The following is a 57,671-nucleotide window of genomic DNA, read 5'->3' as shown; positions in this document are numbered from 1 at the left end:
CTGCTGGCCTACACCGAACTGCCCCATGCCAGCTGTGATTTCAACCATGACCCGCATTCGGCCATCGTCGATGCCAGCCAGACCCGCGTCTCAGGCCCCCGCCTGGTGAACCTGCTGGCCTGGTTCGACAACGAATGGGGGTTCGCCAACCGTATGCTCGACGTTGCCGAACATTATCTGCACGTCGTCCACCAAACCCGCAGCAAACAGCCCTGAAGGACTGCATTCATGACCGTGTTGAAGATGACCGACCTCGACCTGCAAGGTAAGCGCGTACTGATCCGCGAAGACCTCAACGTGCCTGTGAAGGACGGTGTGGTAACGAGCGATGCGCGTATCCTGGCTGCGCTGCCGACCATCAAGCTGGCCCTGGAAAAGGGTGCTGCGCTGATGGTCTGCTCGCACCTGGGCCGCCCGACCGAGGGCGAGTTCTCCCAGGAAAACAGCCTCAAGCCGGTCGCCGACTACCTGAGCAAGGCCCTGGGCCGTGCGGTGCCGTTGGTCGCCGACTATCTCGACGGCGTCGAGGTCAAGGCCGGTGAGGTGGTGCTGTTCGAAAACGTACGCTTCAACAAGGGCGAGAAGAAGAACGCCGACGAGCTGGCGCAGAAGTACGCCGCCCTGTGCGACGTGTTCGTCATGGACGCCTTCGGCACCGCCCACCGCGCCGAGGGTTCCACCCACGGTGTGGCCAAGTTCGCCAAGGTCGCCGCTGCTGGCCCGCTGCTGGCGGCCGAGCTGGACGCCCTGGGCAAGGCCCTGAAGGCGCCGGCCAAGCCCATGGCGGCCATCGTTGCCGGCTCCAAGGTCTCGACCAAGCTCGACGTGCTCAACAGCCTGTCGACCGTCTGCGACCAGCTGATCGTCGGCGGCGGCATCGCCAATACCTTCCTCGCCGCGGCCGGTCACCCGGTCGGCAAGTCGCTGTACGAGCCTGACCTGGTCGAGACCGCCAAGGCCATCGCCGCCAAGGTCAGCGTACCGCTGCCGGTCGATGTGGTCGTTGCCAAGGAGTTCGCCGAGAGCGCCGAAGCCACCGTCAAGGCTATTGCTGACGTGGCCGCCGACGACATGATCCTCGATATCGGCCCGCAGACCGCCGCCAATTTCGCCGAGCTGCTGAAGTCGTCGAAGACCATCCTGTGGAACGGCCCGGTCGGTGTGTTCGAGTTCGACCAGTTCGGCAACGGCACTAAAGTGCTGGCCAAGGCCATCGCCGAAAGCGCCGCGTTCTCCATCGCGGGTGGTGGCGACACCCTGGCGGCCATCGACAAGTATGGCGTCGGGGCTGATATCTCCTACATTTCTACCGGTGGCGGTGCGTTCCTCGAATTCGTCGAGGGCAAGGTCCTGCCTGCCGTGGCAATCCTGGAAGAACGGGCCAAGGCCTGATAGTGACGGCGCCTGGCAAAGGGAGCGACCTGATGGTCAAGCAATTGCCTGTGATGATCGTGGCCTTGTTGCTGGGTGCCTGCTCCAGTGGCGGCGCCCCGCAAAGCGAGCCCGCCGGCGAGCCAAAGGGCGGCTGTTACCAGTCGCAGTGGCAGGCGGAGACGGTACCGGTGATCAACAAGCGCCTGGGGCCGGACGGGCTTGAGAAGTACGACGAAGAACACCAGCGCAAGGCGCCTGGCTGCCCTTGATCGGACAGCGGGCAACCGATGGGCTGTTTTGTGGTCTTGAACAGAAGGTCACACCCTGGCCTCGAAGCGAGGATACTCAATGAAAGCGCTGCTGGCCGTACTGGCCCTGGCGACCCTGGCAGGCTGCTCCTTGCTGCAACCGTCGCAACCTGCCGCGACGGACAACTGGACCCGCTGGGTCTGCGACAGCCAGGCCGAAGTGCTGTGGCGCTTCGCCGACACCTCGCAGCCGTCGGTCGACGTTCGCCTCGGCGGCGCTGACCAGGTCTACCGGCTCAAGGCCGAGCCCGGCGCCTCGGGCGCGCTGTACAGCGATGGCGTGCTTGCCTTCCACACCAAGGGTAATGAAGGCCTGGTGTACTGGGAAGCGACCAACGATCTGATTGGGCGGGGCTGCAAGGCACCGTGATTGGCCGGACCGCGACGGTGGTCCACAACTACTTGAACAGCAACCGCCCCTGCGGCAGGCTTGCACGAAACAACGACGCTTGTCGGGAGAGAGATACACAATGGCACTCATTAGCATGCGCCAGATGCTGGACCACGCCGCCGAGTTCGGCTACGGCGTTCCAGCTTTCAACGTCAACAACCTCGAGCAGATGCGCGCCATCATGGAAGCCGCCGACAAGACCGACTCTCCGGTCATCGTCCAGGCCTCCGCCGGTGCTCGCAAGTACGCCGGTGCTCCCTTCCTGCGTCACCTGATCCTGGCGGCGATCGAAGAATTCCCGCACATCCCGGTGTGCATGCACCAGGACCACGGCACCAGCCCTGACGTGTGCCAGCGCTCGATCCAGCTGGGCTTCAGCTCGGTAATGATGGACGGCTCGCTGCGTGAAGACGGCAAGACCCCGTCCGACTACGAATACAACGTGCGCGTCACCCAGCAGACCGTGGCATTCGCCCACGCTTGCGGTGTATCGGTGGAAGGCGAGCTGGGTTGCCTGGGCAGCCTGGAAACCGGCCAGGCCGGTGAAGAAGACGGCGTCGGCGCCGAAGGCATCCTGGACCACAGCCAGATGCTGACCGACCCGGAAGAGGCTGCCGACTTCGTCAAGAAGACCCAGGTCGATGCCCTGGCCATCGCCATCGGCACCAGCCACGGCGCCTACAAGTTCACCAAGCCGCCTACCGGCGACATCCTGGCGATCGACCGCATCAAGGCGATCCACCAGCGTATCCCCAACACTCACCTGGTGATGCACGGTTCCTCGTCGGTTCCGCAGGACTGGCTGGCGATCATCAACGAGTTCGGCGGCGACATCAAAGAGACCTACGGCGTGCCGGTCGAAGAGATCGTCGAAGGCATCAAGCACGGCGTGCGCAAGGTCAACATCGACACCGACCTGCGTCTGGCGTCCACTGGCGCGATTCGTCGCTTCCTGGAGCAGAACAAGTCCGAGTTCGACCCGCGCAAGTACTTCGCCAAGACCGTCGAAGCCATGCGTGACATCTGCATCGCGCGTTACGAAGCCTTCGGTACCGCTGGCAACGCGTCGAAGATCAAGCCGGTTTCGCTGGATGAGATGTACCTGCGTTACGCCAAGGGCGAGCTGGCCGCAAAGGTCAACTGATCCGCTGATAGCCCAGAAGAACCCGCAGAAATGCGGGTTTTTTTATGGCCGGACGGTGGCAGATACGCGAAAGCCAAGGCGCGCTGACCATTAGTCGGCTATTTTCACTTTAACCATTGATAGCGAACTGATTGCATTGCGTCCTGCAAAGTCGCGTCTAGAGTAGAGAATCGGATCCAATTACAAGACGAAGTCGGTCGGACAAGAGAAGCGGCATGGATGGAGCTCAACCCGCGGCACCGGAAGGCAGCTCAGTACTGCTGGTGGTCGATGACTACCCGGAAAACCTGATCAGCATGCGGGCCTTGTTGGCTCGACAGGATTGGCAAGTACTCACTGCAAGCTCAGGGATGGAAGCACTGAGCACGTTGCTGGAACACGAAGTGGACCTGGTCCTGCTCGATGTACAGATGCCCGAGATGGATGGCTTCGAGGTCGCCCGCTTGATGCGCGGCAGCCAACGCACGCGCCTGACCCCGATCATCTTCCTTACCGCCAATGAACAGTCCGAAGCTGCCGTGCTCAAGGGCTATGCCAGTGGCGCGGTGGACTACCTGTTCAAGCCCTTCGATCCGCAGATTCTCAAGCCCAAGGTGCAGGCCCTGCTCGAACAGCAGCGCAACCGCCGCATGCTGCAGCGACTGAGCCGTGAACTGGAGTCGGCCCGTGCATTCAATGCCTCGATTCTGGAGAACGCCGCCGAGGGTATCCTGGTGGTCGACGAGGCGGGTGATATCAGTTTTGCCAACCCCGCCATCTCGCGTCTGCTGCAGGTGACGGTGGACAAACTGCAGGGCGCCCATCTCCTGGACCTGATCCAACTGCCCAGCGCCGCGTTGTGGCGCGACTCGGACTTCTACCAGGCTTACCTTGGGCGGCAGATCTTCCGCGTGCACGATGCCCAGTTGCGTCCGCCCGAGGGGCCGCTGATTCCGGTGGCGCTGTCGTGCGCGCCGTTGCCCCCTGAACAGAAGGCCATGGTGGTGACCGTACTGGACATGTCGGTGGTGCGCAGCCTGCACCAGCAACTGCAACACCAGGCGGTGACCGACCCGCTGACCGGCCTGCTCAACCGCCGCGGTTTCTACCAGACGGCAGAAGGTGCATTGCTGCACAACGCACGATCCGGCAAGGTCCAGGCCTTGATGTACATGGATCTGGATGGTTTCAAGCGAATCAACGATTCACTGGGCCACGAGGCGGGCGACCAGGTCTTGCGCTGGGTCGCCGAACAACTCAAGGACTGCCTGGGCAGCCAGGCGTTGCTCGGGCGCATGGGCGGCGATGAGTTCACGGCGTTGTTCGATGGCTTGCCCTATGCGGAGCACGCAGGCCGGTACGCCGAGACCCTGATCGAGCGCATGTCCAGCTGTCCGCAGGTGGACGGCCAGGATGTCAGTCTTGGCGTCAGTATCGGCATCGCCACCTACCCCGATTGCGGCGCCACCGTCGAAGGCCTGCTGCGCGCTGGCGATGCGGCGATGTATGCCGCCAAGCGCGCCGGGCGCCAGCAGTATCGCTTCTATGACCAGGAGCTCAACGGCCGCGCCCGCTCGCGGCTGATGCTCGAGGATAGTGTGCGTACCGCCATCGAGCACAAGGACTTCACCTTGGTCTACCAGCCACAGGTGGGGTTCGCCGACGGACGCCTGCGTGGCTTCGAGGCGCTGCTGCGCTGGCAGCACCCCAGTGTCGGCGATGTGCCGCCGGGGCTGTTCATTCCGTTGCTGGAGGAGGCGCGTCTCATCCATCGGCTGGCGAGCTGGATCTACAGCGAGGGCGCGTCCCAGCGTCACGAGTGGCGTCAGGTGTTCGCCGACGATGTAGTGCTGGGTATCAGCCTGAGCCGCGCGCAGTTCACCCAGCCGAACCTGGTCGATGAACTGCGGCGGGCGATCCAGGAGTACGGCCTGGAGCCTGCGCAACTGGAAGTGGAGGTGGCGGAAACCTCGTTGATGTACGACATCGACGCGGCGGCCAAGCAGGTGAAGCGTTTGCGCGAACTGGGCGTGCGCGTGGCGCTGGATGACTTCGGCGCAGGGGATTGCTCGCTGCGCATGCTGCGCGACCTGCCGATCGACACCCTGAAGCTCGACCGCCACCTGGTCGCCCGGCTGCCCGATTCGAAGGTCGATACGGCGCTGGTGCGCAGTGTCATCGCGCTGTGCGCCGACTACGGCATCACGGTGATCGCCGAGGGCGTGGAAACAGACGCCCAGGCGCAGTGGTTGCGCGACAGCGGCTGCGCCTACGTGCAGGGCTTCCTGGTTGCGCGGCCAATGACGGCAGGCGACGCGCGTGGTTTTCCGACGGTGTATCCGTGGCGCGTAACGGCGTGAGCCCTACAGCTCATGCGCAAACGGCAGATCCGGCCCGACCCGTGAACAGGTGATCGCCGCCGCACGAATGGCAAAGCCCAGCATGCCATCGATCGTCTCGCGTTCAAGCGCCGCCAGCCCGGCAGGGCTGTCTGCCCCCATGCGGGCGAGGTAGCTCAGCACCGCCGCCTGGAAGGTATCGCCAGCACCGACTGTGTCTTGCACCGTCAGCGAGGCATCCGCAGGTTGTGTCCATGAGCCGTGCGCGCAATGCACGCTGGCGCCGTCTGCTCCGTGGGTGATGAACACCAGTCGGCAGCGGTCGTTCAGCCAGCCACGGGCCACCTCGGACGGCGTGCGATCCGGATAGAGCAGCGCGAGGTCTTCCTCGCTGGCCTTGATCAGGTGGGCGTGGGCCGCGAAGGCTTGCACCTGGCGTCGCCACAACGCCACGTCGGGCTGCGGGTTGAGGCGTACATTGGGGTCGAGGCTGATCAGCCGGTGTGCGCTTTCGCGCTGCACCAGCGCCAGTAATGTATCCGCCACCGGCGTGACCACCAGGGTGTAGGAGCCCACGTGCAGGCCGCGCACCTGTTCATCGAGCGCCGGCAGGTGCTCGAGGCGCACCTGCCGGTCGGCGCAGCCTTCGCCGCGGAACTGGTACTGCGCCGAGCCGTTGGCATCCAGCCCGACCATGGCCAGGGTGGTCGGTGCATCGCTGGTCACCAGGTAACTGCAATCGACCTTTTCCTCTTCCAGCACCCGACGCAGGCGTGCGCCCAGGTAGTCGCTGGACAGCCCGCCGAACAACGCCGACTCCACGCCCAGCCGGCGCAGGCCGACCGCGACGTTGAACGGCGAGCCGCCGGCAATCGCCTTGAAGCCCAGCTCGCTGCTGCGCGGGCTGTCATCCAGGCTGAACACATCGAACAGGGCTTCGCCACAGACCAGGTACATGAAATTCTCCGAAACGAAGTAAGCGGGCAGGATACCTGCGATCAGTGCGCAGGCAGATGCGAAAGATAACGTTGATAGGCTGTTTCGTAGGCCGCCTGGTGTGCGGGCCGGGGTGTGGTGCGGGTGCTTTCGTCGAGTTCGACGCAGCGCTGGCACAGGGCCTGCAGGCTGTCTCCTTCGCCGAGCTTTCGGCCCAGGCTCCAGGCGGCCTGGATGGCAGCGCCCAGGGCGGCGGCTTCGGTCTGGCGCGGGCACACCACCGGCAGGCCGAGCAGGTCGGCGAGCGTCTGGCGCCACAGTGGGCTTTTCGCCGCGCCGCCGACGAGGCGGATCTCCTGGCCCTGCAGGCCACTGGCGCGCAACAGGTCGAGCCCGTAGCGCAGGCTGAAGCAGGTGCCTTCGAGCACCGCCCGGCAGAGGTTGGCGCGGGTCAGGTTACTGCTGGTCATGCCGTGCAGACTGGCGCTGGCCTCGGGCAGTGCCGGCACGCGTTCGCCATTGAAGAATGGCAGCAGCAACAGGCCTTCGGCGCCGACGGGGGCTTGTGTGGCGAGCTCGCTGAACGCCGACAGGTCAAGCTGCAACAGGTCTTGCACCAGGGCGCAGGCGCTGGTGAGGTTCATGGTGCAGATCAGCGGCAGCCATCCGCCGGATGAGCCGCAGAAGGTCGCGACCTCACCGTGGGGGCTGACGTGTGGCTCGTCGAGGTGTGCGGCAAGGGTGCCGGAGGTGCCCAGGCTGAGGGTGATCATGCCGGGATGGATGTTGCCGGTGCCGATGGCGCCGAGCATGTTGTCGCCCCCACCGCTGGCCACCCAGGCGCCAGTGTCCAGGCCCAGCGCCCGGGCTGCCGAGGGCTGCAGGGTGGCGATGCAGTCGCCGGGTTCGACCAGCTCGGGCAGTGCCGCCAGCAGGCGCTTGCCGGGCTCGATCAGCGCCAGCACATCGGCAGCCCAGGTGCGATTGCGCACATCGTAGTAGCCGGTGCCCGAGGCGTCGCCAGGTTCGCTGCAGGCACGGCCGGTGAGCCAATGGTTGAGGTAGTCGTGAGGCAGCAGCAGGTGTGCGGCGCGGGCGAACAGCTCGGGGTGATGGCGCTGGCTCCACAGCAGCTTTGACAGCGTATAGCCCGGCGCGACCACCAGCCCTAGGCGCTCCAGCGAGCCTGCGGCGCCGCCGAGGGCGGCCAGCAATTCGTCGTTTTCCGCGGTGGTCTCGGTGTCGCACCAGAGCTTGGCCGGGCGCAGCACTCGGCCCTGGTCGTCGAGCATCACCAGGCCGTGTTGCTGGCCAGACACGGCCAGTGCGCGGATGGCATGGCCGCCGACCCCTGCGTCGGCCAGGGCATTGGCTACCGCCGTGCGCAGCGCCTGCAGCCAGTCTGCCGGATCCTGTTCGCGGCGCCCGTGGTCGCCCTGCGGCGCCGCATGTGCCGCGCTGCCCAGCCCCAGTACACGGCCGCTGCCTGCGTCGAGCACCAGGGCCTTGGTGCCCTGGGTGCCGCAGTCGATGCCGAGGAACAGTCCGTCCATATCGCCGTGCTCCGTCTCAGTCGCCCAGTACCCGGCGCAGGGTTTCACTCACGCCGACTTCACGCAAGCTGTCGTACAGGCGCTCGAAGGCCTCGACAAAGGCCCGCGAGTTGGGGATCGCCGTGCCGAAGATCGCCTCGTCGCCCAGCACCCGGGCGGCCAGCCCTTCGCGCTGGACGACACGGGCCTGGCACTGTGCCGCGCGCGGATCGGGGATGCTGTAGACATTGCCCTTTTCATCCTCCCCGCCCAGGTACAGCGCCCAGGCTGCGACTACCAGCGCCACGCGCTCCAGTGGCTTGCCGTCGGCGATCAGGCGGTTGGCGGTGGGCACGATGAACTTGGGGAATTTCGAAGAGCCGTCCGAGCACACCCGCTCCAACTGGTCGGCGATGGCGCGGTTGGAGAAGCGCTCGGTGAGGCTGTCCTTGTAGTGCGTCAGCTCGATGCCCGGCACCGGCGCCAGTTGCGGGGTGACGTCCTGGTCCATAAAGGTGCGCATGTAGCGGCGCAGCAGGTCGTCGGCGAGGGTCTCGTGGACGAAGCGATAACCCTGCAGGAAACCCAGGTAGGTCAACGCCAGGTGGCTGCCGTTGAGCAGCTTGATCTTCATCTCTTCATAGGGCGTGACGTCGTCGGTGAACTGCACGCCAACCTTCTCCCAGGCCGGGCGACCGCTGACGAACTTGTCTTCCAGCACCCACTGCAGGAACGGCTCGCAGACCACTGGCCAGGCGTCCTCGACGCCATGGCGCTCGGCCAGTTGGCGGCGGTGTTCGTCGCTGGTCATGGGCGTGATGCGGTCGACCATGGCATTGGGGAAGCTGACGTGCTGGGCGATCCACTGAGCCAGGTCATGGTTGAGCAGGTGGGCGAAGGCCAGCAGTGCCTTGCGCGCCACGTCGCCGTTGTGTGGAAGGTTGTCGCAGGACATCACCGTGAACGCCGGGGTGCCGGCCTCGCGGCGACGGCGCAGGGCCTCGCAGAGAAAGCCGAATACGCTGTGCGGCTGGTCAGGCCTGGCCAGGTCGTGCTGGATCATCGGCAGGTTCTCGAGGAACTCGCCCGTGCTGTCGTCGATGCAGTAGCCGCCCTCGGTGATGGTCAGCGAGACGATGCGGATGGCCGGGTCGGCAAGTTTGTCGAGCAATGCCTGGCTGTCGCTTTCTGCCAGCAGCATGCCGCTGATGGCACCGATTACACGCACCTCGGTGTCGGGGTTTTCGCCCAGCTCGAACAGGGTGTAGAGGTGGTCCTGGCCTACCAGAGCGTCGCGCATGGTGCGGTCTTCGCTGCGCAGGCCGGCGCCGCAGATCGCCCAGTCGAGGGCTTCGCCGCGGTTCATCAGGGCGTCGGTATAGGCGGCCTGGTGGGCACGATGGAAGCCGCCGACACCGATGTGCACGATGCCCTGGCGCAGTTGCGCCGGGTCATAGGCGGGGCGTGCGACCGCGGTCGCCAGCTTGTCGAGATTGCGCTGGTTGAGTTTCATCGAAAAATCCTTGAAGACGGCTCAGGCCGCCTGTTGCAGTCGTTTGTCCAGGGCCTTGCCGGTGCTGTCGAACAGATGGCAGTGCGCCGGATCGAAGCTCAGTTCCAATTGTTCGCCGTACTCGGGCGCGAAGTCGCCGCGGACCCGCACGGTGAGCATCTCGCCGGAGGCGCTGCGCACGTGGCAGTAGCTGTCGCTGCCCAGGCGTTCGCTGACATCGGCGGTGACCTGCAGCGAGCCATGCTCGCCGTGACCGCTGCGGCTGATGCTCAGGTGCTCCGGGCGAATGCCCAGGGTGATCTGGCTGCCGGTGGCCAGTTCGCCTGCGCATAGCGGCAGGGCGATACGGGCGCCGCACTCGAGGGCGACCTCGCACTGGTTGCCCTGGTTGCGGCTCAGGTGCCCGCGCAGGAAGCCCATCTTCGGTGTGCCGAGAAAGCCTGCAACGAACAGGTTTGCCGGATGGTGGTACAGCTCCAGCGGCGAGCCGACCTGCTCGATGCGACCGGCGTTGAGCACCACCACCTTGTCGGCCAGGGTCATCGCCTCGACCTGGTCGTGGGTCACGTAGATCATGGTCGCCGCCAGTTCCTTGTGCAGGCGCGAGAGCTCCAGGCGCATTTGCACGCGCAGGGCGGCGTCGAGGTTGGACAGCGGCTCGTCGAACAGGAAGATCTTCGGGTTACGCACGATCGCCCGGCCGATGGCCACCCGCTGGCGCTGGCCGCCAGAGAGCTGGCGCGGCTTGCGCTCGAGCATCGGTTGCAGCTCGAGAATGCGCGCGGCGTTGTCGACCTTGCTGGCGACCTCGGCCTTGGCCACGCCCGCCAGGTCCAGGGCGAACGACAGGTTCTTGCGCACGGTCATGTGCGGATACAGGGCGTAGGTCTGGAACACCATGGCCAGGTTGCGCTTGGCCGGAGCGGTGTCGGTGATGTCGACGCCATCAAGGGTGATGCTGCCGCTGCTGACTTCTTCGAGGCCGGCGATCAGGCGCAGCAAGGTCGACTTGCCACAGCCGGATGGCCCGACGAACACCACGAATTCACGGTCGTGCACGTCCAGGTCGATGCCCTTGATGATGGCGTGGCCATCAAAGCCTTTTTGCAGGTTGCGGATCTTCAGGTCAGCCATGTCGAGTTACCTGTGCAGTGGCCAGGAAAAAATGAGGTTTTGCAGAATCCTGTAGGAGCGGGCTCGCCCGCGAACACCGGCATAGCCGGTGCCATGCACCGCAGTGTTTGCTTCGCGGGCAAGCCCGCTCCTACAGAAATGGTGTAGTTGGGAGTATTCATTTCACCGCTCCGAACGACAGCCCGCGCACCAGTTGCTTCTGGCTGATCCAGCCAAAGATCAGGATCGGTGCGCAGGCCAAGGTCGAGACGGCCGAGAGCTTGGCCCAGAACAGGCCTTCGGGGCTTGAGTAGGAGGCCACCAGCGCGGTCAGCGGTGCGGCGGCCGAAGAAGTCAGGTTGAGCGACCAGAACGCCTCGTTCCAACACAGGATCAGCGACAGCAGCACGGTCGAGGCGAGGCCGCCACGGGCGATCGGCAGCAGCACGCGCAAGATTTCCTGCCAGGTGCCGGCGCCGTCCAAGCGCGCCGCTTCGAGGATGTCGACGGGGATGTCCTTGAAGTAGGTGTACACCATCCACACCACGATCGGCAGGTTGATCAGGGTGTAGACGATGATCAGCGACAGCCGTGAATCGAGCAGGCCGAACTGCTTGGCCAGCAGGTAGATCGGCATCAGCACCCCCACCGGCGGCAGCATCCTGGTCGACAGCATCCACAGCAGCGTGCGCTTGGTGTGGCGGGTTTCGAAGAACGCCATCGAGTAGGCCGCAGGCACTGCGATCAGCATGCACAGCAGGGTTGCGGAGAACGAGATCAGCACCGAGTTCCAGGCGTAGGCGAAGTAGTCGCTGCGCTCGTTGATGTGCAGGTAGTTCTCCAGCGTCGGGTGGAAGATGAACTGCGGCGGTGTGGCGAAAGCGTCGAGCTCGGTCTTGAAGCTGGTCAGCAGCATCCAGAAGATCGGGAAGAAGATCGCCAGGGCAATGCCCCAGCACAGCAGGCCGATCAGCGCATCGCGCAGGCGGCGGGTTTGCTTGAGTGTCAGCATGGCGGGCTCCTCAGCTGCGCTCGGTGAGGTTCTTGCCGATCATGCGCACCAGCACGATGGCGGCGATGTTGGCGATCAGCACGGCGATCAGGCCACCGGCCGACGCCATGCCGACGTCGAACTGCAGCAATGCCTGGTTGTAGATCAGGTAGGCGAGGTTGGTGGACTCGTAGCCCGGCCCGCCGCTGGTGGTGGTGAAGATCTCGGCGAACACCGACAGCAGGAAGATGGTCTCGATCATCACCACCACGGCGATCGGCCGCGCCAGGTGCGGCAGGGTGAGGTGCCAGAAGATCGCCAGCGGGCCGGCGCCGTCCAGGCGTGCGGCCTCCTTCTGTTCCTGGTCCAGCGACTGCATGGCGGTCATCAGGATCAGGATGGCGAACGGCAGCCATTGCCACGACACGATCAGGATGATCGACAACAGCGGATAGTGCGCCAGCCAGTCCACCGGCTGCGCGCCGAACAGGCGCCAGACCGCCGCGAGGATCCCGGACACCGGGTGGAAGATCAGGTTCTTCCACAGCAGCGCGCTGACCGTGGGCATGATGAAGAACGGCGAGATCAGCAGCACGCGCACCACGCCGCGGCCCCAGAACTCACCAGCCTCCAGCAGCGCGGCGATGAGCACGCCGAACACCACGCTGATCGCCAGCACGCTGCCGACCAGGGTCAGGGTATTCAGGGCGCCGGGCAGGAAGCCGGCATCGGTGACGAAGAAGCTGAAGTTCTCCAGGCCGACGAAGTCGTTCTCGCCGGGGTACAGCAGGTTGTAGCGGATCAGCGAGAAATACAGGGTCATGCCCAGGGGCACGATCATCCATAACAGCAGCAGCGCCACCGAAGGGCTGACCAGGAACCAGCCGGGGCCGACGCGGCGTTTGCCGGGGCGGGCGGGGGCGTGGGTCGGGGTGTCGAGGGCCGAGGTGTTCATGACGACTCCGTGTACGGCAGAAAGGGGCGAGCAGCCGGCCGCCGGCACACCGAGGGCGGCGTGCTGGCGGTCAGTGGCGGTCTACTTGGGGTAGCCGGCGCGTTTCATCTCGCGTTCGGTGGACGACTGGGCGGCGGCCAACGCCTGTTCAGGCTTCATCTGGCCGGTCAGGGCGGCGGAGAACAGCTTGCCGACCTGGGTGCCGATGGCCTGGAACTCAGGAATGGTCACCAGCTGGATACCCACGTAGGGCACAGGCTTGAGGGTCGGATGGTTGGGGTCGACCTTCTTCAGTGACTCCAGCGTGACCTTGGCGAACGGTGCGGCCTGCAGGTAGGCCTCGCTGTAGGTGGAGGCGCGGGTGCCTGGCGGCACGTTGGCCACGCCTTCCTTGTCGGCGACCAGCTGGCCATAGGCCTGGGAGGTGGCCCAGGTGCTGAAGGTCCTGGCCGCGTCCTTGGACTTGGAACTGGTGGGGATCGCCAGCGCCCAGGAATACAGCCAGGTCGCGCCCTTGTCGGTGACTTCCTTCGGCGCGAAGGTGAAGCCCACATCGTCCACGACCTTGCTCTGGCTCTTGTCGGTGACGAACGAGCCGGCGACGCTGGCGTCGACCCACATCGCGCACTTGCCGCTGTTGAACAGCGCCAGGTTCTCGTTGAAGCCATTGCTGGAGGCGCCGGGCGGGCCGTACTGCTTCATGGTGTCGACATAGAAGTTCAGCGCCTTGGTCCACTCGCTGCCGGTGAACTCCGGCTGCCACTGCTCGTTGAACCAGCGGGCGCCGAAGGCATTGGCCAGGGTGCCGATGAGCGCCATGTTCTCACCCCAGCCGGCCTTGCCGCGCAGGCAGATGCCGTATTGGCCGGCTTCGGGTTTGTTGAGCTTGGCGGCGAATTCGCCCAGTTGGGTCCAGGTCGGTTGCTCGGGCATCTGCAGCCCGGCCTGCTGGAACAGGTCCTTGCGGTAGTAGGTGATCGAGGCTTCGGCATAGAAGGGCAGGGCGTAGAGCGTGCCCTTGACCGACAGGCCGTCGCGCACCGAAGGGAAGACATCGTCGAGCTGATAGTCGGCAGGCAGGTCCTTCATGGGCTCCAGCCAACCCTTGGCGCCCCACAGCGCGGCTTCGTACATGCCGATGGTGAGCACGTCGAATTGCCCGCCTTGGGTGGCGATATCGGTGGTCAGGCGTTGGCGCAGGACGTTCTCTTCGAGCACCACCCACTTGAGCTTGATGTCCGGGTGCTGTTCCTCGAACACCTTGGACAGCCGCTGCATGCGGATCATGTCGTTGTTGTTGACGGTGGCAATGGTCAGGGTTTCGGCAGCCTGGGCAAACACCGGCAGGCTCAGACAGGCAACGGCCACGCAGGCCTTGATCGAGTCGTTCATCGTTGAACTCCTCTTCCGGACCGCAGGGCGGCGCGGAAGTCACTATTGTTTTTTTTGTGTCGCTGGTTGCCGATTACACTCCTGCATCGCCAGCGCAACAAAGCCTCGACTGCACGCGGGCCGATACTTTTTTGCACTGGGGTATTTGCAGTGTGATGCACTGCTCAAACGTTTCAGGAAAGGTTCTGCTCGGTCAGGCGCTGAGTGACCAGGCTGCGGTAGCCCGACGGTGTCATGCCCTTGAGCTGCTGGAAACGCCGGTTGAAGTTGGACAGGTTGCTGAAGCCGGATTCGAAGCACACCTCGGTCACCGGCAGGTCGCTGCGGGCCAGCAGCTCGCAGGACTTGCTGATCCGCAGGCGATTGACGAACTCGACGAAGCCGCGCCCGGCGGCCTGCTTGAAGAAGCGCGAAAAGTAGGTGGGGGTCATGCCAAGGTGCTCGGCGACCTCGTTCTGGGTGAGGTCCTGGGCGTAGTGCTGGAAGATGTAGTCCACCGCGCGGTTGATGCGGTCGACGTTGTGTTCATCGGCCAGCTGCGAGGAGGTGACGGTGGACAGCAACTGGTAGTCCTCGCAGGCAGCCAGCTGTTCCATGAGGATAAAAAAGTATCCCAGGCGCGTCATGCCGGCACTTTGCGAGATGCGTTGCATCAGTTGCTGGCTCTCGGCGATCAGGCGCGGGTCGCGAAATTCGATGCCATAGCTGGCACGGGCCAGCAGTGGCGTCAGCTGGTTGAGCTCGGAGAATACCTGGCTGCCTTGCTCGAGCACTTCGTCAGTGAAGTTGACCAGCATGTCGCGGGTATCGACCACCTCGTCGGCGGCCACCTGGCTGATCCAGTTGTGCGGCAGGTTCGGCCCCGTGAGAAACAGCGTGCCCGGGGCGAAGTTGCCGATGTAGTCGCCGATGAACACCTTGCCGGAGCTGGCGACGATCAGGTGCAGCTCGTATTCCTTGTGGAAGTGCCAACGCACCAGCGGGCTCGGGAAGCCGTGCTGGCGGTAGATCAGCGAATGGCCTTCGTGGTCGTCCATCAGTTCGTAGGACGGGTCGGTGATCTTGCTGGCTTTGGGCATGGTGAGTGCTTCGAGCAGGGGCGAATACAGCATCCTAGCCAAATTTTGCGTCCTGTAGGAGCGGGCTTGCCCGCGAAAGGGCCAGCCCGGCCAACCACAGGCCCTCACCAATTCGGTAAACTCCCACCCCATGACCACGCTACGCTACTTGCAAGCCTACCCCCCGCACCTGCAGGAACAGGTCCGCCAGATGATCGCCAGCGATCGCCTGGGCGGTTACCTGCAGCAGCGCTACCCCGCGCGCCACGAGGTGCAGAGCGACAAGGCGCTTTACCTCTATGCCCAAGACCTGCGTCAGCAGTACCTGCGCAGCGCGCCGCCGCTGGACAAGGTGCTCTACGACAACCGCCTCGACCTCACCCACCGGGCCCTGGGCCTGAACACGGCTGTGTCGCGGGTGCAGGGGGGCAACCTCAAGGCCAAGAAGGAAATCCGCATCGCCTCGTTGTTCAAGGACGCGGCGCCGCAGTTTCTGCGCATGATCGTGGTGCACGAGCTGGCGCACCTGCGTGAGCGCGACCACAACAAGGCGTTCTACCAGCTGTGCCAGCACATGGAGCCGGACTACCATCAACTGGAGTTCGACTTGCGTGTCTACCTGACCTGGCGCGAATTGCCAGGCAATGCATGAGGATCCCACCAGCATGGACGTGAGCAAGACCAAGAGCAGCTTCTATCGCCGTCTCTACGTGGCCTGGTTGATCGACAGCCAGACCGCCACCAGCGTGCCCGCGCTGATGGAAGCCACCGGCATGCCGCGGCGTACCGCCCAGGACACCATCGCCGCGCTCGCCGACCTGGATATCGTCTGCGAATTCGAGCAGCAGAGCGGCGCGCGCAACCACGCTGGCCACTACCGCATCCTTGAATGGGGTGCGATCGACAAGCAGTGGATCATCCAGCACCTGCGCACTATTCGCGAAGTGCTCGGCTATCCATGACCACCCTCCAGGACCCGTTCATGCCGTCCAGCCGCTTCAGCAACTACGCCGCCATGGCCGAGGGCATCGCAGCCCTGTTGTTCCCGCATGCCGAAGTGGTGGTGCACGACCTGGCCAGCCAGACGGTGGTGCATATCGCCAACAACATTTCCAAGCGCCAGCTCGGCGATGATTCCGGGCTCGACGACCTGCCCAGCCAGCTCGATGACAGCACCCGCCTGGGGCCGTATGAAAAGCTCAACTGGAACGGGCAGAAGATTCGTTCGATCAGCAGCGTGATGCGCGACGCCAGCGGCCAGCCCGAGGCGCTGATCTGCATCAACCTCAACGTTTCGATTCTCGAGCAGGCGCGCGATGCGCTGGAGGCGTTCTTTCAGGCCAGCCGCCTGTTGCCGCAACCGCAGGCATTGTTCCGCGACGACTGGCAGGAGCGCATCAACACCTTCCTGCATGCCTGGTTGCAGGCGCGTGGATTGAGCCTGGGCGGGCTGGACCGCGAGCAGAAGCGGCAGTTGGTCGAGGCGCTGCACGGGGAGGGCGCGTTCCGCGGCAAGAGCGCCCACGACTACGTGGCCAACGTGCTGGGGATGGGACGGGCGACGGTGTACAAGTATGTGAAGGCGTTGCGCGAAGGCTGAGGCCACCGCTGGCAAACGACAGGCTTTCAATGTCTGGAAAAATAGTCTACGGTAGAATTTAATTCTACATCGTGGTGTTTGCCCCTGCGCATCGCCCAAGGAGCCCCCATGACCATCCTGGACACCCTGCCCCACGCCATCCGCGAAGCCCACGAAGCCCTTCGTCCCCAGGTGGCGGTCACGCCGCTCAGCCACAGCCCGGGGCTCTCCCGCCAGAGCGGCTGCAATGTTCATCTCAAGTGCGAACATCTGCAGCACACCGGCTCCTTCAAATTCCGCGGGGCCAGCAACAAGCTGCGCCTGCTCGACCCTACGCAGCGTCAGGCTGGCGTGATCACCGCCTCTTCCGGCAATCACGGGCAGGGCCTTGCACTGGCCGGGCAGTTGCTGGGTGTGCCGGTCACCGTGTACGTCAGCAGCAGCGCCTCGCCGCTGAAGATCCGGGCCATGCGCGGCCTGGGGGCCGAGGTTATCGAACTCGACAGTGACCCGCTGTCGGTCGAGCTTGAGGCGGCTCGCCAGGCCAAGCTGCAGGGCAAGCCTTTCGTCTCCCCCTACAACGACGCGCAGATCATCGCTGGCCAGGGCACCATCGGCATGGAGCTGTTCGAGCAGGCGCCGGACCTGGACGCGGTGTTCGTCGCTGTCGGTGGTGGCGGCTTGATCTCGGGCATTGGCGCTGCACTGCGCGCGCTTGCACCCTCGGTGCAGGTCATCGGCTGCTGGCCTGCCAACGCACCCACCCTGCAGCGCTCGCTGCAGGAGGGGCGGATCATCGAGATGCAAGAACTCGATACTCTGTCGGACGGCACGGCCGGCGGCGTCGAGCCCGGCGCCATCACCTTCCCCCTGTGCCAGCAGTTGCTGCATCGCACCGTGCTGGTCAGCGAGGCTGAGATCAGCGCAGCCATGCGCGACGTCGCAGCCCACGACCGCTGGATCATCGAAGGGGCGGCAGGGGTTGCCGTCGCGGGCATGCAGAAACTGGCTGGTGAGTTCCAGGGCAAGAAGGTCGCGGTGGTGCTGTGCGGGCGCAACATCGTGCTGGAGAAGTTCCTGGAGGCGATCCAATGAGGATCATCGACAAGGCGCAACTGGTCGAAATCCTCGACCGGGATTTGGCGGTACGCCTCATCGAAGAGGGTTTTATCGCCTTCTCCGCGGGCGAGGTGCATGTGCCACCGGTGCAGAATTTCGCCTTCACCGAACAAAACGGCGACTGCTGCGTGAAGTCCGCCTGGCTGCAGGGCAGCGATACCTTCACGGTGAAAGTCTCCAGCGGTTTCTACGACAACCCGTCCAAGGGCCTGGAAAGCAACGATGGCTTGATGCTGGTGTTTTCGGCCAGTACCGGCCAACCGCTGGCGCTGCTCCAGGACCAAGGCTGGCTGACCTGCCTGCGCACTGCACTGGCCGGGCGTGTCGTCGCCAGCCTGTTGGCGCCGCGCAAGGTACGGGCAATCGGTGTACTGGGCAGCGGAGTGCAGGCGCGGATGCAGCTCGAACAACTGCTGCCGGTCACCGACTGCCGCCGTCTGATCGCCTGGGGCCGCGATGCCGGGCGGCTTGCGGACTATCGACGGTTCGCCGAAGGGCTGGGCTTCGAGGTGCGCACCACTCATGAGGCCCGCGAGCTTGCCGAGTCCGCCAACCTGATCGTCTGCACCACGCCTTCGCGCGAGCCGCTGCTGCAGCGTGAATGGATACAGCCCGGCACCCATATCACCGCAGTGGGCGCCGATGGGCCTGGCAAGCAGGAGCTCGACCCGGCGCTGGTAGCCGCCGCCGATTGCATCGTGGTGGACGCTATCGGGCAATGCAGCCGCTACGGCGAGGTGTCCCACGCCCTGGATTCCGGGCTCATTGCACCTACCGACCTGATCGAGATCGGCGCGTTGCTGGCAGGGCAGGCGAGTGGCCGTAGGCAGGATACCGCGATCACCTTGGCTGACCTGACCGGCGTAGCGGTGCAAGACGCGCAGATCGCGCGGTGTGCCTTGATGTCCCTTGAGGCAAGAGGCTAAGGAGACCTGCTCGTACAGTTCGGCCAAAATAGAGGCTAAATGACATCATCGTCCGCTGCCGTTGCCTGTCGCCTTTGTGTACTCTCCCGTAATCAGTGTGGGGCTCTCAACTGCGAAAGGAACTGAGCATGCGGCCACTGCTTTGCGTTCTGGGATTGACCGCAATGATGTTCACGGCGCTCGCGGCGGCGCAGCCACCGCTGCGCCTGGTGGCTGACAAATGGCCGCCGTTCTCCGACAGTGCCATGCCGGGCGGAGGCCTGGCCACCAGCATCGTCACTACGGCACTCACCCGCGCCGGGTACGCCAGCGAGTTCGAGGAAGTGCCCTGGGCGCGGGCGCTGCTGGGGATTGGCGAGGGGCGCTACGACGTGCTTATCAATGCCTGGTACAACGAATCGCGTACTCGCCTGGGCCAGTTCTCGGGGGCCTACCTGACCAACCGTATTCGCTTGCTCAAGCGCCAGCGCGAGGTACTTGGCTTCAAGCGACTGGCCGATCTTTATCCGTACAGCATCGCTGTTGTGCGTGACTACGCCTACTCACAAGCGTTCGATGGCGACAGCCGGCTGAACAAGGTGGCGGTGCGCAACTTCCCGTCGGCGATCCGCATGCTGGCGGCAGGGCGCGTGGACCTGGCGGTCGAGGACGAGTACGTGGCGCGCTACAACCTGCAGCGTGAGCCGCAGGAGGTGCGCGAGGCGGTGGATTTCGTCGAGCGGCCGCTGGGGGAGAACAGCCTGCATATCCTCGTCAGCCTTCAGCATCCTGAGCATCGGCAGATCGTCGAGCGTTTCGAGCGGGCGATTGCAGCGATGAAGGCCGATGGCAGCTATGCGCGGTTGTTGAAGCAGTATGGCTTGTGACCTGGAGTGTCGGTGCCGGCCCTATCGCGGGACGAGCCCGCTCCCACAGGTACAGTGCAGGCCTGAACATCTGGGAGCAACTGTCTTGCTCAAAATTTAAAGTTCAGCCCAATTCCTGTGGGAGCGGCCCTGTCACGCCCCGACTCGTCCCGCGGTAGGGCTGGTGCGGACAGCCGACTCAAGCCGGCTCCCCTTCCTTGATCAGATGCGCCGCCAATGTACGCAACGGGCCCAGTTGCCGGCAGATCAACGCCAACTGAGTCTGTACCAGTCGCTGATGCTCATCCAGCTCCTCGGGCATCTGCTCTAGCTGGTTGGCCAGCGCTTCTTCTTCATCGCTGTGAATGGCCACTGGCAGCCGCGCCGCCAGGCCATTGGCGATTTCGTCGAGGCTGCGCGCCAGGCTGCTGCCGACACCATCGATCAACTGCTCGTGCACTTCGGCAGGCAACGCCGTATCCCGATGTGCGCCCAGCCCTGACAGGTAGCTGAGCAAGGTGTGCGACAGCACCAGGAAGCGGAAGCCCACATCGGCCTCCTTGCGGAAGTGCCCCGGCTCCATGAGCATGTTCGACAGTGTGGTCGACAACGCCGCGTCGGCGTTGTGGGCGTTGCGCCGTGCCAGGCGGTAGGCGAGGTCGTCGCGCTTGCCGTTGGCGTACTGCTGCATGATCTGGCGCAGGTACAGGCTGGCGCAGGTCAGGGTGTTGGCCAGCACCTTGTTCAGGCGTCGCCCCTGCCAGTCGGGCAGGAACAGGAACACCGCGAGGATCGCGATCAGGGCGCCCACCAGGGTGTCGAACAGGCGCGGCAGGAACAGCCCGTAGCCATCGCCGATCTGGTTGAAGCAGAACAGCACCATCAGCGTGATCGCCGCCGTGGCCAGGGTGTAGCGTGTGGTGCGGTTGACGAAGAACACCACGCCAGCGACCACCGCGAACAGCGACTGGACGATCGGGTTGGGGAACAGGTCGAACAGCGCCCAGCCAACCGTCAGGCCGATGGCGGTACCGAAGATCCGCTGCACCAGCTTGCGCCGCGTCGCGCCATAGTTGGGCTGGCAGACGAACAGGGTGGTGAGGATGATCCAGTAGCCTTGCGTGGGATGGATCAGGTGCACCATGCCATAGCCGATCGACAGCGCCAGCGGCAGGCGCAGGGCATGGCGGAACAGCAGCGAAGTGGGCGTGAGCTGGGTGCGCAGGCGTTTCCATACCTCCTTGAACGTGCGCGGCGAACGGTCGAGCAGGCTGCTGTCGCTGGCGTCGGCGAGGCTGTCGGGGTTGCTGGCCGCGCCGAGCAAGCGGTCCAGCGTGGCCAGGTTCACCGCCAGTGCCCGCAGCGAGCGCAGCAGGCTGCGCCAGGCCGGGTTGTTCTGGGTGCGCAGATGCTCCAGCGAGGCGTTCAGGTCTTCCAGCGCCTCGGGGTAGCCGCTGGCGAGCACGAACGGCTGGCGCAGGCGGATCGAACGGGCCAGTTCCTGGCAGGACGAACCCTGTTTGCGCAGCAGGCGCTGGCAGCGGAACATCACATCGCTGTGGAAGAACGCCTCGCTCAGGGCGTTGTAGGGGTAGTGCGAGGCGCTGACGCGCTCGTGGATGTCCTGGGCCAGGAAGTACAGCTTCAGGTAGCGACTGACCTTGGAGCTGGGCTGGCTGTTGCCGACCCTGTGCAGGATGATTTCCTTGGCGGCATTGAGCGCGGCCACCACCTTGCCGTTCTGCTTGGCCAGCTCCAGGCGCGTGGCCTCCACGTCGAGGGTGCGCACCGGTTCGAACAGACTGGCCTTGAGCTTGAGGTAGCTGCCCAGCTCGTAGAACAGCTTGGCCAGGCTCTGCTGCACCGGCTGATTGGAGAACAGCGCCTGCCAGAGTACCGAGAGCGCCCCGTACCACGCGGCACCAGCCACCAGCAGCAGCGGCTCGTGCCAGAAATCAGTGACCACGCCGCCGCGCTGGTCAACGCCGATCATGGTGTACACCGACAGGATCAGCGTCGCCGAGGCGATGGCGCCATAGCGTTCGCCAAGGGCACCGAGCATGGTCAGGCCAAAGGCTGCCAGGGCCAGTGAGCCGGCGAAGATCCAGGGGTAGGGGAAGAGCAGCTCGACCGACAACGCGGCGATGGCGAAACACACCAGCGTGACGGCCAGCGCACTGAGACGGCCCTGCCAGCCGTCGTCGGTCTCGGCCAGGGCGCTGGCAATGATGCCGAGGAACAACGGGATGAGCAGGCTCATCTCGTTCTGGTACCAGCACCAGGCCATGGTGCCGGTCAGGGCGATGGTCACCCGGATGGCATAGCTGAACTTGTCTTGGCCCCACAAGCGACGCAATGAATGGCGGAACGAGCTCGATGACATAGTGGCCTGCTGGACAGAGTTCGAATGAGGACCTTGGGACCGACGCGGCTGCGCTGCCTTTCGCGGGCAAGCCCGCTCCCACAAGGCCAGCACTATCCTGTGGGAGCGGGCTTGCCCGCGAAAGGCAGCGCACTCGGTCAAATCTTCCCGGCACAGACCAGCAAGAAGCGTTCCGTGCTGAAAGGATTCTACTCTAAACGAACTGCGCCGCTGCGTTGGCAGAAGCCCACGCCCACTGGAAATTGAACCCGCCCAGGTGGCCGCTGACGTCCAGCACCTCGCCGATGAAGAACAATCCCGGGCTCTTGAGCGATTCCATGGTCTTGGACGACACCTCGCGAGTGTCGACGCCGCCCAGGGTCACTTCCGCGGTGCGGTAGCCCTCGGTACCTGCCGGCACCAGTTGCCAGGCCGCGAGCTGCCCGGCGATCTGGGTCAATTCTGCCGGGGTGTACTGCTTCAAGGGTTTCGAAACGAACCACTGTTCGGCCAGCAGGGTCGCCAGCTTACGGGTGAACACCTCGCCCAGCACGGTCTTCAGCTCGCTGTTGGGGCGCTCGGCCTGCACGCCTTGCAGCCACTCCAGCGCATCGCGGTCCGGCAACAGGTTGATCTCCAGCGTGTCGCCCGCTTCCCAGTACGAGGAAATCTGCAGGATCGCCGGGCCACTCAGGCCGCGATGGGTGAACAGCAGGTTTTCGCGAAAACTGGTGCCGTTGCAACTGGCGATGCAGTCCAGCGACGTGCCAGAGAGCTCAGTGCACAATGCCTTGAGCTGGGGCTCGGTGATGGTGAACGGCACCAGCGCGGCGCGGGTCGGCAGCAGGGCGTGGCCGAACTGGCGGGCGACCTGGTAGCCGAAGCCGGTTGCGCCCAGGGTCGGGATCGACAGACCGCCGGTCGCGATCACCAGCGACTGGCAGGCAAATGCTCCGGCACTGGTCTGCAGGCGATAACCGCTGTCGGTCTTCTCGATCTGTTCGATGCTGGTATTCATCCGCAGCTCGGCGCCGGCGTCGTCGCATTCGGCCAGGAGCATGTCGAGGATATCGCTGGACTTGTTGTCGCAGAACAGCTGGCCGAGCTTCTTCTCGTGGTACGGCACACCGTGCTTGGCGACCAGCTCGATGAAGTCCCACTGGGTGTAGCGCGCCAGCGCCGACTTGCAGAAGTGCGGGTTCTGCGAGAGGAAATTGGCGGGCTCGGTGTACATGTTGGTGAAGTTGCAGCGCCCGCCGCCGGACATGAGGATTTTCTTGCCCGGTTTGTTGGCATGGTCGAGCAGCAGCACGCGGCGGCCGCGGCGCGCGCTGAGCTGGGCGCACATCAGGCCGGCGGCGCCGGCGCCGAGGATGATCACGTCGGTGGAGTGCACGGTGTTACCTCATGGATTGCCGGGGCCGCTTCGCGGTCCATCGCAGGCAAGCCAGCTCCCACAGGATCCCCAGAGTCTAGGCCGGGTGCATTCCCTGTGGGAGCTGGCTTGCCTGCGATGGGCTGCAAAGCAGCCGCAAAATAGTTCAGACGATACGAACCTTCAGCGCTCGTCCCTTGATCTTGCCGCTGTTCAGCCGCTGCATCGCCTGCTTGGCCACGGCCCGCTCGACCGCCACGAAGGCCACGAAATCGAAAATCGCGATCTTGCCCACCTGCTTACCCGGCAGCCCGGCATCGCCGGTCAGGGCGCCGAGGATATCGCCCGGACGCAGTTTGTCCTTGCGCCCGGCGGCGATGCACAGGGTGGTCATGGTCGGCAGCAGTGGTTCACCGCCCTTGCTCTTCAGGCTGTCCAACTGCTCCCAGCGCAGCGGGCGCTTCTGCAGGTCTTCGATGGCCTGGGCGCGGTGGCCTTCGGCCGGGGCCACCAGGCTGATCGCCACGCCTTTCTCGCCGGCGCGGCCGGTACGCCCGACGCGGTGCACATGGATCTCGGCATCGCGCGCCAGTTCCACGTTGATCACCAGGTCCAGGCCGTCGATATCCAGGCCGCGGGCGGCGACATCGGTGGCCACCAGCACCGAGCTGCTGCGGTTGGCGAACATCGTCAGCACCTGGTCGCGGTCACGCTGTTCCAGGTCACCGTGCAGGGCCTGGGCGACGATGCCCTTGGCGGTCAGGTGGGCGACCAGATCCTCGCACTGCTGCTTGGTGAAGCAGAACGCCACGCACGACTGCGGGCGGTAGTGGCCCAGGACACGGGTAACCGCCTCCAGGCGCTGCTGCGGGTCGATCTCGATGAAACGCTGCTCGATCTGGCTGTCGCTGTGCTGGCTCTCGACCGTGACCTGTTGCGGCTTGCGCATGAAGTCGGCGGCCAGCTGTTCGATGCCGGCCGGGTAGGTGGCGGAGAACAGCAGGGTCTGGCGGCGCGATGGGGTCTTGCCGATGATTGCGGCGATGGCGTCGAAGAAGCCCATGTCGAGCATGCGGTCGGCTTCGTCGAGTACCAGGGTGTTGAGCCCCTTCAGGTCCAGGGTGCCCTTGTCCAGGTGCTGCTGGATACGGCCCGGGGTGCCGACGATGATGTGCGCACCGTGCTCCAGCGAGGCGATCTGCGGGCCCAGGGAGACGCCGCCGCAGAGGGTGAGGATCTTGATGTTGTCCTCGGCGCGGGCCAGGCGGCGCAGCTCCTTGGCGACCTGGTCGGCCAGTTCGCGCGTCGGGCACAGCACCAGCGCCTGGCAGCCGAAGAAGCGTGGGTTGATCGGATTGAGCAGGCCGATGCCGAAGGCGGCGGTTTTGCCGCTGCCGGTCTTGGCCTGGGCGATCAGGTCCTGGCCCTTGAGGATGACCGGCAGGCTCTGGGCCTGGATCGGGGTCATCGAGGCATAGCCCAGGGCGTCCAGGTTGGCCAGCATGGCGGCGGACAGCGGCAGGGAGGCGAAAGCGGTGGATTCGGTGGTCACGAGGCGGGCCTGCGGTGCGAAGCGAAAAATGCCGCACAGTCTACCAGCCTCATGGCCATTCGCCCTACGTTTCCACGTGTTCTTCCGGACGACGGGCACGCCTTCCGTCCGTCGGCGACAGTTGCAGGAAAATCGCAGCAGCCAGCATCGCCATCAGGCCGATGGTCAGGAAGGTCAACTGGAACGCGCCCAGCGTGGTTTCCACTCCCTCTGCGCTCCCCGAGGCGGTAAAGCCGCCGAGCAGCGCACCGGCGCAGGCCACGCCCAGGCTCAGCGACAGTTGTGCGACCACCGACAGCAGGCTGTTGCCGCTGCTGGCGCTGGCGTCGTCGAGGTCGATCAGCGTCACCGTGTTCATCGCGGTGAACTGCAGCGAATTCACCGCGCCCAGCAAGCCCAACTGCATCAGCAGCAGCCAATACGGCGTCTGCTCGTCGACCAGTCCCAGGCTGGCCAGCAGTACCCCCAGCAACAGCGTGTTGCCGGTGAGGATGATGCGATAGCCGAGGCGCTCGATCAGTGGCCGCGCCACCGACTTGGCGATCATCGCCGCGGCGGCCAGCGGGATCATGCTCATGCCGGCCTGGGCCGGCGAATAGCCCAGCGCCACCTGCAGCAGCAGCGGCACCAGGAAGGGCAGGGCGCCGCTGCCCAGGCGGGCGAACAGGTTGCCGAGGATGCCGATGGCAAAGGTACGTACGCGGAACAGGCTGGGCGAGAACAGCGGCTCCGGGTCACGCCCGGCGCGCAGCCAATAGGCGGCAAGGCAGGCCATGCCGGCGAACAGCAGCAACATCACCCGCAGGTGCGGCAGGTGCAACTCGCCCAGGCCCTCCATGGCGATGGTGATCAGCACCATCGCGGCTCCGAACAGGATGAATCCGGGTCCATCGAAGGTGGTGCGTTCGCTGCCGCGCAGGTCGGGGATGAACTTCCATACCGCGTAGCACCCCAGCGCGCCGACCGGCAGGTTGAGCAGGAAGATCCAGTGCCAACTGAGGATTTCCACCAGCCAGCCGCCGACGGTTGGGCCCAGCAGCGGGCCCAGCAGTCCGGGGATGGTGATGAAGCTCATGATCCGCACCAGCTCCGAGCGTGGGTAGGCGCGCAGCACCACCAATCGCCCGACCGGCAGCATCAGGGCACCGCCCAGGCCCTGGATGACGCGGGCGATGATCAGAAAGCCCAGGCTGTTGGCCGCCGCGCACAGCAGCGAACCCAGGCTGAACAGCAGGATGGCGCCGAAGAAGATGTGCTTGGTGCCGAAGCGGTCGGCGATCCAGCCCGAAGCCGGAATCAGCAGGGCCACGGTGAGCATGTAGGCGATGATCACGCCCTGCATGCGCAGCGGGTCTTCTGCCAGCGAGCGGGCCATGGCCGGCAGCGCGGTGTTGAGGATGGTGCCGTCGAGCGACTGCATGAAGAAGGCGATGGCCACCACCCAGGGGATCCAGCGGGCGGTGGTAGGGTCGAGCGGGGCGCGTTCGGGCATGGCCTCTATCCTGAAAAGTGCGCAGTTCCCTGTGGAAGCGCCTAACCGGCGCTCCCACAGGGGCGTGGCGTTACAGTGTCAGCGTCAATCCTCTGACCAACGCCCCGGGCAGATGACTCGATCCGGTTTGCCGTTGCCCATAGGTGCTGGTCGACAGGATCAGCTCGCGTTCGCGGGTCAGGTCCTCCAGCTGAGGGCCCAGCAGATTGTAGAGGCTGTCGTCGAAGCGCATGGTGCTGACCGGGCCCTGGATCTGGCCGTCTTCCACCCAGAACGTGGCGAAGCGCGTCAGGCCGGTCATGCGCGCTGCCGGCAGGTCTGAATAGTTCAGGTACCAGAGGTTGCTGATGTACAGCCCGGTGCCCAGGCGCGCCAGGATATCCGCCGACGCCAGCTCCCCAGGTGCCAGGCTCAGGGCGCACGGTGCCTCGTAGCTGTCGGCGCCGTTGCCCTGCAGGGCGAACTCTGCCGCGCTGCGAGGGCTGACCAGGCGCGCGCTGCCCCGGCCTTCGACGATCAGCGCTACGTCCTCGCGGGGCGAGCCCTCGCTGGAGAACGACGGGCTCAGCGAACCGCTGACCTGCTCCGAGAAGCCAACCCGTGGATCGAGCTGGGCATCACCGGTGTACAGGCGTTGCAATGGGCTGTTGCCGGTGGCCAGGGCCTGGGCCGAGAAGCCTCCCCAGCCGAGCATGCCCGCGATCTCGTCCATGGCCGCTGGCGCCAGGTAGGCGCGGTAGCGGCCAGGCTTGAGGGTGATCGTCGGGCGCCCCAGGTACTCAAGCTGTTCGCGGGCCAGTTGCAGGCGTGCGCTGAAGGCCTCGCTGCTCCAGACCTGGCCTGCATAGTTGGCCTTCACCGCCTGGCCGTTGCTGTGGAACAGGCTCCAGTCGAAATTGAAGCTGTTGGCCTGGTGCCAGCCGAAGGCCCCGAACGAGCTGGCGAAACCCCGGCAGATCGGACCAGCGGCGTAGATGCCGACCAGATCGAGGTTGCCTGCCTGCTGCTCGACCAGTGCCAGTACTTCAGTGAAGTCGGGCAGCGCCGGTTCTTGCACGCTGTGGCTGTGCCAGGCGCTTTCGTCGAGTTTCAGGTAGGGGTCGAGCGGCAGCAGCGGCAAGGTCTGGCGCAGTTGCGCCAGGGCATCTTGCAGGCGCTGGCGATCCAGTTGCGCATCGTCACCGAGGGTGAACTGCTGTTCGGCCTGACGCCCGTCACGCACCAGACGCAACAGTGCGCTGGCCTGGGCCACTTCGCCGGCCTGGCGCACCTTGGCATGGTTGAAACGCACGAAGCGCGACTGCTCGGCGCTGTAGCCGAGGGTGAACTGCTCGCCGGGGTGCAGCGCCTCGCGCAGGGCACTGACCAATGCCTCGAAGCGTTCTTGATAGGGGGGGCTCATCAGGCGTCTCCTCCGAATACGTCGATCTGGCGGAACACGCAGGCCGGCGAGGCATGGCCGACCCGGATGACCTGGTTGGGTTCGCCCTTGCCGCAGTTGGGTGTGCCAAGCACCTGGAAGGTGCTGCTATCGCCCACTGCCGACAGGTTGCGCCAGAACTGCGCGGAGATGCCGCGATAGTTGGGGTTCTTGACGACACCCTTGAGCTCGCCGTGTTCGATCAGTTGGCCCCATTCGCAGCCGAACTGGAACTTGTTGCGCGCATCGTCGATGGACCAGGAGCGGTTGGTGCGCATCAGGATGCCGTGCTCGATCCCACCGATGAGTTGTTCGAGCGACTGGTCGCCCGGCTCGATGTTGAGGTTGGCCATGCGGTCGATCGGGGCGCGGTTCCAGCCACAGGCGCGGCTGTTGGCTACGCCGTCGAGCCCCGAGCGGAACTGCGACAGGGCGCCACCCAGCGGGCGCAGCAGCTTGCCCTCGCGGATCAGGAACTGCTTGCTGGCCGCGGTGCCGTCGTCGTCGAAGCTGTAGCTGGCCAGCTCCTCGTCGATGGTAGGGTCGAAAGTCACGTTCAGCAGGGGCGAGCCGTATTGCAACTGCCCGAAATCGCTGGGCTTGACGAAGCTGGTGCCCGCGTAATTGCGTTCGTCGCCGAGAATACGGTCCATCTCCAGCGGATGGCCAATGGACTCGTGGATCTGCAGCATCATCTGGTCGGGCATCAGCAGCAGGTCGCGCGCACCGCTCGGGGTGTTGGGCGCCAGCAGCAGTTGCAGGGCTTCGTCGGCGATACGCCGGGCGGCGCCGACCAGGCCGCAGCGCTGGATGATTTCGAAGCCACCCTGCTGGCCAAAGTTCTCCCGGCCCAGGCTGCGGCTCTGGCTGTCGCGGCCATCGCTGGCGGTGACGCCAAGGCCCGGAAAGATGAAACGCTGCGCGTTGCGCAGCTCGGCGCCGGCCGAGTTCAGGTAAGTCTGCTCGACCAGGGTGATGCCCAGGCTCGCCTGCCAGTCCACCAGGCGTTCGTCCTTGGGCACGCTGGCCGATTCGGTGGCGAGCAGCTCGAGGCAATCTGCAAGGTTTGGCAGCGATTGGTCGAAGTTGGGCGAGACATGGTCGTGGCGCGTGCTCGGCACCGGTTGGTCGCGCAGGTCGAGCAGGTGGTGGCCGGTGATCTGCCGGGCCAGGGCCTCGGCGTGTTCCAGGGCGCGTTGCAGGCCGCTTTGCGACAAGTCGGCGGTGGCGGCGTAGGCCTCGACGCCGTTCAGGCGCACGGTGAGCATGGCACCTTCGTCCTGGCTGAAGAATGGCGGTTCGGCGACGTTGCGCCGCACCGACAGCGATTGATGCGATTGCTTCACGTGGCGAAGCGAGAACAGTTCGGCCGTGCTGCGCAGCGCTGCGAAGCGCTGGCGCAGCAGGGCGCTGGAATCGAACATGCGGGAACCTCCGGTTCGCGGTGGCTCCCCCTAGAACCACCCCTCTTGCATGCCCAGGCAAGTGTCGTCGCGTGCCTCGAGCAGTGCGAGCTCAGTATGGCAGCCTGGCACTTCCCAAGTCAGGAAATAACGTGCGGCCTGCAACTTGCCACAGTAAAAATCGCGATCGACATCGACCCCCTTCATCAGCCCGCGTTCGGCCTGTATGGCCTGCTCCAGCCAGCGCCAGCCGATCACGCAGTGGCCGAACACCTTGAGGTACAGCGCCGAGTTTGCCAGCGCGCCGGCGACCTTGCCCTGGGCCAGGTCGCCGAGCAGTGCCAGGGTCACGGCCTGCAGGCGGTTGACCAGTTGCTCCAGCGGCTGGCGCAGTGCGTCCAGGTTGGGGTGATGACTGGCGCGCTCGGCAGTGCTGGCGATCAGGCGAATCAGCTGCTTGAGCCCGGCGCCGCCGTTCTGCGCCAGCTTGCGCCCGAGCAGGTCGAGCGACTGGATGCCTTCGGTGCCTTCGTGGATCGGGTTCAGGCGGTTGTCGCGGTAGTACTGCTCTACTGGGTATTCGCGGGTGTAGCCGTGGCCACCGAGGATCTGGATCGCCAGTTCGTTGGCCTTGAGACAGAACGTCGAAGGCCAGGACTTGACGATCGGGGTGAGCAGGTCGAGCAGTTCCTGGGCTTGGGCGCGTGCCGCCTCGTCGGGTGCGCTGTGGGTGTCGTCGAACAGCCGGGCGGCATACAGGCCCAGGTCGAAGGCACCCTCCACGTAGGCCTTCTGCGCCAGCAGCATGCGTCTTACATCGGCGTGCTCGATGATCGGCACTGCTGGGCTGCTGGGATCCTTGTTGTCCACCTGGCGGCCTTGCGGGCGTTGGCGGGCGTAGTCCAGCGAGTACAGGTAGCCGGCGTAGCCGAGCATCACCGCGCCCATGCCGACGCCGATGCGCGCCTCGTTCATCATCTGGAACATGCACGCCAGGCCCTGGTGTGGCTTGCCGACCAGATAGCCGACGCACTGGCCGTTGTCACCGAAATTCAACGCCGTGGAGGTCGTGCCACGCCAGCCCATCTTGTGGAACAGCCCGGCCAGCAGCACGTCGTTGCGGGCGCCGAGGCTGCGGTCGTCGTTGACCAGGTACTTGGGCACGATGAACAGCGAAATGCCTTTCACCCCGGGCGGTGCATCCGGCAGCTTGGCCAGGACCATGTGCACGATGTTCTGCGACAGCTCGTGGTCGCCGCCGGAGATGAAGATCTTGTTGCCCTTGAGCCGATAGCTGCCATCGCCTGCGGCTTCTGCACGGGTGCGGATATCGGCCAGCGACGAGCCGGCGTGGGGCTCGGTCAGGGCCATGGTGCCGAAGTAGCGACCTTCGATCATCGGCTGCAGGAACAGGCGCTTCTGCTCGTCGCTGCCGAAGCTCTCGATCAGGTTGGCTGCGCCCATGGTCAGGAAGGGGTAGGCCGTGGTGCCAGCGTTGGCGGCCTGGAAGTGAGCAAAGCAGGCTTGCGAAACCAGGCTCGGCAACTGCATGCCGCCGACGTCGAAGTCGCGGTTGGCGTTGAGGAAGCCCGCCTCGAGGAACGCCTCTACCGCAGGCTTGACCTCGGGAATCAGCTCGGCGCGGCCGTCGACATAGCGCGGCTCGTGCTCGTCGCCCTTGCGGTTGTGCGGGGCGAAGTACTTCTCGGCAATCGTGCGAGCCGTACCAAGCGCTGCGTCGAAGGTCTCGCGGTTGTGCTCGGCGAAACGCGGGCGCTGGGTCAGGGCCTCGGCGTCGAGGACCTCGTAGAGTTCGAAGGCGAGGTTGCGGCTGCTGAGGAGTTGCTCGGACATGGCGGGATTCCTGGGTTCGAGATGCTGCGAGTCTAGAGCCAGGGATAGTGGCTGCACAGGCTCATGGGTGTGCGTGATGACACTCCAGAAGGCTGAGCGCAGGTGTGCCATCAGTGGCGCTCGCTTGTCGAAATACTTTGCGCTGCTCCACTGGTATTTCTGTCAGGTGTGGCGTGTGCATCACTGGGGTAGCCTAGGCTCTGTCTGAAATGCACCTGCACTCGCCCATACTGCATTGAGACGGGGCTCGGAATGCTCATGCACTCCAGTACCGTCGGGCGCGGCCCCGGGCGTTCCTTACCCTGTTCGCCTTGTCTGGCCTTCGTGCAGACACATTCAGGACAGAGCCTAGGCCTTTGTCGGATCCCCGTTGAGCTCTGATTGGGGGGCTGCTTGCCATTTAGACCCGCTCCGGAGCATTGCCCAATGACAAGCAACGCGCCATTAGTCCATTGCCAAACCCCATCGGTATCGGTGTTTGCTCGCAAGCTGAAGGTACGGGAAATCTCCTGCCATCGTGATGGGCTTGCGCTTGGGCAGACCACCCTGCTCATCACGCGGCACAGGCACGATCCTCGTGGCTTCCTGGATCGTAGCAGCGACCCGCGTATGGCTGGGCGCGGTCTGGTGAACTTCGCGTTGGCCAACGATTTCGCTGGCAAAGTGCTGCGTGTTCAGAGTGTCGACGCGGGCATTGAAGTTGCCTTGGCTGATATCGATAGTCGGCCTTTGGTGCGTATCAGTGCAATCGCGGCAGGTGCAGAAGGGCGTGACGATTACAGCCAGGCGGTGGTGCGTCGATCGGTGTACGAGGCTCACGGTCTGGCGGGCCGTTTGTCGAGCATCAGCGATACAGTTGGCGGTGGTGTTCCCCGCATGACCCAGCGCTTTGTCTATGGGGGTAGCAGTGCACTGGAGCGGGGGCGAAACCTGGCGGGTCGCTGTATACGTCTTTACGACACTGCCGGCCTTGCCTTGCACGACGCCATCGCCATGACGGGGACCACGCTGTCTGTCACCCGACGTCTTCTGGGGCAGGGAGATGAAGTTCGGACAGTGGTCGATTGGCAAGGTGAGAGCGTCGATGAATGGGATCGCGCACTTGAGCCGATTGCACAGGCACGCACTACGTGTTCGGTCGTGGACGCAACCGGAACAGTATCGAGCATTGTCGATGCAGCAGGGCACCTGCGGCGTGTCACCTATGACATCGCGGGTCGGCTCCAGGCAAGCTGGCTGAGGCGCAAAGGCTCTCAAGAGTGCGAGATCGTCCGGTCGACGAGTTACCTGGCAGGTGGACATAAGACCCGTGAACTGCATGGTAACGGTGTGTTGAGCACCTATTTCTTCGAGCCACGAACGCAACGCCAGGCTCGGCTACGGATCGAGCGGCCTGCGAGTCATGCCCTGGGTGCGAGGCTCCTGCAGGATTTGCAGTATACGTTCGACCCTGTGGGCAATGTGGTGAGCGAACGTGACGAGACCGACAATAGGCGGTTCTGGCGCAACCAGGTGGCGGAACCGCAGACAACCTACCATTACGACAGCCTTTATCAATTGGTCAGCGCCTGCGGAAGGGAGCAGGTCAATGCGTCATCGCGGTCGGGAGAGTACAACACGCCGTCTCCTTCTCCCCATGATGAGACGCTCTTTACCTGTTATACCCGCAACTTTATCTATGACACTGCTGGCAACCTGACGCGCATGGTGCACCGGGTGCCTGCTAGCAATCACTGTCGTGTCGTCGAGATCGCAGTCAGTGACCGCAGCAATCGGGCGGTGCTGGGCACAATGGCGAAGACTCCTGCCGAGGTTGAGGCGTTGTTCACGGCCAAGGGTCAGCAGATCTCGCTGTTACCCGGCAATCCCCTGTGCTGGACGCCTCAAGGGGAGTTGCATCAGGTCATCTCCCAGCAACGCGAGGAGGGGCGGGATGACCATGAGCACTACCGTTATGACAATGCCAGCATGCGAGTCCTGAAAGTCAACACGCAGTGGAGCGCTGCAAGCCGGCACACGCTTCGAGTCACCTATTTACCCGGGCTTGAATTGCGCTGCACTACCCGCGATGCCTACCTTGAGGAGGAGTTGCAGGTTATTTCGGTCGGTGAGCCCGGTCATGCACAGGTGCGAATGTTGCACTGGTGCAGCGAGGTGCCTGAAGGGTTGGAGAACGATCAACTGCGCTACAGCTACGACACGCCACTGGGCAGCGGCATCCTGGAGGTCGACGGCGCGGGCAGACTGATCAGCCATGAAGCGTATTACCCTTTTGGGGGAACCGCGTTGTGGGCAGCCCGTAGCGAGCTTGAAGGGAGTTACAAGACCTTGCGTTATTCAGGCAAGGAACGAGATGCGACTGGGTTGTACTACTACGGTTATCGCTACTACCAGCCGTGGGTCGGGCGGTGGCTGAGCGCAGACCCGGCGGGTGCGGTGGATGGCCTTAACTTGTATTGCATGGTGCGCAACAATCCGGTGACGCGCAGGGATGCCAATGGATTACAAAGTTTTGAGTCGGAGTTCGGGGCTGACTTCGCTGCGTTGGACAAGTTGATCGAGTTTCCGGAGATTTTTAAAAATCTGAAGCCTGGGGTTGTACTAAAGGGCAATGTCAGTCACGACACGCAACATCGAAAGAAATTAACGGTGTATTGGATACGTGAGAGTGAAGCGTATCAACCCACTGAACTGGAAAGGGTCATAGGTCCGTCGGGCAACAGCGAGCAAGAAGCTCTTGGTCCGGCTGCGCAGCTCGCGGAGGATCTAGGGGTGACTGAACAGTTTGCCAAGGACTTTACGCGTAGCACGTACACTCTGATAGAAAACGGGGAGGAAATCCCCATGCTTGTACACAACGTTAGGGAGTATTTCAGCTCGCAGCAGCTAGAGATTATTTCAACGCTTGCACATCAAGCACTTGCTGCCGAGATGACCAGCTTACTCTATTCCATCGAGCCTGCCGGCGGGGCGTTCAACGAGAACGGCGAGGTGCGCGGCATATGGTCAGCGGCCCCGGGCGCGGCCTCTGAATACCAGATTCACAGGGGCGCAAGAGGCGAACGGGACGAGGTATCGATCACCTCGAGACAGGTCTTCAGCCTGAAGGATGTGGCGACAGGGGATTTTATAGCTAAGGTGGATGCGATTACCCAGCAGACTGTATTTCTGGCCACATCTACCGAGAATGGAACGGTAACTTATAACCTTCAGAAGCATGTGCCCAGCCTGCAAAAGATAACGCTTTTGCATGTTTTGCCGGAGCAACCGGTGACCAAGAAGTCGCGCGTATCAAAATTGAAATTCTGGAGGTCGAAAAATACACAATAGGTGAATTGCCCGCTGCCACCGTTTCGCTGCTGAACCGGTGGGAGCGGGCTTGCCCGCGATGGCGTCAGTACGTTCAGCCGATGGTCATCAGGCTGGCGTTACCCCCCGCAGCCGCGGTGTTCACGCTCACCGCACGCTCGATCACCAACCGCTCCAGCGCGATCTGCGGATCACCGCTGGACAGCCCATGCACACCCACAATGGCCCCGGCACGCTTGGCGACCTGCTGGCACACCGCGCGCAACTGGTCGGAGTCGCCGTGGTGGATGACCGCGTCGAGCGCCACTTCATCCTTGCTCCAGTCGGCCACCAGCTTGATCTTGCCTTGCAGGTCTTTCGGCAGGCGACCGCGCAGGCCCTTGGCCGGCTCGCCGTCGGCCCACACCGCCGAGCTGCCCACTGCCAGCACCGCGGCGAGCTGCGCGAGCAGGTCAGCCTCGTTGTCGGCCAGGCACAGCACATGCTCGCGAGGCAATACGGTGTAGGTGTTGCGCTCGCCGGTCGGTCCAGGCAGGACACGGGTGATGCCACTTTGCGACTGTTCGGCGAACTGCTCGCACAGTTCCACCAGCTCGGGCTGGTTGCTCGAAGCCCAGGCCTTGAGCACCTGCAGCGGCTTGAGCAGTTGGTCGCGCAGGGTGGTGTCGGCCTTGGTCTCACCGTCGGCGCGCTGGAAGTGGCGGGCGATGGCGTCAGCCGGACGGGTCGACAGCAGGCGGTACAGGTACAGCGGACCACCGGCTTTCGGGCCGGTGCCGGACAGTCCTTCACCACCGAATGGCTGCACGCCGACCACGGCACCGACGATGTTGCGGTTGACGTACATGTTGCCGGCGTTGACGTTGTCCACGACCTTGGCGATGGTCTCGTCGATGCGCGTGTGCACGCCCAGCGTCAGGCCGTAGCCGGAGGCGTTGATCTGCGCGATCAGTTGGTCGAGGTGCTTGCGGTTGTAGCGCACCACGTGCAGCACTGGGCCGAAGATCTCGCGCTTGAGCTCGTCGAAGCTTTCCAGCTCGATCAGGGTAGGCATGACGAAGGTGCCGCGCTTGCACTCCTCGGATTCGGCGATGGCCACCTGGTAGACGCTGCGACCTTTCTCACGCATGGCCTGGATGTGCTTCTCGATGCCAGCCTTGGCTTCAGCGTCGATCACCGGGCCGATGTCCACCGACAGGCGCTCGGGATTGCCCATGCGGTTCTGCGCCATGGCGCCCTTGAGCATCTCGATCACGCGGTCGGCGGAATCTTCCTGCAGGCACAGCACGCGCAGCGCCGAGCAGCGCTGGCCGGCGCTGTCGAAGGCCGACGACACCACATCGATCACCACCTGTTCAGTCAGCGCCGAGGAGTCGACGATCATCGCGTTCTGCCCGCCGGTTTCGGCGATCAGCGGGATCGGACGACCCTGGGCATCCAGGCGACCGGCGACGTTGCGTTGCAGCAGGCGCGCGACTTCGGTGGAGCCGGTGAACATCACGCCCTTGACCCGCTCGTCGCCGACCAGGCCGGCGCCGACGGTTTCGCCGCGCCCCGGCAGCAGTTGCAGCACGCCTTCAGGGATACCGGCTTCGAGCAACAGGCGCACGGCCTGGGCCGCGACCAGCGGGGTCTGTTCGGCCGGCTTGGCCAGCACCGGGTTACCGGCGGCCAGTGCGGCGGCCACCTGGCCGGTGAAGATCGCCAGAGGGAAGTTCCATGGGCTGATGCACACGACCGGGCCGAGCGGGCGGCAGGCGTCGTTGCTGAAGTCGTTGCGCGCCTGCACTGCGTAGTAGCGCAGGAAGTCCACGGCTTCGCGCACTTCGGCGATGGCGTTGGCGAAGGTCTTGCCAGCCTCGCGGATGAGCAGGCCCATCAGCGGCTGGATCTCGGCTTCCATCAGGTCGGCGGTGCGCTCCAGGATCGCGGCGCGCTCGGCCGGCGGGGTGGCTTGCCAGATTGGCGCGGCATTGAGGGCACACTGGATGGCGTTGTCGACGTCGGTGACGCTCGCCTCTTGCACATGGCCCACCACATCGCGGTGATCGGCTGGGTTGAGCACTGGCGCAGCGGCTTCCTGGCTGGTGGCGCAGGCCAGCAGCGGGGCAGCCTTCCAGTCGTTGTGTGCGGTTGCCAGCATGGCGCAGGACAGCGACGCCAGGCGGTGTTCGTTGGCCATGTCGATGCCGGCCGAGTTGGCGCGCTCGCTGCCATAGAGGTCGCGCGGCAGTGGAATGCGCGGATGCGGCAGGCCGACGCTGCCTTCCTGAGTGGCCATGCGCTCGATGCTCGCGACCGGGTCGGCGACCAGTTCCTGGATGGAGATCGAGTGGTCGGCGATACGGTTGACGAACGAGGTGTTGGCGCCGTTTTCCAGCAGACGGCGCACCAGGTAGGCCAGCAGGGTTTCGTGGGTGCCGACCGGCGCATAGACGCGGCACGGACGGTTCAGCTTGCCATCGGCGATCTTGCCGACGACCTGTTCGTACAGGGGCTCGCCCATGCCGTGCAGGCACTGGAACTCGTACTGGCCTGGATAATAGTTCTGGCCGGCAATATGGTAGATGGCCGACAAGGTGTGGGCGTTGTGAGTGGCGAACTGCGGGTAGATGGCTTCCGGCACCGACAACAGCTTGCGGGCGCAGGCGATGTAGGACACGTCGGTGTAGACCTTGCGGGTGTAGACCGGGTAGCCCTCCAGGCCTTCGACCTGGGCGCGCTTGATCTCGCTGTCCCAGTAGGCGCCCTTGACCAGTCGGATCATCAGGCGGTGACGGCTGCGCTTGGCCAGGTCGATGACCGAGTCGATCACGTACGGGCAGCGCTTCTGGTAGGCCTGGATGACGAAACCGATACCGTTCCAGCCCGACAGCGATGGCTCGAAGCACAGGCGTTCGAGCAGGTCCAGCGACAGCTCCAGGCGGTCGGCTTCCTCGGCGTCGATGTTCAGGCCGATGTCGTACTGCTTGGCCAGTTGGGTCAGCGACAGCAGGCGCGGGTACAGTTCTTCCATCACGCGCTCGTATTGCGCGCGGCTGTAGCGCGGGTGCAGCGCCGAGAGCTTGATCGAGATGCCCGGGCCTTCATAGATGCCGCGCCCGTGCGAGGCCTTGCCGATCGAGTGGATCGCCTGCTCGTAGGAGGCCAGGTACTTCTGGGCGTCGTGCTCGGTCAGTGCGGCTTCGCCGAGCATGTCGTAGCTGTAGCGGAAGCCCTTGGATTCGAAGCGGCTGGCGTTGGCCAGGGCTTCGGCGATGGTCTCGCCGGTGACGAACTGCTCGCCCATCAGGCGCATGGCCATGTCGACGCCCTTGCGGATCATCGGCTCGCCACTCTTGCCGATGATGCGGGTGAGCGAGGAGGTCAGGCCGGATTCGTTGTGGGTGGAGACCAGCTTGCCAGTCAGCAGGAGGCCCCAGGTGGCGGCATTGACGAACAGCGATGGGCTGTTGCCCAGGTGTGGCTGCCAGTTGCCCGTGCTGATCTTGTCGCGGATCAGCGCGTCGCGGGTACCTTTGTCGGGGATGCGCAGCAGGGCTTCGGCCAGGCACATCAACGCCACGCCTTCCTGGGACGACAGCGAGAACTCCTGCAGCAGGCCCTGGACGATGCCGGCGCGGCCGCTGGCGCTCTTCTGGTTGCGCAGCTTGTCGGCCAGGCCTGCGGCCATCTTGTTGGTCGCTTCGGCCAGCGGGGCCGGCAGGCGTGCCTGCTCCAGCAGCATCGGCACCACTTCCTGCTCGGGGCGACGGTACGCTGCGGTGATCGCTGCGCGCAGCACGGACTGCGGCAGAATGCTTTCGGCGAATTCGAGGAAGCACTGGTGGGCGTGGTCGGCCGGAAGTTCGCCGGCGTCGTCACCGAGCTGTGCGGCGTGGCCGTTGATTTCGTTCAGGGTTGCACCACCCTCGAGCTTCTCCAGGTAATTGAAGATCGCTTGCTTGATCAACCAGTGCGGGGTGCGGTCGATGGACTGCGCAGCCGCTTTGAGTCGCTCACGGGTCGGGTCGTCGAGTTTGACCCCAAGGGTGGTCGTCGCCATTTCTTATCCTCGTTATTGCCACGGGCGTGGCTAAGCTGGCGGCAAGATTAGCGCCAGGCACCTCTCGGGTGCAACCGGGTGCAACCCGAATTTTTCATGAAAAAGGTGCAACTCGTCTGGCGCAAGACGCTAAACAGCGGAAAGGGTCGTTTTTGCTGCCTTTGCTTATTAAAAGCGTCGCTTTTGCTTCAAAAAGGAGCAAAAAAGGGGTTTTAACTGAAAAGACATTTCCAGGTGCAACTTGCAAATGAAAAATGGTTGCACCCGATTCATGTTGTTGCATAGGATTCGCCGCCTGGGTGCAACCGTCTCATGAAGGTCGGGTGCAAGAGATAACAACAACGCCAGGGCACAACCATGGGCAATCCAATCACGATCACCTTTGTGATCTACATCGCGGCAATGGTGCTGATCGGCTTCGCGGCCTATCGCTCCACCAAGAACCTCTCCGACTACATCCTTGGCGGTCGCAGCCTTGGCAGCGTGGTCACCGCGCTTTCGGCTGGCGCTTCCGACATGAGCGGCTGGCTGCTGATGGGCCTGCCGGGCGCCATCTACATGTCGGGCCTGTCGGAGGCCTGGATCGCCATCGGCCTGACTGTCGGTGCCTACCTGAACTGGCTGTTCGTCGCCGGCCGTCTGCGGGTGCAGACCGAGCACAACGGTGATGCGCTGACGCTGCCCGACTACTTCGCCAGCCGTTTCGAAGACAACAGCGGCCTGCTGCGGGTGATCTCGGCCATCGTGATCCTGGTGTTCTTCACCATCTACTGCGCCTCGGGCATCGTTGCCGGCGCGCGTCTGTTCGAAAGCACCTTCGGCATGTCCTACGAGACGGCGCTGTGGGCCGGTGCTGCGGCGACTATCGCCTACACCTTCGTCGGTGGTTTCCTGGCGGTGAGCTGGACCGACACCGTGCAGGCGTCGCTGATGATCTTCGCGCTGATCCTCACGCCGATCATCGTGCTGATCTCCACCGGCGGCTTCGACACCACGATGCTGGCGATCGAAGCGCAGAACGCGGCGAACTTCGACATGTTCCGCGGCGCCACCTTCATCGGCATCATCTCGCTGATGGGTTGGGGCCTGGGCTACTTCGGCCAGCCGCACATCCTGGCGCGTTTCATGGCTGCCGACTCGGTGAAGTCGATCGCCAACGCACGCCGCATCTCCATGACCTGGATGATCCTGTGCCTGGCGGGCACTTGCGCCGTGGGCTTCTTCGGCATCGCCTACTTCTCGGCCAACCCTGATCTGGCCGGCCCGGTCACCGAGAACCACGAGCGTGTGTTCATCGAGCTGGCGAAGATCCTGTTCAATCCGTGGGTCGCCGGTGTGCTGCTGTCGGCCATCCTGGCGGCGGTCATGAGCACCCTGAGCTGCCAGTTGCTGGTGTGCTCGAGTGCACTGACCGAGGACTTCTACAAGGCTTTCCTGCGCAAGGGTGCTTCGCAGACCGAGCTGGTCTGGGTCGGTCGAATGATGGTGCTGGCCGTGGCATTGATCGCCATCGCCCTGGCGGCGAACCCTGACAACCGTGTGCTGGGCCTCGTGGCTTATGCCTGGGCGGGCTTCGGTGCTGCGTTCGGGCCGGTGGTGCTGCTGTCGGTATTGTGGAAGGGCATGACCCGCAACGGTGCCCTGGCGGGGATCGTGGTGGGTGCACTGACCGTGATCCTGTGGAAGAACTACGTCGGGCTTGGCCTGTACGAAATCATCCCGGGCTTCCTGTTCGCCACCATCGCCATCATCGTGGTGAGCAAGCTGGGGCGTCCGAGCGGCAGCATGGTTTCGCGGTTTGAAACGGCTGATGCTGCATATCACGCAGACAAGTAACACCTGCTGATTCGGCGACAGCTGCTTCGCGGGCGGGCCCGCTCCCGTGGGGGCGGGCCTGCCCGCGAATGGCCCTTGTGCCGATCGACGGCCAGGCCTGACTCCGCCCGCAAGGCAAGGTAAACTTGCCGCCCCCGCAGGAGTTGCCATGAACTATCGTCACGCCTTCCACGCCGGCAATCATGCCGACGTCCTCAAGCACATCGTGCTGACCCGCCTCATCGCCTTGATGTCGCGCAAGGAACAGCCGTTCGCCTATATCGACACCCATGCCGGCCTGGGTCTGTACGACCTGCAAGGCGACCAGGCCACGCGTACCGGTGAATATCTCGAAGGCGTTGCCCGCCTGTGGAATCGTGAAGACCTGCCGGCTGCCACCGCTGACTACCTGCGCATCATCAAGCGCCTCAACGCCGATGGCGAGTTGCGCTACTACCCCGGCTCGCCGGAGTTGGCACGGCGCCTGATGCGCCAGCAGGATCGCGCACTGCTCAACGAGAAACACCCCGAAGACGGGCCTTTGCTCAAGGAAAACATGAAGAAGGATCCGCGGGTCACCGTGCACCTGGGCGAGGGCTGGCATGTGCCGCGCGCGCTGCTGCCGGTGCAGGAAAAGCGCGCGATCATGCTGATCGACCCGCCCTTCGAGCAGGCCGACGAACTCAAGCGCTGCACCGTGGCGATGAAGGAGGCGATCGGTCGCATGCGCCAGACCGTCGCGGCCATCTGGTATCCGATCAAGGACCAGCGCTCGCTGACCCGTTTCTACCAGGACCTGACCAGCACCGGCGCGCCCAAGCTGCTGCGCGTCGAACTCTATGTGCATCACCAGGACAGCCCGCAGGGGCTGAACGGCTCGGGCCTCGCCATCGCCAACCCGCCATGGGGGCTGGAGGAGGAGCTCAAGGAGCTGCTGCCCTGGCTGGCCAGGGAGCTCGCACAGACGGCGGGCAGCTTCCGCATGGACTGGCTGATCGCCGAATAACCCCGCTCCCACAAGGGGCAGTGTGTCCCTGATCTTTGCGTTATAATCCCGCCCTTTAGCCGCCAGCCGCCCACGAGGCCGCTGGCGCATCTCTACCGAATGAAGAGGCTAGTCCCTTGGCATTGACGATTCTTGGCCTGTCCGGCGCCCTTAGCCATGACCCTTCCGCGGCCTTGTACATCGACGGCAAGCTGGTTGCCGCTGCAGAAGAAGAGCGCTTCGTGCGTGACAAGCATGCGAAGAACCGCATGCCCTACGAATCGGCGAAGTTCTGCCTGGAGCAAGCCGGTATCAAACCGTCCGACGTTGATGTGGTGGCCATTCCGTTCGCCCCCATCAGCCTGTTCGGCAAGGCCCGCTGGCACTACGCCAAGCGCTACTGGTACGCCCCGGACCGCGCCCTCGATGCGATCCTGATGGGCAACCGTCGCTACAAGCGCTACCGCAAGAAGATCGTCTGGTGCCTGGAGCAACTGGGCTTCGACCCGAAAAAGGTCAAGATCGAACCGGTCGAGCACCACCTGGCCCACGCCTCCAGCGCTTATCACTGCTCGGGCTTCAAGGAAAAGACCGCGATCCTGGGCATCGACGGCAAGGGCGAGTACGCCACCACCTTCTTCGGCTACGGCGAAAACGGCAAGATCCACAAGATCAAGGAGTTCTTCGACCCGGATTCGCTGGGCGGCCTGTACGGCGCGATCACCGAGTTCCTGGGCTTCGAGATGCTCGATGGCGAGTTCAAGGTCATGGGCATGGCCCCGTATGGCGACGCCAGCAAGTACGATTTCTCCCGTCTGGCCAGCTTCGAGAACGGCGAACTGGTGATCAACACCGAGTACGCCAACGTTATCGGCCTGCGTCGCTATAAAGAGAAGGGCAAGGGCTTCTACTTCTCGCCCAAGCTGATCGAATGGCTGGGCCCCAAGCGCGAAGGCGATATCGCCGACGAGCCGTACATCCATTACGCGGCCAGCATGCAGGCGCTGTTCGAAAAGCTCGCCTTGCAGATGATCGACCATTACCTGGGCGACATCCTCAAAGAGACCGGCAAGCTGGCCTTCGCCGGTGGCTGTGCGCTGAACGTCAAGCTGAATCAGAAGATCATCGCCCGCCCTGACCTCAAGGAGCTGTTCGTCCAGCCGGCCTCCGGCGACGCCGGTACCGCGGTCGGTGCAGCGGCCTACGTGTCCCACGCCCGTGGCGTGCCGGTCGAGAAGATGGAGCACGTCTACCTCGGCCCTGCGTACTCCAACGAGGACGTTATCGCTGCCTGTGCCCGCCATCCGAATGCGCCGAAGTGGCGCAAGCTCAGCGACATGCCGCAGCGCATCGCCAAGATCATGGTCGATGGCAATCCGGTGGCCTGGTTCCAGGGTCGCATGGAGTTCGGCCCGCGTGCACTGGGTGGTCGTTCGATCATCGGCTGCCCGAGCGTGCCGAACGTTGCCGATCGTATCAACGAGCAGATCAAGTTCCGCGAGCGCTGGAGACCATTCTGCCCGTCGATGCTCGACACCGTTGCACCGCAGATGATCAAGATCGACCATCCTGCTCCGTTCATGACCTTCACTTTCGAAGTGGCCGAAGAGTGGAAGACCCGTGTGCCGGAAGTGGTGCACGAGGACGGCACCTCGCGTGCCCAGGTGCTCAAGCGCGAGTACAACCCGCGCTACTACGACATGATGAAGGCGCTCGAGGAGCTGACCGGCAACGGCGTGTCGCTGAACACTTCGCTCAACCGCCGTGGCGAACCGATGATCTGCTCGCCTACCGACGCGTTGAACATGTTCTACGGTTCGGACCTGCAATACCTGATCATGGAAGACATCCTGGTGGTCAAGGACGGCGCGGCCGCGTATGACCAGCCGCTCTGACCTGCGTGTCCTGCAGTTCTGCCATGGCTACGACGGGCCGTTCCTCGACTGCGCCCGTCAGTACGCCAGCCTGTTCGAGGGGCGTGGCTACAAGGTCACCACGGTCTTCCTTACCGGCAAGGCCAACGCGCAGGTGGCTGCAGGCTGTGCATCCGACGAAGTGCTGTTTCTCGAGTTCAGCTCCAAGGCCGTACGCGGCCTGAAGCTGGGCGCGATCCGCGCGCTGCGCAAGATCGCGGCCGAGCGCCGTTTCAGGTTCTGCATCGCCCACCGCTTCAAGCCGATCTATGTCGCGCTGCTCGGCACCGGCTTGCCGGTGATCGGCGTGCATCATGCCTTCGGCGATTACCAGCGCAAGGGGCGGCGCCTGTTCGCCAACCTGTTTCGCAAGCGCTTGAGCCTGCTGGGTGTGTCCGACGCGGTGCGTGACGATATGCGCCGCTGTCTGGCGCAGTGGCCGCACGAACGCATCCAGACGCTGTACAACCGTATCGACGTCGAGGCGCTGCAGGCCAGTCTCGTGCCGCGCGACGAGGCACGGCGTGCTCTGGGGCTCGATGCACAGGCGTGGATCGTCGGCAACGTCGGCCGTCTGCACCCGGACAAGGACCAGGCGACCCTGCTGCGAGGTTTCGCCGAGGCGTTGCCGGGCCTGCCGGCCAATGCGCGTCTGGTGGTGCTGGGCAAGGGGCGGCTGGAAGACACGCTCAAGGCCCAGGCAGCCGAACTGGGGATTGCCGACCGTGTCGACTTCCTTGGCCAGGTGCCGGATGCCCGTCGCTATTTCCAGGCGTTCGATGTGTTCGCCCTGAGCTCTGACCACGAACCCTTCGGCATGGTCCTGCTGGAGGCGATGGTCGCCGGCGTGCCGTTGTTGGCCACGGCCTGTGGCGGTGCGCGCGAAGTGGTCGAAGGGGTAGGCGTGTTGTTCCCGCTGGGCGACGCCGGGCAACTGGCGCAGGGGCTGAAGCAAATGGCCGGGCTGAGCGACGATCAGCATCGCGAATGCGCGCAACTGATGCTGCAGCGTCTGCGCGAGCGATTTTCCGACGCAGCCGTGCGCCAGGCGTTCTGGCAATTACCACAGGTGCGTGCACTGGAGGCTCGCAGCTGATGCTCAATCATCTGAAGGCCTGGCGCGAGCGCGGCTGGGCCGTTATCGATGCGAACGAGTATGCGCACACCTGGCAGCGTTTCGGCGGCAGCGTCGCCACTCATCCGTTGGTGGTCGAGCAACTGGCTGAACTTGCACAGATTCCGGTGCGCTACCTGGGCTGGCGCCAAGGCGGCGAGCTCGTGGCGGCAGTCCCCACCTGGGGACGGCACCTGGCGTTGTCCAAGGATGTTCTCAAGCGTCATGGCAAGAAGGGGCTGTTCGACCTGGGCAATGCCGAGCTCATCCTGCCTGCAGCGGTTGATGCTGCTGCGCCCTTGCGCCACGCCGGACGCTACCTGTCGGAGCTCAATCACGGGCGCTTCGAGGGCTTGAAACCCCAGGCCGAGCAATTGGCCATGGCGCGCCCGCATGAAGATCTGTCGAAGAAGTTTCGCTACAACCAGCGCCGCGAACTGCGCCTGCTGGAGGAGGCCGGTGGCGTGGTGCGTCCGATCACCGACTTCAGTGGTGCCGAGATCGCCGCGATGTACTGCGACCTGTTCCAGCGCCGCTGGAGCTTCCCCGCGACCGGCGCTGCGCGTATGGCTGAGGTGGTCGAGCGCTTGCGCGAGCTGCTGATCGGCTCGGTGCTGTTTCTCGAGGACAAGCCGATTGCCATCCAGCTGATTTACCGGGTCGAGTCGCCCGAATGGATCAGCGTCGAGTACGTCAACGGTGGTGTGGACCCTGAAACCAAGGCGTTCAGCCCCGGCAGCGTGCTGAGCTTCCTCAATACCCAGGCGGCCTGGGAAGACGCCAGCGCCCGTGGCAAGGCCCTGCGTTTCTCATTCGGCCGTGCCGACCGTGAATACAAGGACCGTTGGTGCAACCCGGTCCCGGTGTACCAGGCATGAGTCGCAAGCAGCAATTGCTCAAGCGCCACCGGCGCAACAAGCGCCTCGGGCTGGTGATCGGGTTGTTGCTGCTGATCGCATTGGGCGGGCTGAGCTGGTGGTGGCTGCCATTGTTGCTGCTGCCGCTGGTCTGGGCCGCCCACGAAGCCTGGTTCGCCGATCATCTGTTCTACGCGCCCGGCGAAGATTATGTCTTCGACTTCGGCGAGCACAGCCGTGTCGAGGCCGTCGGCATTCAAGACGGCGTGCTGAAGAGCGCTGCATCGTTCAGCAATGATGACACGCTGATCCTCGAGGTTCGTGTGAAGTCTGGGTGGCTTGGTCGCTTTCTCGATCCTCGGGTCGAGCTGGTCGCGGATGCCATGCATGACAGCCAGACCTTCGAGCGCGGCGTCGATGGTGTGCGTTTTCTCAACCTGACCGGCCTTGGCGCGGTACTGCGCGATGGGCGACTGCGCTTGCTCGGGCGCCACTGCCGACTGCTGGGCGAGCCGCGCCTGTGGATAACCCCGGCTGTGGAGTTGCGCCGCCGTCGGGTCATGGTGATCGCGCCCCATGCTGACGATGCAGAGCTGGCGGCTTACGGGCTCTACAGCCAGGCCGACGAAGCCTGGGTGGTCACACTGACCGCTGGCGAGATCGAGGCCGAGCACTACCAACAGATGGGTCTGGCCAGGGCCGAGGCGGCACAGCTCAAGGGGCGCCTGCGCGCCTGGGACAGTATTGCCGTGCCACGTTGGGCCGGGGTGCCGGAGGCCCGTTGCGTGCAGTTGGGCTATTTCTGTCTGCAATTGCCTGCCATGCAGGCTGCGCCCGATCAGCCTGCGGCCTCGCGTGAGGCGGACATGGCCGATATCCGGCCGTTCCGTCGTTTCAATCCGTTTCCGCTGCCGGCCGATGCCGATGGTGCGCCGACCTGGAACAACCTGCTGGCCGACTTGCGCGTGCTGCTGCAGATGGCCCGCCCAGAGATTCTGGTCATGCCGCACCCGCAGCTCGATCCACACCCGGATCATCTCTGTGCCCAAGCGGCCGTGCTCGAAGCCTTGCAGGGGTTGGACTGGCAGCCGCAGACCTTGTTGTGCTACGCCAACCACCTGCACGACAACGACCGCTGGCCCATGGGTGACAGCGGTGATGGCATTGCCCTGCCGCCGCAACTCGAAGCAGGCCAACCCTGGGCGCCCTGCAGCCTGGTGCTGGACGTACCGACCCAGCGCGACAAGGCCATGGCGCTGGGCATGATGCACGACCTGCAGCCTCCGGCGCCGTTCAAGCGTCGCCTGCGGCGCCTGTTGCAGCGCTGGCTGGCCGGGCGTCGGCCGTCGCCTTATGGGGAGAACGAATTCTTCCGCAAGGCGGTGCGTCGACATGAACTGTTCTGGCGCCGCGAGCTGTGAGTGCCCGATGATTGACCGCGATGGCGTCACGCCCCCAAGGAATGCAATGAAAGTCCTATTTCTGGTGCAGAAGGAACAACGGGCCATCCTCGATCGCCTGTACGACGGCGTCGCGGCCAACTGCGAGTGCGATTTGCGCTGGTTGTCGAGCGACGACCAGCGCAACCTGCGACGCTACTTCAAGCGTGAAGTGGACGTCGAGCGCTATGACCGTATCGTCTTTTTCCTGCGCTTCAAGCAGGAGATCCGCCAGGTCGGCTTCATTCGCACGATCCCTAATCTGGTGATCCTCGAGCACGACGCCTACCAGAACTACATTCCCTGCAAATACACCGGCAAGTTCAGCGCGCACTACCGCAAACTGCCTTGGGCGCGAGTGATCAGCTCTGGCTACATGGTCAGCGAGCGCCTGCGCCAGGAAGGTTTCGATGCGGTGTTCGTGCCCAAGGGCTATGACGAGCAATTGCTGACCGACCAGGGGCGTGAGCGTGATATCGAACTGGCCTTTGTCGGCAGCACCAAGAGCGTCGCCTATAGCGGCCGCAAGGCGTTGCTCGATGAACTGGGGCAGGTGGAGAACCTGGTCGTGACTCGTACCAAGTCCGGTGAAGACTACTGCAATACGCTCAACCGTATCCGCTTCTTCGTCAGTGCCGACGTTGGCATGGGCGAGTACATGATCAAGAACTTCGAGGCCATGGCCTGTGGCTGCGTGCTGCTGGCTTTCGACCAGGGCGAGGCGGAAAACCGTGCGTTGGGTCTCGAGGACATGCACAACGTGGTGCTGTACGACAGCATCCCGGTGCTGCAGGAGAAGTTGCGGACATTGCGCGCCGATCCGGCACTCGCCGAACGCATCGCCGCCAATGGCCGCGAACTGGCGGTTTCTGGCTTTAGTTTTGCCCAGGTCGGGCGTAGCATCGTCGACCACATGATGCCCCCCCTCAGACCACGAGCGCCGCTCAGTGCGTGGCAGCGTCTGCGTCTGAAACTGGGGTTTTGAACCACATCAACCTGTCCATCGGACGGATTGGAAATGGCCGCAAGGCGGAGGGAGCCCAGTGCGCTTCTCGGAAAACAGTGACATCACGCTGGTGGTAACCAGCTGCGGGCGTTTCGACCTGCTCAAGGCAACGCTGGAAAGCTTCGACCGCTACAACACCGCGTCGATCCGTGAGGTGTTCATCACCGAAGACTCGGGAGACGATGCGGTTCACGCTGCCGTCCCCGAGCATTGGAAGGCCCACTGCAAGGTGTTCGTCAACCGGCCCAAGCTCGGGCAACTGGCGTCGATCGACCTGGCCTACAGCCACGTCAAGACGCCCTACATCTTCCATTGCGAGGATGACTGGAGCTTCTATCGCCAGCACTTTGTCGAGGACTCCCGGCTGATCCTCGAGGCCAGCCCGCAGATCCTGCAGGTATGGCTGCGCAGCCATGCTCACGACCTGGCGATCCATAGCCCGTACATCCGCCTGGGAGACCGTCAGGTTATCGCCAATGTGCCGTGCTACCCCTTGCTTTCAGAAAAAGCCGATTGGCAGGCTTTCTCTCTGAATCCAGGATTGCGTCGGCTGAGCGATTACCAGACTTGTGCACCATTTGCGGGGTATCCCGGAGAAAAAGCACTGTCTCGGCGGTACGCCGAGCTGGGCTTGACCGCAGTCACGCTTGAGGGGGACGCGGTCTTGCATACGGGTTTCGGTAGTCATGTGACATTGCCGGGGGAGGCCCAGCGCAAGGCCAAGCGTCGCCAGCGTGACCGGATGAAACTTGTGGCTATGCTCGTAATAGGCGCATTGGTCGGTATCGGAATCGGCTTTCTTGCTCATTGAATCGGTTGACCCAGCGGTCGGCCTGCCGCGTACGAGGGAGCTCCACCGATGAATGTCATCAATGTGATGTGGTCGGGTGGTGCCCCGTACATGTCCGTTCACAAAGTACACCGACAGATCTTGTGTCATGTCGCAGACGACGCCGAGATCAGCAACTGGTTGTTGCTTGGCGAGGGCATGTGCTCTGGCATGGGGGCCATCCGCGAATGGCATATGCCGGCACGTGTACTCAAGGGGCGCAGGTTCTGGCGCCTGTTGATGCCTTGGCTGCACAGACGTTTGCGTGTGGCGCTGGAACACGCCCGACCTGATGTACTGCTGCTCGACGGCATGGGGGTAGCGCGGCTGATTTTGCCGCTGATGCACCACTTCCCGAATACCCGGGTTGTCGTACTGTTTCATGGGACGACACGTATGCGAGGACGCGACATTCGTTTGCTGCGCATGCTGCCGGCGAATCGCCTGAGTATCGCTGCGGTGTCGCGCACGCTTGGCCAGGCACTTGAGCAGGCACTCGGGCGTCCTGTGCATACCCTGCGCATCGCGCTGGATCCGCAGGTCTTTGCCGCATCGCTGTTCGACCGTGACCAGGCTCGACGCTCGCTGGCTTTGCCGCAGCAGTCGAGGCTCGTGTTCGGTGCTGTCGGACGCCTGGTAGAGAGCAAGGGTTTCGAGATGCTGATCGAGGCTTTTGCAAGGGTATGCAGACAGCACTTGGATGTCCGCTTGGTCATCCTTGGCGACGGTGAATTGCGCGAGCGCCTGAGTGCGCGGGTCGAGGCCCTGGGGCTTGGCGACAGCGTGCAGCTTTGCGGCTACCGTTCAGACCTGTCGCAGCTGTATAGAGCTTTCGACTGGTTGCTGGTGCCGTCGCGCTCCGAGGGCTTGGGGCTGGTGCTTCAGGAAGCCGTGCTGGCCGATGTGCCGGTGCTGTGCAGCGACCTGCCAGTGTTTCGCGAGCAACTGGGACAGGCCGGACGCTATCTCCCGGTTGGTGACGAGTCTGCATGGGTGCGTGCCATCGAAGAATGCAACACGCTCAATGAACAGCAAACGGCGGCATCACAACGCCGCGCCCTGGACCCGGAGCAGGCCTGGCAAGCTTTCAGCCAGGGCTCCCGGGCGGTGTTCAAGAGCTCAGGCTCAGCGCCCGAGCAGCGCTGACTTCAGCTCGGCGAGCGGGAAGTGCTCGCCGAGCCGCTCCCGCTCGATGTAACTGGCCAGGTGCTGAACGTTGCGCCGAACCATTCGTGCAGACAACGGTGGACGCAGGAAGCGCATATCGGCGACGTCGATCAGCCCCAGCCGTTGCTCTGGAGTGACAACGACATTGCCCAGGTGCAACGAACGAAAGTAGACCCCTGAACGATGCAGGTGCTGGATCAGTTCGATCAACGGTGGCAGGTAGTCGTTCCAGCTGAATCCCGGAAGGCGGGAGCGCTGCAGGAGTGTTTCACCGGGCAGCGGACGGTAGAGCACGGCCGTGCGTCCAGGCAGATCCAGTTTGTGGTGGCTGATCACATCGAGGGTGGGAATGCCCAGTTGGGTCAGGCGTACTGCGTTTTCGATGAAACGCTGCGAGTAGGGGCGCAGCAGCGCAGATGAAATCAGACGTTTACGACGAAAAACCTTGAGGATATTCCCATCCTCTAGCAGGTAGACTTTGGCGCCGTGACTGTCAGCTTCCAGAATCCTGGCACCATGAGTCAGCTGGTCGAAGTCGGCCTGGGGGAGACGGGAGCATTGCATGGATGTGTGCCTTGTCTTGTGCAGCAAAATGACTGGCAATAATGCCGAAAATAACGTGGTAGCACCATGACGGTGTCATCGGATTGATCGGGGAGAAGCGATGTTGCATGAAAAGCGCTGGGCCCAGGCCTGGCTCGGATTCGGTTTTATCTGGTTCCTTGCGGCGATTGCCCTGGCGCCGAGCAACAAGCTCTACCAGCAAGGTCTGATCCTGTTTCTCTGGTTGCCGACGCTGGTGCTTGCCTGGCCCGCACGCCATCTCCTCCTTGCAAGCTGGCGCCTTCAGCCGGCGCTTTGGACGACGGTGACGCTGCTGTTGGGCTGGGGGGCGATTAGCTTGGCCTGGTCGCCCACCGACGAAGGGGCGCGCGAGGGCAAGCGGCTGGTGTACATTCTGTTGTTCCTGATGTCTTTCCCGCTGCTGGCGCAAATGAATGCCAGTCGTGTGCGACTGTTGCTGCGCGTCGGCGGAGTATTGCTGGCGATTGCCGCGTTGATTTCGATCTATCGCTTCTATCTGCTTGCCGGCAAACCTTTGGCTATGCGTCTTGAGGGTATCGGTCAGATTAGCCATCCGATTCTGGGAGCCTATGTGATAGGGGTCATGGCGGTAGCAATGCTCTATGACGTTCCCCGCGATCGTTTCCTGCAATTGGGCTGGGTGCTGGCACTGGCTTGCATGGGGGTTTTCATCGCCCTTTGCCAGAGCCGCGGCGCAGCCATCGCGTTGCTGCTCACCGTATTGCTGGCTCCTTTCTGGATGCGTGAGCGATTCAGCAAGCTGATCGCCATACTTGCCCTGATGGCCTCCGCGCTGACGCTATACCTGTTCCACGATCAGGCCATGCAGCGAGGCTCGTCCTATCGTCCGGAGATCTTTCACGCGGCATTGCAGATGATCAGCCAGCACCCCTGGACCGGGCTGGGCCTTGGTGCGTTCTATCGGGTCGAGGTGCCAGGGATGGAGTTCGACCATACCCATAACCTGATGACGCATGTCGCCGTCGAGCTTGGGCTGCCAGGCATGCTGCTTTGGCTCGCGACATGGTTGTTCGCCCTGCGTGAAATCTGGCGCGCCAGGGATACCATGTTGGGCAAGTTGGTACTGGGGATGTGGCTGTTCTCCACCGTGGCCATGCAACTTGACGCCGCAAGCCTCACCGGTACCCCCCGCGCGGAGTGGTTCATCAGCTGGTTGCCGGTCGGCCTGGCGATGATGTTGCCGTGGGTGCATGCCGAGCGAAAAGCCTGTGGTAAAATTTCCGGTTCAATCTGAACAGCGAGCTCGATGATGGCCGAAACACCGCGACCGGCGGACAACCCCACCAGCCTGAAGATCTATTTCAGGCTGCTGGGCTATGTGAAACCCTACATCGGCATTTTCCTGCTGAGCATTATCGGTTTCGTGATCTTTGCCTCGACCCAGCCGATGCTGGCGGGGATACTCAAGTACTTCGTCGATGGCCTGAGCAATCCGCAAGCGGTGTTGTTCCCCGACGTCCCCTACCTGCGCGACTTGCAATTGCTGCAGGCGGTGCCGTTGCTGATCATCCTGATCGCTGCCTGGCAAGGGCTCGGGTCGTTCCTCGGTAACTACTATCTGGCCAAGGTGTCCCTCTGCCTGGTCCACGACCTGCGCCTGGAGCTGTTCAACAAGTTGTTGGTGCTGCCCAACCGCTACTTCGACAGTCATAACTCCGGGCACCTGATCTCGCGCATCACCTTCAACGTCACCATGGTCACCGGTGCCGCCACCGACGCGATCAAGGTGGTGATCCGTGAAGGCCTGACCGTGGTGTTCCTGTTCATCTACCTGATGTGGATGAACTGGAAGCTCACCCTGGTGATGGTTGCCATCCTGCCAGTCATTGCAGTGATGGTGAGTACTGCCAGCAAGAAATTCCGCAAGCAGAGCAAGAAGATCCAGGTGGCCATGGGGGACGTCACCCACGTGGCCTCCGAAACCATCCAGGGCTACCGCGTGGTGCGCAGCTTCGGCGGCGAAGCCTACGAAGAGCGTCGTTTCAGAAATGCCAGCCAGAGCAACACCGACAAGCAGCTGCGCATGAACAAGACCGGCGCCCTCTACACCCCGGCCCTGCAACTGGTGATCTACAGCGCCATGGCCGCGCTGATGTTCCTGGTGCTGTTCCTGCGTGGCGATGCCTCGGCTGGCGACCTGGTCGCCTACATCACGGCGGCAGGCTTGTTGCCCAAGCCGATTCGCCAGCTTTCGGAGGTCAGCTCGACCATTCAGAAGGGCCTGGCCGGCGCCGAGAGCATCTTCGAGCAGCTCGACGAGAAGCCCGAGGTGGACGGCGGTACCGTGGAGAAGGAGCGTGTCGAGGGCCGTCTGGAGGTGCGCAACCTGAGCTTCACCTATCCAGGCACCGAGCGTCAGGTGCTGACCGACATCAGCTTCGTCGCCGAGCCCGGGCAGATGATCGCCCTGGTGGGGCGTTCTGGCAGCGGCAAGTCGACACTGGCGGCGCTGATCCCGCGTTTCTACCACCACAACAAGGGCGAGATCCTGCTCGATGGTGTGGAAATCGAGGATTATCGCCTACGTAACCTGCGCCGACATGTGGCTCAGGTGACCCAGCATGTCACCCTGTTCAACGACACCGTGGCCAACAATATCGCCTATGGCGACCTGGCCGGTGCGCCGCGCGAGGCCATCGAGGCTGCCGCGGCCGACGCCTACGCCAAGGAGTTCGTCGACCAACTGCCCAAGGGCTTCGACACCGAGGTCGGCGAGAATGGTGTGCTGCTGTCCGGTGGCCAGCGCCAGCGCCTGGCAATCGCCCGGGCGCTGTTGAAGAACGCTCCCCTGCTGATCCTCGACGAGGCGACCTCGGCACTGGATACCGAGTCCGAGCGTCATATCCAGGCGGCGCTCGACCATGTGATGGAAGGGCGCACCACCCTGGTGATCGCGCACCGCCTGTCGACTATCGAGAAGGCCGACCTGATCCTTGTCATGGACCAGGGGCGCCTGGTCGAGCGTGGTACCCATGCCGAACTGCTTGAGGCTAATGGCCATTATGCCCGCCTGCACGCCATGGGACTCGATGAGCCGGACAAGGCCGATATCACCTGAAACCCTCATGAATCGGGGCGTGTGCGCCCCGATTGTCACTGGAATTGTCCCCGCCGCAGTTGGCGTTAAAGCCGCCGGCTGCCGTGTGCTAATATCCTGCCCCTGTTCATTTTTCCATATGGGTTGCCCATGAAGTTGTCCATGCCGCGTTTCGATCAAGCCCCGGTACTCGTGGTCGGCGATGTGATGCTCGACCGCTACTGGCATGGCGGTACCTCGCGTATCTCGCCTGAAGCGCCGGTGCCGGTGGTCAAGGTCGACCAGATCGAGGATCGGCCCGGCGGTGCGGCCAACGTTGCCTTGAACATCGCGGCGCTTGGCGCCCCGGCTTCGTTGGTGGGCGTCACCGGCCAGGACGAAGCGGCCGACAGCCTGGCCAACAGCCTGCAGGCCGCTGGTGTGCGCTCGGTGTTCCAGCGCATTGCGCACCAGCCCACCATCGTCAAGCTGCGGGTCATGAGCCGCCACCAGCAACTGCTGCGCATCGATTTCGAAGAGCCCTTCGCCACCGATCCGCTGTCGCTGGGGGCCGAGGTCGATGCGCTGCTCGAAGGCGTCAAGGTGCTGGTGCTGTCGGATTACGGCAAGGGCGCGCTGAAGAACCACCAGTCGCTGATCCAGGCTGCTCGCAGCAAGGGCATCCCGGTACTGGCCGACCCCAAGGGCAAGGATTTTTCCATCTATCGCGGTGCCAGCCTGATCACCCCCAACCTCAGCGAGTTCGAGACCATCGTCGGGCGTTGCGCCGATGAAGCCGAGCTGGTCGCCAAGGGTTTGCAATTACTCGACGATCTTGACCTCGGCGCGTTGCTGGTGACCCGCGGGGAACATGGCATGACCCTGCTGCGCACCGGTCATCCGGCCTTGCACCTGCCGGCCCGCGCCCGCGAGGTGTTCGACGTCACCGGTGCTGGCGATACCGTCATCTCGACGCTGGCGGCTGCCATTGCCGCAGGCGAGGACCTGCCGCACGCGGTGGCCCTGGCCAACCTGGCCGCGGGCATCGTCGTCGGCAAGCTGGGTACCGCAGCCATCAGCGCCCCGGAGTTGCGCCGGGCGATCCAGCGCGAAGAAGGCTCCGAGCGCGGGGTGCTGGGGCTCGAGCAGTTGCTGCTGGCCATCGACGACGCGCGTGCGCACAACGAGAAGATCGTCTTCACCAATGGTTGTTTCGACATTCTCCATGCCGGGCATGTGACGTATCTGGAGCAGGCCCGTTCCCAGGGGGATCGCCTCATCGTTGCGATCAACGACGATGCTTCGGTCAGCCGTCTCAAGGGGCCTGGGCGTCCGATCAACAGCGTTGATCGCCGCATGGCGGTGCTCGCCGGCCTGGGGGCGGTGGACTGGGTCATCAGTTTCCCTGAGGGAACGCCCGAAAACCTGCTGCGCCAGGTCAAGCCGGATGTGCTGGTCAAAGGCGGCGACTACGGGATCGACCAGGTGGTCGGTGCGGATATCGTCAAGGCCTATGGCGGCACGGTGAAAGTGCTGGGTTTGGTCGAGAACAGCTCGACCACCGCGATCGTCGAGAAGATCCGCAAGAACTAAGCAGGTGCTGCATCGCGTATCACCGGCCTTGCCTGTGATCGCGGGGCAGGTTGCAGCGGCCAGGCGCCGCTGCTGCTATTTATGCAGTGTGGTCTTTGCCCGCTGCAGCAACGCCCGCGCCTTGTCGCTGAACCGCTGCAGGTGCGAAGGCTTCTCGGGCCGGCTCTCCACCAGCCCTTGCTGACGCACCCAATCCCGCCAGCGCACGCGCTCTTCCCTCACCACCCACCCATCCTGCAGGGCGAAGCTTTCGGCCAGGTATAGCCCGCGTGTGCTCGCGGGTATCAACTGATCCTTCTTCAGGGTGTACAGCTCCGCCAGTGGCTTGCCGTCCTTTAGGGGCATCAGATACAGATCAGGGCGCTTGCGGTTGAGCCGAGCCACCAGTTGGTCGCCTTCCAGGCGCTCGTCGACGTGAAACAGGCTGAGCGACTTGGCCTCTTTGGGTATTTGCAGACGCAGATCGTAAATCAGTTGCAGCGAGGCGGTGGGCAGGTGCACATAGGCCCGTGGTCGCTCGAGCAGCATCAGGTTGCCGCAGTGTACCGGCCGCGCCGCGCCCGAGGCCGGGCTCAGGGTGAAGGGCAGGGCTTCGCGGTAGTGCAGGGCCGCGGCATAAGGGGCGGGTAGCCAAGTGTCGTTGAAACGTCCGCCCAACCAGCCTTCCGGGGTTTCCAGCAGGCATTCTTCTGCCACTTCCTGGATGGCCGTGTGCAGCGGGAGGTTGAGCTCCTGGGCAGGTACGTAACCGGAGATCAGCTTGAGTACGACATCGCCGCGGTCCTGGCGGCGCTGGCGCACCAGCACCCAGTAGTCGCGGTTCTGCCAGTTGAGGGTCAGGCGTACCGAAACGCCCAGGTTGGCCAGTTCGATGACGAAGCGTTCGCTGTCATCCAGCTGGATCGCCTTGCGCCGTTGCAGGGTCTGCGCGAAGTTCAGCGGCATACCGATGCTCTGGTAGCTCAGGCGTTCCGGGGTGGCTTCGACATGCAGCGGCAGGGTCTTGAAGTTGCTCGGGTTCTTGCGGATAAGCGTACGCGCCACGAGGCTCCTCCTTGCATTCGGCGGCCGCGTGAGCGGCTCAGGCCTGGCCCAGAATACGGGCGACGGTGGCCACGTTGTGGGCCAGGTGCAACGGATTGATGGTGCCGACAATAGCACTGCTGACCCCCGGATGGGCGAACAGCAGCTCGAAGCTGGCCTGGACCGGGTCGACTCCTGGAGACAGACAGATATGCCCGCTGGCCAGGGCCTTCTTCACCAGGATGGCCTTGCCGTGTTCGGCAGCGTAGTCCAGCACCGGACGCTCCGCCTGCTCGTTGAGGTTGTAGGTGATCATCGCGCAGTCGCCCTGTTCCAGTGCTTTCAGGCCGCCGGCGGCGGTCTTGCCGGAAAAGCCATAGCCGAGGATCTTACCCTCCTGCTTGAGTGCGGCGAGTGTCTGGTAGACCTCTTGCTGCTCGAGGATGGCCAGGTCGTTGCCGTCGGAATGCACCAGAACCAGCTCGATACGGTCGGTTTCCAGGCGCTTGAGGCTGCGCTCGACCGAGCGTCGGGTATGGGCGGCGCTGAAATCGAAGTGGGACAGGCCGTTTTCGAACTCTTCGCCGACCTTGCTGACGATGATCCAGTCGTTACGCTGGCCACGCAGCAATGGGCCGAGACGCTCTTCACTGCGACCATAGGCCGGCGCGGTGTCGATCAGGTTGATGCCCAGCTCGCGCGCCTGCGACAGCAGCAGGCGGGCCTCGTCGTCGCCGGGGATGGTGAAACCGTTGGGATACTTCACGCCCTGGTCGCGGCCAAGCTTGACCGTGCCCAGCCCCAGTGGCGATACCTTCAGGCCGGTGTCGCCCAAGGGACGGTGGAAATCGTGCAGGGTCGGCAGGCTCATGGCAGCAGTTGCTCCCAGGCCGGCACGCCGAGTGGTGGACGCGGCAAGTCCGTCAGGTCGGCCTGGGCGCTCGGGCAAATACCATCGCGCTCGAAGGCGGCCAGGACGCGGTCGGAGAAGTCTGGCGCCAGCGCCAGCTTGGTCGGCCAGCCAACCAGCAGGCGCTCCTGCTCGCTGAGGAAGGCGTTGTCGGGGCGTACCAGGCCCGACTGTGCGGGCTCTGCGCGATCGACGCGCAAGGTGGCCCAGCGCACCTGGCTTTGATCGACCCAGGGCAGCAGGCCGGCGATCTCTTTTTGCGCTGCGGCAATCTGCGCGGCCGGCTCGCGTGCCACGCCATCGGCTTCGGCGAGGTCGCCGCCCAGGTACCAGACCCACTGGCCATCGGCCGCCGGGTGGGTGGTCACGGTGACCCGTGGCTTGGGACCGCCGCCCAGGCAGTGGGCGTACAGCGGCTTGAGGTTGGGGCCTTTGGCCAGGACCATGTGCAGTGGCCGGCGCTGCTGCGCGGGCTGGCTCAGGCCGAGCGCATGCAACAGGTCCTCGGTGCCGCCGCCAGCACTGAGCACGATGCGTTGGGCGCGAATCTCGCGACCATCGACCTTCAGGCCGACCAGCGCCTGGCCTTCGTGCAGGGGCTCGATCCGCTCGCCAGCGAGCAGGCTGTCACCGGCCAGTTGCGCGAGGTTGCCGAGCAGGCTGGGTACATCGATGACCAGCTCGGCCAGACGGTAGACCTTGCCTTTGAAGGCGCGGTCCTGCAGGGCCGGTGGCAACTGCTCGCCCTTGACCTGATCGACCCGGCCGCGCACGGCCTTGCTGGCGAAGAAGCTGGTGAGGTTGCCGGCCAAAGTGCCGGGCGACCATAGATAGTGGGCATCGGAGAGCAGGCGGGTGTCGCGCAGGTCCAGCTCGCCGCTGCCGGCCAGGGCCTCGCGCCAGCGCCGCGGCATGTCGGCGATGGCCTCCGAAGCGCCGGTCAGCGCGCCGTGCAGGGCGTACTTGGTGCCGCCATGGATGATGCCCTGGGACTTGATGGTCTGCTCGCCGCCAAGGGTGGCGCGCTCCACCAGCACCGTCGAATAGCCCTGGCGACGTAGCCGGGCATTGAGCCAGAGGCCTGCGACCCCG

Annotated in this window: 46 protein-coding genes (2 of these 46 cut by a window edge); 25 read left to right on the top strand and 21 right to left on the bottom strand. The window is 64.0% G+C overall.

Annotated elements, in window-relative coordinates:
* The 6 genes from epd to ACTYOL_RS25310 all read left to right on the top strand — a co-directional run.
* Positions 1-216, top strand: partial view of an erythrose-4-phosphate dehydrogenase gene (epd, locus tag ACTYOL_RS25335; RefSeq protein WP_153774251.1) — the 3' portion only. It extends 846 nt beyond the left edge of the window; only the last 216 of its 1,062 coding nucleotides appear in the window; its start codon lies beyond the left edge, outside the window; the stop codon is at positions 214-216.
* Positions 217-228: 12 nt separating this feature from the next.
* On the top strand, positions 229-1,392 hold the full coding sequence (locus tag ACTYOL_RS25330; protein ID WP_063546513.1) for a phosphoglycerate kinase: 1,164 nt from the start codon (positions 229-231) through the stop codon (positions 1,390-1,392).
* On the top strand, positions 1,392-1,643 hold the full coding sequence (locus ACTYOL_RS25325; RefSeq protein ID WP_371105668.1) for a hypothetical protein: 252 nt from the start codon (positions 1,392-1,394) through the stop codon (positions 1,641-1,643). Before ACTYOL_RS25330 ends, ACTYOL_RS25325 begins: the two co-directional genes overlap by 1 nt.
* Positions 1,644-1,722: 79 nt before the next feature.
* The gene (locus ACTYOL_RS25320; RefSeq protein WP_444757269.1) at positions 1,723-2,052 is read left to right on the top strand and encodes an MliC family protein; all 330 of its coding nucleotides are present in this window, start codon (positions 1,723-1,725) and stop codon (positions 2,050-2,052) included.
* Positions 2,053-2,152: 100 nt separating this feature from the next.
* A complete protein-coding gene (gene fba, locus ACTYOL_RS25315) occupies positions 2,153-3,217 on the top strand; it encodes a class II fructose-bisphosphate aldolase (protein ID WP_009399343.1) in 1,065 nt (354 codons plus the stop codon).
* A 215-nt stretch (positions 3,218-3,432) separates the two neighbouring features.
* Positions 3,433-5,556 carry a putative bifunctional diguanylate cyclase/phosphodiesterase gene (locus tag ACTYOL_RS25310; RefSeq protein ID WP_444757268.1) on the top strand — a complete coding sequence of 708 codons (2,124 nt, stop codon included), beginning with the start codon at positions 3,433-3,435 and terminating at the stop codon, positions 5,554-5,556.
* Positions 5,557-5,559: 3 nt separating this feature from the next.
* On the opposite strand, the gene ACTYOL_RS25305 is transcribed toward ACTYOL_RS25310, so the two are convergent.
* From ACTYOL_RS25305 to ACTYOL_RS25270, 8 genes are all read right to left on the bottom strand, one after another.
* The gene (locus tag ACTYOL_RS25305) at positions 5,560-6,492 is read right to left on the bottom strand and encodes a carbohydrate kinase family protein (RefSeq protein ID WP_444757267.1); all 933 of its coding nucleotides are present in this window, start codon (positions 6,490-6,492) and stop codon (positions 5,560-5,562) included.
* Between the two features lie 41 nt (positions 6,493-6,533).
* Complete coding sequence (xylB, locus tag ACTYOL_RS25300) at positions 6,534-8,024, bottom strand: xylulokinase (RefSeq protein WP_444757266.1); 1,491 nt, start codon at positions 8,022-8,024, stop codon at positions 6,534-6,536.
* 16 nt (positions 8,025-8,040) lie between these two features.
* Positions 8,041-9,516 carry a mannitol dehydrogenase family protein gene (locus ACTYOL_RS25295; RefSeq protein ID WP_444757265.1) on the bottom strand — a complete coding sequence of 492 codons (1,476 nt, stop codon included), beginning with the start codon at positions 9,514-9,516 and terminating at the stop codon, positions 8,041-8,043.
* A gap of 21 nt (positions 9,517-9,537) precedes the next feature.
* Entirely contained in the window at positions 9,538-10,650 is a 1,113-nt protein-coding gene (locus ACTYOL_RS25290; RefSeq protein WP_065863835.1) for an ABC transporter ATP-binding protein, read from the bottom strand.
* 157 nt (positions 10,651-10,807) lie between these two features.
* Positions 10,808-11,641: a carbohydrate ABC transporter permease gene (locus ACTYOL_RS25285; protein ID WP_444757264.1), complete on the bottom strand. Its 834-nt coding sequence runs from the start codon at positions 11,639-11,641 to the stop codon at positions 10,808-10,810.
* Between the two features lie 10 nt (positions 11,642-11,651).
* Positions 11,652-12,575, bottom strand: coding sequence for a carbohydrate ABC transporter permease (locus tag ACTYOL_RS25280; protein ID WP_063546495.1), 924 nt, complete (start codon positions 12,573-12,575; stop codon positions 11,652-11,654).
* Positions 12,576-12,656: 81 nt separating this feature from the next.
* Positions 12,657-13,967 (bottom strand): ABC transporter substrate-binding protein, encoded by a 1,311-nt coding sequence (locus ACTYOL_RS25275; protein WP_054895461.1) that lies wholly within the window; start codon positions 13,965-13,967, stop codon positions 12,657-12,659.
* 173 nt (positions 13,968-14,140) lie between these two features.
* A complete protein-coding gene (locus tag ACTYOL_RS25270; protein ID WP_054895474.1) occupies positions 14,141-15,046 on the bottom strand; it encodes an AraC family transcriptional regulator in 906 nt (301 codons plus the stop codon).
* A gap of 130 nt (positions 15,047-15,176) precedes the next feature.
* Here ACTYOL_RS25270 and ACTYOL_RS25265 point away from each other — a divergent pair, with 130 nt between their 5' ends.
* From ACTYOL_RS25265 to ACTYOL_RS25240, 6 genes are all read left to right on the top strand, one after another.
* Positions 15,177-15,677 (top strand): M48 metallopeptidase family protein, encoded by a 501-nt coding sequence (locus ACTYOL_RS25265; protein ID WP_054895460.1) that lies wholly within the window; start codon positions 15,177-15,179, stop codon positions 15,675-15,677.
* A 13-nt stretch (positions 15,678-15,690) separates the two neighbouring features.
* Positions 15,691-15,987, top strand: coding sequence for a winged helix-turn-helix domain-containing protein (locus ACTYOL_RS25260; protein ID WP_444757263.1), 297 nt, complete (start codon positions 15,691-15,693; stop codon positions 15,985-15,987).
* Entirely contained in the window at positions 15,984-16,625 is a 642-nt protein-coding gene (locus ACTYOL_RS25255; protein ID WP_054895458.1) for a helix-turn-helix transcriptional regulator, read from the top strand. The genes ACTYOL_RS25260 and ACTYOL_RS25255 overlap by 4 nt, the downstream gene beginning before the upstream one ends.
* Positions 16,626-16,733: 108 nt before the next feature.
* Positions 16,734-17,699: a threonine/serine dehydratase gene (locus ACTYOL_RS25250; RefSeq protein WP_444757262.1), complete on the top strand. Its 966-nt coding sequence runs from the start codon at positions 16,734-16,736 to the stop codon at positions 17,697-17,699.
* Positions 17,696-18,649: an ornithine cyclodeaminase family protein gene (locus tag ACTYOL_RS25245; protein WP_197892000.1), complete on the top strand. Its 954-nt coding sequence runs from the start codon at positions 17,696-17,698 to the stop codon at positions 18,647-18,649. Before ACTYOL_RS25250 ends, ACTYOL_RS25245 begins: the two co-directional genes overlap by 4 nt.
* A gap of 128 nt (positions 18,650-18,777) precedes the next feature.
* Positions 18,778-19,515: a substrate-binding periplasmic protein gene (locus ACTYOL_RS25240; protein WP_054893129.1), complete on the top strand. Its 738-nt coding sequence runs from the start codon at positions 18,778-18,780 to the stop codon at positions 19,513-19,515.
* Between the two features lie 178 nt (positions 19,516-19,693).
* On the opposite strand, the gene yccS is transcribed toward ACTYOL_RS25240, so the two are convergent.
* From yccS to ACTYOL_RS25205, 7 genes are all read right to left on the bottom strand, one after another.
* Positions 19,694-21,877 (bottom strand): YccS family putative transporter, encoded by a 2,184-nt coding sequence (yccS, locus tag ACTYOL_RS25235; RefSeq protein WP_054893130.1) that lies wholly within the window; start codon positions 21,875-21,877, stop codon positions 19,694-19,696.
* A 193-nt stretch (positions 21,878-22,070) separates the two neighbouring features.
* A complete protein-coding gene (locus ACTYOL_RS25230; protein WP_372821924.1) occupies positions 22,071-23,252 on the bottom strand; it encodes an NAD(P)/FAD-dependent oxidoreductase in 1,182 nt (393 codons plus the stop codon).
* 145 nt (positions 23,253-23,397) lie between these two features.
* The gene (gene dbpA, locus ACTYOL_RS25225; RefSeq protein WP_444758176.1) at positions 23,398-24,735 is read right to left on the bottom strand and encodes an ATP-dependent RNA helicase DbpA; all 1,338 of its coding nucleotides are present in this window, start codon (positions 24,733-24,735) and stop codon (positions 23,398-23,400) included.
* Between the two features lie 112 nt (positions 24,736-24,847).
* Positions 24,848-26,275: a multidrug transporter subunit MdtD gene (mdtD, locus tag ACTYOL_RS25220; RefSeq protein WP_054893133.1), complete on the bottom strand. Its 1,428-nt coding sequence runs from the start codon at positions 26,273-26,275 to the stop codon at positions 24,848-24,850.
* A gap of 70 nt (positions 26,276-26,345) precedes the next feature.
* Positions 26,346-27,677, bottom strand: coding sequence for a TldD/PmbA family protein (locus ACTYOL_RS25215; RefSeq protein ID WP_444757261.1), 1,332 nt, complete (start codon positions 27,675-27,677; stop codon positions 26,346-26,348).
* Positions 27,677-29,119 carry a TldD/PmbA family protein gene (locus tag ACTYOL_RS25210; RefSeq protein WP_197891989.1) on the bottom strand — a complete coding sequence of 481 codons (1,443 nt, stop codon included), beginning with the start codon at positions 29,117-29,119 and terminating at the stop codon, positions 27,677-27,679. The genes ACTYOL_RS25215 and ACTYOL_RS25210 overlap by 1 nt, the downstream gene beginning before the upstream one ends.
* A 30-nt stretch (positions 29,120-29,149) precedes the next feature.
* Positions 29,150-30,952, bottom strand: coding sequence for an acyl-CoA dehydrogenase (locus ACTYOL_RS25205; RefSeq protein ID WP_444757260.1), 1,803 nt, complete (start codon positions 30,950-30,952; stop codon positions 29,150-29,152).
* Between the two features lie 426 nt (positions 30,953-31,378).
* Between ACTYOL_RS25205 and ACTYOL_RS25200 the strand changes: the two genes are divergently transcribed.
* The gene (locus ACTYOL_RS25200; RefSeq protein WP_444757259.1) at positions 31,379-34,282 is read left to right on the top strand and encodes an RHS repeat-associated core domain-containing protein; all 2,904 of its coding nucleotides are present in this window, start codon (positions 31,379-31,381) and stop codon (positions 34,280-34,282) included.
* Between the two features lie 73 nt (positions 34,283-34,355).
* Here the strand turns inward: ACTYOL_RS25200 and putA are convergent, their stop codons facing one another.
* Complete coding sequence (putA, locus tag ACTYOL_RS25195; RefSeq protein ID WP_197891983.1) at positions 34,356-38,306, bottom strand: trifunctional transcriptional regulator/proline dehydrogenase/L-glutamate gamma-semialdehyde dehydrogenase; 3,951 nt, start codon at positions 38,304-38,306, stop codon at positions 34,356-34,358.
* Between the two features lie 94 nt (positions 38,307-38,400).
* Positions 38,401-38,589, bottom strand: coding sequence for a hypothetical protein (locus tag ACTYOL_RS25190; protein WP_153774234.1), 189 nt, complete (start codon positions 38,587-38,589; stop codon positions 38,401-38,403).
* Positions 38,590-38,663: 74 nt separating this feature from the next.
* Here ACTYOL_RS25190 and putP point away from each other — a divergent pair, with 74 nt between their 5' ends.
* From putP to ACTYOL_RS25145, 9 genes are all read left to right on the top strand, one after another.
* Positions 38,664-40,142, top strand: a complete 1,479-nt coding sequence (gene putP, locus ACTYOL_RS25185) for a sodium/proline symporter PutP (protein ID WP_054893139.1) — start codon at positions 38,664-38,666, stop codon at positions 40,140-40,142.
* 148 nt (positions 40,143-40,290) lie between these two features.
* A complete protein-coding gene (locus ACTYOL_RS25180) occupies positions 40,291-41,127 on the top strand; it encodes a 23S rRNA (adenine(2030)-N(6))-methyltransferase RlmJ (protein WP_054893140.1) in 837 nt (278 codons plus the stop codon).
* 116 nt (positions 41,128-41,243) lie between these two features.
* Complete coding sequence (locus tag ACTYOL_RS25175) at positions 41,244-43,001, top strand: carbamoyltransferase family protein (protein ID WP_065863816.1); 1,758 nt, start codon at positions 41,244-41,246, stop codon at positions 42,999-43,001.
* Entirely contained in the window at positions 42,985-44,115 is a 1,131-nt protein-coding gene (locus tag ACTYOL_RS25170) for a glycosyltransferase (RefSeq protein ID WP_444757258.1), read from the top strand. The genes ACTYOL_RS25175 and ACTYOL_RS25170 overlap by 17 nt, the downstream gene beginning before the upstream one ends.
* Positions 44,115-45,011 carry an antimicrobial resistance protein Mig-14 gene (locus tag ACTYOL_RS25165; RefSeq protein WP_153774232.1) on the top strand — a complete coding sequence of 299 codons (897 nt, stop codon included), beginning with the start codon at positions 44,115-44,117 and terminating at the stop codon, positions 45,009-45,011. Before ACTYOL_RS25170 ends, ACTYOL_RS25165 begins: the two co-directional genes overlap by 1 nt.
* Positions 45,008-46,411, top strand: a complete 1,404-nt coding sequence (locus ACTYOL_RS25160) for a PIG-L deacetylase family protein (protein WP_444757257.1) — start codon at positions 45,008-45,010, stop codon at positions 46,409-46,411. Before ACTYOL_RS25165 ends, ACTYOL_RS25160 begins: the two co-directional genes overlap by 4 nt.
* A 46-nt stretch (positions 46,412-46,457) precedes the next feature.
* Positions 46,458-47,414 carry a glycosyltransferase family protein gene (locus tag ACTYOL_RS25155; protein ID WP_153774230.1) on the top strand — a complete coding sequence of 319 codons (957 nt, stop codon included), beginning with the start codon at positions 46,458-46,460 and terminating at the stop codon, positions 47,412-47,414.
* A 58-nt stretch (positions 47,415-47,472) separates the two neighbouring features.
* The gene (locus tag ACTYOL_RS25150) at positions 47,473-48,246 is read left to right on the top strand and encodes a glycosyltransferase family 2 protein (RefSeq protein ID WP_125931266.1); all 774 of its coding nucleotides are present in this window, start codon (positions 47,473-47,475) and stop codon (positions 48,244-48,246) included.
* Between the two features lie 48 nt (positions 48,247-48,294).
* Positions 48,295-49,410, top strand: coding sequence for a glycosyltransferase (locus tag ACTYOL_RS25145; protein ID WP_153774229.1), 1,116 nt, complete (start codon positions 48,295-48,297; stop codon positions 49,408-49,410).
* Here ACTYOL_RS25145 and ACTYOL_RS25140 read toward each other — a convergent pair.
* Positions 49,390-49,995, bottom strand: coding sequence for a toluene tolerance protein (locus ACTYOL_RS25140; protein ID WP_125931268.1), 606 nt, complete (start codon positions 49,993-49,995; stop codon positions 49,390-49,392). The two genes, ACTYOL_RS25145 and ACTYOL_RS25140, sit on opposite strands and share 21 nt — an antisense overlap.
* 100 nt (positions 49,996-50,095) lie before the next feature.
* On the opposite strand from ACTYOL_RS25140, the gene ACTYOL_RS25135 reads away from it, so the two are divergent.
* The 3 genes from ACTYOL_RS25135 (at position 50,096) to hldE (ending at position 54,646) form a co-directional block, all read left to right on the top strand.
* Positions 50,096-51,271 (top strand): O-antigen ligase family protein, encoded by a 1,176-nt coding sequence (locus tag ACTYOL_RS25135; protein WP_444757256.1) that lies wholly within the window; start codon positions 50,096-50,098, stop codon positions 51,269-51,271.
* Positions 51,272-51,286: 15 nt separating this feature from the next.
* Positions 51,287-53,095, top strand: a complete 1,809-nt coding sequence (msbA, locus tag ACTYOL_RS25130; RefSeq protein ID WP_054893200.1) for a lipid A export permease/ATP-binding protein MsbA — start codon at positions 51,287-51,289, stop codon at positions 53,093-53,095.
* 129 nt (positions 53,096-53,224) lie between these two features.
* Positions 53,225-54,646, top strand: a complete 1,422-nt coding sequence (gene hldE, locus ACTYOL_RS25125) for a bifunctional D-glycero-beta-D-manno-heptose-7-phosphate kinase/D-glycero-beta-D-manno-heptose 1-phosphate adenylyltransferase HldE (RefSeq protein ID WP_153774227.1) — start codon at positions 53,225-53,227, stop codon at positions 54,644-54,646.
* Between the two features lie 75 nt (positions 54,647-54,721).
* On the opposite strand, the gene ACTYOL_RS25120 is transcribed toward hldE, so the two are convergent.
* The 3 genes in view from ACTYOL_RS25120 to ACTYOL_RS25110 are tightly spaced (at most 37 nt apart) and all read right to left on the bottom strand, a layout consistent with a single transcriptional unit that may run on beyond the window.
* A complete protein-coding gene (locus ACTYOL_RS25120; RefSeq protein WP_153774226.1) occupies positions 54,722-55,690 on the bottom strand; it encodes a metal ABC transporter ATPase in 969 nt (322 codons plus the stop codon).
* A gap of 37 nt (positions 55,691-55,727) precedes the next feature.
* The gene (locus ACTYOL_RS25115) at positions 55,728-56,540 is read right to left on the bottom strand and encodes an aldo/keto reductase (RefSeq protein ID WP_153774225.1); all 813 of its coding nucleotides are present in this window, start codon (positions 56,538-56,540) and stop codon (positions 55,728-55,730) included.
* Positions 56,537-57,671, bottom strand: partial view of an NAD(P)/FAD-dependent oxidoreductase gene (locus ACTYOL_RS25110; RefSeq protein ID WP_197891966.1) — the 3' portion only. The gene runs 41 nt beyond the window's last position; the window shows 1,135 of its 1,176 coding nt (coding positions 42-1,176); the start codon falls outside the window, past its right edge; its stop codon occupies positions 56,537-56,539. The genes ACTYOL_RS25115 and ACTYOL_RS25110 overlap by 4 nt, the downstream gene beginning before the upstream one ends.

The sequence above is a fragment of the Pseudomonas sp. A014 genome (assembly GCF_052378495.1).
GTDB lineage: Bacteria > Pseudomonadota > Gammaproteobacteria > Pseudomonadales > Pseudomonadaceae > Aquipseudomonas > Aquipseudomonas machongensis.
This window is presented reverse-complemented; position numbering and strand designations above follow the sequence as displayed.

Coding starts and splice junctions, on each gene's coding strand:
- ACTYOL_RS25165 (WP_153774232.1), top strand. CDS start 44,115: ATGCTCAATCATCTGAAGGCCTGGCGCGAGCGCGGCTGGGCCGTTATC.
- ACTYOL_RS25250 (WP_444757262.1), top strand. CDS start 16,734: ATGACCATCCTGGACACCCTGCCCCACGCCATCCGCGAAGCCCACGAA.
- xylB (WP_444757266.1), bottom strand. CDS start 8,024: ATGGACGGACTGTTCCTCGGCATCGACTGCGGCACCCAGGGCACCAAG.
- ACTYOL_RS25285 (WP_444757264.1), bottom strand. CDS start 11,641: ATGCTGACACTCAAGCAAACCCGCCGCCTGCGCGATGCGCTGATCGGC.
- ACTYOL_RS25270 (WP_054895474.1), bottom strand. CDS start 15,046: ATGCCCAAAGCCAGCAAGATCACCGACCCGTCCTACGAACTGATGGAC.
- ACTYOL_RS25145 (WP_153774229.1), top strand. CDS start 48,295: ATGAATGTCATCAATGTGATGTGGTCGGGTGGTGCCCCGTACATGTCC.
- ACTYOL_RS25190 (WP_153774234.1), bottom strand. CDS start 38,589: ATGCAACAACATGAATCGGGTGCAACCATTTTTCATTTGCAAGTTGCA.
- ACTYOL_RS25260 (WP_444757263.1), top strand. CDS start 15,691: ATGGACGTGAGCAAGACCAAGAGCAGCTTCTATCGCCGTCTCTACGTG.
- ACTYOL_RS25280 (WP_063546495.1), bottom strand. CDS start 12,575: ATGAACACCTCGGCCCTCGACACCCCGACCCACGCCCCCGCCCGCCCC.
- ACTYOL_RS25140 (WP_125931268.1), bottom strand. CDS start 49,995: ATGCAATGCTCCCGTCTCCCCCAGGCCGACTTCGACCAGCTGACTCAT.
- fba (WP_009399343.1), top strand. CDS start 2,153: ATGGCACTCATTAGCATGCGCCAGATGCTGGACCACGCCGCCGAGTTC.
- ACTYOL_RS25265 (WP_054895460.1), top strand. CDS start 15,177: ATGACCACGCTACGCTACTTGCAAGCCTACCCCCCGCACCTGCAGGAA.
- ACTYOL_RS25240 (WP_054893129.1), top strand. CDS start 18,778: ATGCGGCCACTGCTTTGCGTTCTGGGATTGACCGCAATGATGTTCACG.
- ACTYOL_RS25245 (WP_197892000.1), top strand. CDS start 17,696: ATGAGGATCATCGACAAGGCGCAACTGGTCGAAATCCTCGACCGGGAT.
- ACTYOL_RS25155 (WP_153774230.1), top strand. CDS start 46,458: ATGAAAGTCCTATTTCTGGTGCAGAAGGAACAACGGGCCATCCTCGAT.
- ACTYOL_RS25215 (WP_444757261.1), bottom strand. CDS start 27,677: ATGAGCCCCCCCTATCAAGAACGCTTCGAGGCATTGGTCAGTGCCCTG.
- putP (WP_054893139.1), top strand. CDS start 38,664: ATGGGCAATCCAATCACGATCACCTTTGTGATCTACATCGCGGCAATG.
- ACTYOL_RS25320 (WP_444757269.1), top strand. CDS start 1,723: ATGAAAGCGCTGCTGGCCGTACTGGCCCTGGCGACCCTGGCAGGCTGC.
- msbA (WP_054893200.1), top strand. CDS start 51,287: ATGGCCGAAACACCGCGACCGGCGGACAACCCCACCAGCCTGAAGATC.
- ACTYOL_RS25330 (WP_063546513.1), top strand. CDS start 229: ATGACCGTGTTGAAGATGACCGACCTCGACCTGCAAGGTAAGCGCGTA.
- ACTYOL_RS25205 (WP_444757260.1), bottom strand. CDS start 30,952: ATGTCCGAGCAACTCCTCAGCAGCCGCAACCTCGCCTTCGAACTCTAC.
- mdtD (WP_054893133.1), bottom strand. CDS start 26,275: ATGCCCGAACGCGCCCCGCTCGACCCTACCACCGCCCGCTGGATCCCC.
- yccS (WP_054893130.1), bottom strand. CDS start 21,877: ATGTCATCGAGCTCGTTCCGCCATTCATTGCGTCGCTTGTGGGGCCAA.
- ACTYOL_RS25255 (WP_054895458.1), top strand. CDS start 15,984: ATGACCACCCTCCAGGACCCGTTCATGCCGTCCAGCCGCTTCAGCAAC.
- ACTYOL_RS25290 (WP_065863835.1), bottom strand. CDS start 10,650: ATGGCTGACCTGAAGATCCGCAACCTGCAAAAAGGCTTTGATGGCCAC.
- ACTYOL_RS25200 (WP_444757259.1), top strand. CDS start 31,379: ATGACAAGCAACGCGCCATTAGTCCATTGCCAAACCCCATCGGTATCG.
- ACTYOL_RS25295 (WP_444757265.1), bottom strand. CDS start 9,516: ATGAAACTCAACCAGCGCAATCTCGACAAGCTGGCGACCGCGGTCGCA.
- putA (WP_197891983.1), bottom strand. CDS start 38,306: ATGGCGACGACCACCCTTGGGGTCAAACTCGACGACCCGACCCGTGAG.
- hldE (WP_153774227.1), top strand. CDS start 53,225: ATGAAGTTGTCCATGCCGCGTTTCGATCAAGCCCCGGTACTCGTGGTC.
- ACTYOL_RS25275 (WP_054895461.1), bottom strand. CDS start 13,967: ATGAACGACTCGATCAAGGCCTGCGTGGCCGTTGCCTGTCTGAGCCTG.
- ACTYOL_RS25180 (WP_054893140.1), top strand. CDS start 40,291: ATGAACTATCGTCACGCCTTCCACGCCGGCAATCATGCCGACGTCCTC.
- ACTYOL_RS25310 (WP_444757268.1), top strand. CDS start 3,433: ATGGATGGAGCTCAACCCGCGGCACCGGAAGGCAGCTCAGTACTGCTG.
- ACTYOL_RS25160 (WP_444757257.1), top strand. CDS start 45,008: ATGAGTCGCAAGCAGCAATTGCTCAAGCGCCACCGGCGCAACAAGCGC.
- ACTYOL_RS25135 (WP_444757256.1), top strand. CDS start 50,096: ATGTTGCATGAAAAGCGCTGGGCCCAGGCCTGGCTCGGATTCGGTTTT.
- ACTYOL_RS25115 (WP_153774225.1), bottom strand. CDS start 56,540: ATGAGCCTGCCGACCCTGCACGATTTCCACCGTCCCTTGGGCGACACC.
- dbpA (WP_444758176.1), bottom strand. CDS start 24,735: ATGCTGGCCAACCTGGACGCCCTGGGCTATGCCTCGATGACCCCGATC.
- ACTYOL_RS25170 (WP_444757258.1), top strand. CDS start 42,985: ATGACCAGCCGCTCTGACCTGCGTGTCCTGCAGTTCTGCCATGGCTAC.
- ACTYOL_RS25210 (WP_197891989.1), bottom strand. CDS start 29,119: ATGTTCGATTCCAGCGCCCTGCTGCGCCAGCGCTTCGCAGCGCTGCGC.
- ACTYOL_RS25305 (WP_444757267.1), bottom strand. CDS start 6,492: ATGTACCTGGTCTGTGGCGAAGCCCTGTTCGATGTGTTCAGCCTGGAT.